The 55,488-nt window shown below is 67.8% G+C and carries 54 protein-coding genes, 8 pseudogenes and 1 riboswitch; of the genes and pseudogenes, 43 read left to right on the forward strand and 19 right to left on the reverse strand.

The features are described from left to right. The 3 pseudogenes from rlmB to BN4332_RS26600 form a co-directional block, all read left to right on the forward strand. Positions 1–774, forward strand: a pseudogene (gene rlmB, locus BN4332_RS26590) (23S rRNA (guanosine(2251)-2'-O)-methyltransferase RlmB); the annotation flags it as partial. Positions 775–777: 3 nt separating this feature from the next. Beyond that, a pseudogene (locus BN4332_RS26595) lies at positions 778–1,554 on the forward strand (class I tRNA ligase family protein); the annotation flags it as partial. Between the two features lie 4 nt (positions 1,555–1,558). Beyond that, positions 1,559–1,804 (forward strand): annotated as a pseudogene (locus BN4332_RS26600) (TrmH family RNA methyltransferase); the annotation flags it as partial. Between the two features lie 13 nt (positions 1,805–1,817). On the opposite strand, the gene BN4332_RS26605 reads toward BN4332_RS26600, so the two are convergent. Continuing rightward, the gene (locus tag BN4332_RS26605) at positions 1,818–3,353 is read right to left on the reverse strand and encodes a purple acid phosphatase family protein (RefSeq protein WP_235654208.1); all 1,536 of its coding nucleotides are present in this window, start codon (positions 3,351–3,353) and stop codon (positions 1,818–1,820) included. A gap of 77 nt (positions 3,354–3,430) precedes the next feature. Next, positions 3,431–3,919 (reverse strand): annotated as a pseudogene (locus tag BN4332_RS26610) (ArsB/NhaD family transporter); the annotation flags it as partial. A gap of 11 nt (positions 3,920–3,930) precedes the next feature. Here BN4332_RS26610 and BN4332_RS26615 point away from each other — a divergent pair. Next, positions 3,931–4,734 (forward strand): annotated as a pseudogene (locus BN4332_RS26615) (glycerophosphodiester phosphodiesterase family protein); the annotation flags it as partial. Here BN4332_RS26615 and BN4332_RS26620 read toward each other — a convergent pair. The 5 genes from BN4332_RS26620 to mrf all read right to left on the reverse strand — a co-directional run bounded on the left by BN4332_RS26620 (position 4,727) and on the right by mrf (position 8,177). Beyond that, positions 4,727–5,650, reverse strand: a complete 924-nt coding sequence (locus tag BN4332_RS26620; RefSeq protein WP_066902419.1) for an MBL fold metallo-hydrolase — start codon at positions 5,648–5,650, stop codon at positions 4,727–4,729. The pseudogene BN4332_RS26615 and the gene BN4332_RS26620 overlap by 8 nt on opposite strands. Before the next feature lie 15 nt (positions 5,651–5,665). Further along, entirely contained in the window at positions 5,666–5,920 is a 255-nt protein-coding gene (locus BN4332_RS26625; RefSeq protein ID WP_066902420.1) for a type B 50S ribosomal protein L31, read from the reverse strand. Then, positions 5,917–6,723 (reverse strand): CobW C-terminal domain-containing protein, encoded by an 807-nt coding sequence (locus BN4332_RS26630; RefSeq protein WP_435405182.1) that lies wholly within the window; start codon positions 6,721–6,723, stop codon positions 5,917–5,919. The genes BN4332_RS26625 and BN4332_RS26630 overlap by 4 nt, the downstream gene beginning before the upstream one ends. A gap of 15 nt (positions 6,724–6,738) precedes the next feature. Then, positions 6,739–6,993 carry a type B 50S ribosomal protein L31 gene (locus BN4332_RS26635; protein ID WP_066902420.1) on the reverse strand — a complete coding sequence of 85 codons (255 nt, stop codon included), beginning with the start codon at positions 6,991–6,993 and terminating at the stop codon, positions 6,739–6,741. After that, positions 6,990–8,177, reverse strand: a complete 1,188-nt coding sequence (gene mrf, locus BN4332_RS26640) for a ribosome hibernation factor-recruiting GTPase MRF (protein WP_066902421.1) — start codon at positions 8,175–8,177, stop codon at positions 6,990–6,992. Before mrf ends, BN4332_RS26635 begins: the two co-directional genes overlap by 4 nt. A 79-nt stretch (positions 8,178–8,256) precedes the next feature. Here mrf and rpmB point away from each other — a divergent pair, with 79 nt between their 5' ends. The 8 genes from rpmB (at position 8,257) to BN4332_RS26680 (ending at position 12,830) form a co-directional block, all read left to right on the forward strand. Continuing rightward, entirely contained in the window at positions 8,257–8,493 is a 237-nt protein-coding gene (gene rpmB, locus BN4332_RS26645) for a 50S ribosomal protein L28 (protein ID WP_066902422.1), read from the forward strand. Continuing rightward, complete coding sequence (gene rpmG, locus BN4332_RS26650; RefSeq protein WP_003882496.1) at positions 8,493–8,657, forward strand: 50S ribosomal protein L33; 165 nt, start codon at positions 8,493–8,495, stop codon at positions 8,655–8,657. Before rpmB ends, rpmG begins: the two co-directional genes overlap by 1 nt. Then, entirely contained in the window at positions 8,657–8,962 is a 306-nt protein-coding gene (gene rpsN, locus BN4332_RS26655) for a 30S ribosomal protein S14 (protein ID WP_066902423.1), read from the forward strand. The genes rpmG and rpsN overlap by 1 nt, the downstream gene beginning before the upstream one ends. Next, complete coding sequence (rpsR, locus tag BN4332_RS26660; protein ID WP_066902462.1) at positions 8,962–9,222, forward strand: 30S ribosomal protein S18; 261 nt, start codon at positions 8,962–8,964, stop codon at positions 9,220–9,222. Before rpsN ends, rpsR begins: the two co-directional genes overlap by 1 nt. 11 nt (positions 9,223–9,233) lie before the next feature. After that, positions 9,234–9,355: riboswitch (cobalamin riboswitch) on the forward strand. Between the two features lie 40 nt (positions 9,356–9,395). Continuing rightward, the gene (locus BN4332_RS26665; protein WP_235654209.1) at positions 9,396–10,361 is read left to right on the forward strand and encodes an ABC transporter substrate-binding protein; all 966 of its coding nucleotides are present in this window, start codon (positions 9,396–9,398) and stop codon (positions 10,359–10,361) included. 50 nt (positions 10,362–10,411) lie between these two features. Continuing rightward, positions 10,412–11,377: a FecCD family ABC transporter permease gene (locus BN4332_RS26670; RefSeq protein ID WP_084459422.1), complete on the forward strand. Its 966-nt coding sequence runs from the start codon at positions 10,412–10,414 to the stop codon at positions 11,375–11,377. Continuing rightward, positions 11,347–12,159 (forward strand): ABC transporter ATP-binding protein, encoded by an 813-nt coding sequence (locus BN4332_RS26675; protein ID WP_235654210.1) that lies wholly within the window; start codon positions 11,347–11,349, stop codon positions 12,157–12,159. Before BN4332_RS26670 ends, BN4332_RS26675 begins: the two co-directional genes overlap by 31 nt. Then, positions 12,156–12,830, forward strand: coding sequence for a (2Fe-2S)-binding protein (locus tag BN4332_RS26680; RefSeq protein ID WP_066902426.1), 675 nt, complete (start codon positions 12,156–12,158; stop codon positions 12,828–12,830). The genes BN4332_RS26675 and BN4332_RS26680 overlap by 4 nt, the downstream gene beginning before the upstream one ends. Here the strand turns inward: BN4332_RS26680 and BN4332_RS26685 are convergent. Both BN4332_RS26685 and BN4332_RS26690 read right to left on the reverse strand, forming a co-directional pair. Then, positions 12,824–13,540 (reverse strand): TIGR03943 family putative permease subunit, encoded by a 717-nt coding sequence (locus tag BN4332_RS26685; protein ID WP_066902427.1) that lies wholly within the window; start codon positions 13,538–13,540, stop codon positions 12,824–12,826. The two genes, BN4332_RS26680 and BN4332_RS26685, sit on opposite strands and share 7 nt — an antisense overlap. Next, a complete protein-coding gene (locus BN4332_RS26690) occupies positions 13,537–14,538 on the reverse strand; it encodes a permease (protein WP_066902428.1) in 1,002 nt (333 codons plus the stop codon). The genes BN4332_RS26685 and BN4332_RS26690 overlap by 4 nt, the downstream gene beginning before the upstream one ends. A gap of 79 nt (positions 14,539–14,617) precedes the next feature. Between BN4332_RS26690 and BN4332_RS26695 the strand changes: the two genes are divergently transcribed. Both BN4332_RS26695 and BN4332_RS26700 read left to right on the forward strand, forming a co-directional pair. Then, the gene (locus BN4332_RS26695; protein WP_066902429.1) at positions 14,618–14,902 is read left to right on the forward strand and encodes a DUF1490 family protein; all 285 of its coding nucleotides are present in this window, start codon (positions 14,618–14,620) and stop codon (positions 14,900–14,902) included. Between the two features lie 44 nt (positions 14,903–14,946). Beyond that, positions 14,947–17,052 carry a heavy metal translocating P-type ATPase gene (locus BN4332_RS26700; RefSeq protein WP_066902464.1) on the forward strand — a complete coding sequence of 702 codons (2,106 nt, stop codon included), beginning with the start codon at positions 14,947–14,949 and terminating at the stop codon, positions 17,050–17,052. On the opposite strand, the gene BN4332_RS26705 is transcribed toward BN4332_RS26700, so the two are convergent. Continuing rightward, entirely contained in the window at positions 17,043–17,432 is a 390-nt protein-coding gene (locus tag BN4332_RS26705) for a hypothetical protein (RefSeq protein WP_074133200.1), read from the reverse strand. The two genes, BN4332_RS26700 and BN4332_RS26705, sit on opposite strands and share 10 nt — an antisense overlap. Next, positions 17,429–17,974: an Rv1363c family protein gene (locus BN4332_RS26710; RefSeq protein WP_084459420.1), complete on the reverse strand. Its 546-nt coding sequence runs from the start codon at positions 17,972–17,974 to the stop codon at positions 17,429–17,431. Before BN4332_RS26710 ends, BN4332_RS26705 begins: the two co-directional genes overlap by 4 nt. 205 nt (positions 17,975–18,179) lie before the next feature. Between BN4332_RS26710 and BN4332_RS26715 the strand changes: the two genes are divergently transcribed. The 21 genes and pseudogenes from BN4332_RS26715 to BN4332_RS26815 form a co-directional block, all read left to right on the forward strand. Then, a complete protein-coding gene (locus BN4332_RS26715) occupies positions 18,180–19,262 on the forward strand; it encodes a hypothetical protein (RefSeq protein WP_066902431.1) in 1,083 nt (360 codons plus the stop codon). A 13-nt stretch (positions 19,263–19,275) separates the two neighbouring features. After that, on the forward strand, positions 19,276–20,397 hold the full coding sequence (locus tag BN4332_RS26720) for an N-acetyltransferase (RefSeq protein WP_435405211.1): 1,122 nt from the start codon (positions 19,276–19,278) through the stop codon (positions 20,395–20,397). Then, entirely contained in the window at positions 20,397–21,377 is a 981-nt protein-coding gene (locus BN4332_RS26725; protein WP_066902433.1) for an NAD-dependent epimerase/dehydratase family protein, read from the forward strand. Before BN4332_RS26720 ends, BN4332_RS26725 begins: the two co-directional genes overlap by 1 nt. Beyond that, positions 21,374–22,435, forward strand: coding sequence for a fatty acid desaturase family protein (locus tag BN4332_RS26730; protein ID WP_066902434.1), 1,062 nt, complete (start codon positions 21,374–21,376; stop codon positions 22,433–22,435). Before BN4332_RS26725 ends, BN4332_RS26730 begins: the two co-directional genes overlap by 4 nt. Beyond that, the gene (locus BN4332_RS26735; protein ID WP_066902435.1) at positions 22,435–23,760 is read left to right on the forward strand and encodes an aminotransferase class III-fold pyridoxal phosphate-dependent enzyme; all 1,326 of its coding nucleotides are present in this window, start codon (positions 22,435–22,437) and stop codon (positions 23,758–23,760) included. The genes BN4332_RS26730 and BN4332_RS26735 overlap by 1 nt, the downstream gene beginning before the upstream one ends. Continuing rightward, positions 23,757–25,259, forward strand: coding sequence for a pyridoxal phosphate-dependent decarboxylase family protein (locus BN4332_RS26740; protein WP_066902436.1), 1,503 nt, complete (start codon positions 23,757–23,759; stop codon positions 25,257–25,259). Before BN4332_RS26735 ends, BN4332_RS26740 begins: the two co-directional genes overlap by 4 nt. Beyond that, positions 25,256–25,915 carry a hypothetical protein gene (locus BN4332_RS26745; RefSeq protein WP_066902437.1) on the forward strand — a complete coding sequence of 220 codons (660 nt, stop codon included), beginning with the start codon at positions 25,256–25,258 and terminating at the stop codon, positions 25,913–25,915. The genes BN4332_RS26740 and BN4332_RS26745 overlap by 4 nt, the downstream gene beginning before the upstream one ends. 12 nt (positions 25,916–25,927) lie before the next feature. After that, on the forward strand, positions 25,928–26,434 hold the full coding sequence (locus BN4332_RS26750) for an Rv1443c family protein (protein WP_066902438.1): 507 nt from the start codon (positions 25,928–25,930) through the stop codon (positions 26,432–26,434). Beyond that, on the forward strand, positions 26,431–27,183 hold the full coding sequence (locus BN4332_RS26755) for a hypothetical protein (protein WP_084459421.1): 753 nt from the start codon (positions 26,431–26,433) through the stop codon (positions 27,181–27,183). Before BN4332_RS26750 ends, BN4332_RS26755 begins: the two co-directional genes overlap by 4 nt. Positions 27,184–27,190: 7 nt before the next feature. Further along, positions 27,191–28,138, forward strand: coding sequence for an ABC transporter ATP-binding protein (locus tag BN4332_RS26760; protein WP_066902439.1), 948 nt, complete (start codon positions 27,191–27,193; stop codon positions 28,136–28,138). Beyond that, positions 28,135–28,905, forward strand: a complete 771-nt coding sequence (locus BN4332_RS26765) for an ABC transporter permease (RefSeq protein ID WP_066902440.1) — start codon at positions 28,135–28,137, stop codon at positions 28,903–28,905. The genes BN4332_RS26760 and BN4332_RS26765 overlap by 4 nt, the downstream gene beginning before the upstream one ends. A 7-nt stretch (positions 28,906–28,912) precedes the next feature. Continuing rightward, entirely contained in the window at positions 28,913–29,188 is a 276-nt protein-coding gene (locus tag BN4332_RS26770; RefSeq protein WP_066902441.1) for an acyl carrier protein, read from the forward strand. Next, complete coding sequence (locus BN4332_RS26775) at positions 29,185–30,813, forward strand: fatty acyl-AMP ligase (protein ID WP_066902442.1); 1,629 nt, start codon at positions 29,185–29,187, stop codon at positions 30,811–30,813. Before BN4332_RS26770 ends, BN4332_RS26775 begins: the two co-directional genes overlap by 4 nt. After that, positions 30,810–31,646, forward strand: coding sequence for an MlaE family ABC transporter permease (locus BN4332_RS26780; RefSeq protein WP_066902443.1), 837 nt, complete (start codon positions 30,810–30,812; stop codon positions 31,644–31,646). Before BN4332_RS26775 ends, BN4332_RS26780 begins: the two co-directional genes overlap by 4 nt. A 1-nt stretch (position 31,647) precedes the next feature. Continuing rightward, positions 31,648–32,460, forward strand: coding sequence for an MlaE family ABC transporter permease (locus BN4332_RS26785; protein ID WP_066902444.1), 813 nt, complete (start codon positions 31,648–31,650; stop codon positions 32,458–32,460). 11 nt (positions 32,461–32,471) lie between these two features. Continuing rightward, complete coding sequence (locus BN4332_RS26790) at positions 32,472–33,860, forward strand: MlaD family protein (RefSeq protein WP_084459423.1); 1,389 nt, start codon at positions 32,472–32,474, stop codon at positions 33,858–33,860. A 40-nt stretch (positions 33,861–33,900) separates the two neighbouring features. After that, on the forward strand, positions 33,901–34,956 hold the full coding sequence (locus BN4332_RS26795; RefSeq protein ID WP_066902446.1) for an MlaD family protein: 1,056 nt from the start codon (positions 33,901–33,903) through the stop codon (positions 34,954–34,956). After that, positions 34,949–35,959, forward strand: coding sequence for an MlaD family protein (locus BN4332_RS26800; protein WP_066902447.1), 1,011 nt, complete (start codon positions 34,949–34,951; stop codon positions 35,957–35,959). The genes BN4332_RS26795 and BN4332_RS26800 overlap by 8 nt, the downstream gene beginning before the upstream one ends. Then, positions 35,956–37,071 (forward strand): MCE family protein, encoded by a 1,116-nt coding sequence (locus BN4332_RS26805; RefSeq protein WP_066902448.1) that lies wholly within the window; start codon positions 35,956–35,958, stop codon positions 37,069–37,071. The genes BN4332_RS26800 and BN4332_RS26805 overlap by 4 nt, the downstream gene beginning before the upstream one ends. Next, entirely contained in the window at positions 37,068–38,192 is a 1,125-nt protein-coding gene (locus BN4332_RS26810) for an MlaD family protein (RefSeq protein ID WP_066902449.1), read from the forward strand. Before BN4332_RS26805 ends, BN4332_RS26810 begins: the two co-directional genes overlap by 4 nt. Continuing rightward, positions 38,189–39,307, forward strand: a pseudogene (locus BN4332_RS26815) (MlaD family protein); the annotation flags it as partial. The gene BN4332_RS26810 and the pseudogene BN4332_RS26815, both read left to right, overlap by 4 nt. A gap of 122 nt (positions 39,308–39,429) precedes the next feature. On the opposite strand, the gene BN4332_RS26820 reads toward BN4332_RS26815, so the two are convergent. Continuing rightward, positions 39,430–40,191: a LamB/YcsF family protein gene (locus BN4332_RS26820; protein WP_074133201.1), complete on the reverse strand. Its 762-nt coding sequence runs from the start codon at positions 40,189–40,191 to the stop codon at positions 39,430–39,432. Between the two features lie 9 nt (positions 40,192–40,200). After that, positions 40,201–40,860: a 5,6-dimethylbenzimidazole synthase gene (gene bluB / locus BN4332_RS26825; RefSeq protein WP_066902450.1), complete on the reverse strand. Its 660-nt coding sequence runs from the start codon at positions 40,858–40,860 to the stop codon at positions 40,201–40,203. 82 nt (positions 40,861–40,942) lie between these two features. Here bluB and BN4332_RS26830 point away from each other — a divergent pair, with 82 nt between their 5' ends. Both BN4332_RS26830 and aztD read left to right on the forward strand, forming a co-directional pair. After that, complete coding sequence (locus BN4332_RS26830; RefSeq protein WP_066902451.1) at positions 40,943–42,046, forward strand: hypothetical protein; 1,104 nt, start codon at positions 40,943–40,945, stop codon at positions 42,044–42,046. Positions 42,047–42,068: 22 nt separating this feature from the next. Next, on the forward strand, positions 42,069–43,229 hold the full coding sequence (gene aztD / locus BN4332_RS26835; protein WP_066902452.1) for a zinc metallochaperone AztD: 1,161 nt from the start codon (positions 42,069–42,071) through the stop codon (positions 43,227–43,229). A 78-nt stretch (positions 43,230–43,307) separates the two neighbouring features. Here aztD and BN4332_RS26840 read toward each other — a convergent pair whose 3' ends face one another. Then, positions 43,308–44,444: a GTP-binding protein gene (locus tag BN4332_RS26840; RefSeq protein WP_066902453.1), complete on the reverse strand. Its 1,137-nt coding sequence runs from the start codon at positions 44,442–44,444 to the stop codon at positions 43,308–43,310. Positions 44,445–44,501: 57 nt separating this feature from the next. Between BN4332_RS26840 and BN4332_RS26845 the strand changes: the two genes are divergently transcribed. Genes BN4332_RS26845 through BN4332_RS26860 form a run of 4 tightly spaced genes read left to right on the forward strand, consistent with a single transcriptional unit; the run spans position 44,502 to position 48,257 of the window. After that, positions 44,502–45,500, forward strand: coding sequence for a metal ABC transporter solute-binding protein, Zn/Mn family (locus BN4332_RS26845; RefSeq protein ID WP_066902454.1), 999 nt, complete (start codon positions 44,502–44,504; stop codon positions 45,498–45,500). Then, positions 45,500–46,279 carry a metal ABC transporter ATP-binding protein gene (locus BN4332_RS26850; RefSeq protein WP_096866997.1) on the forward strand — a complete coding sequence of 260 codons (780 nt, stop codon included), beginning with the start codon at positions 45,500–45,502 and terminating at the stop codon, positions 46,277–46,279. The genes BN4332_RS26845 and BN4332_RS26850 overlap by 1 nt, the downstream gene beginning before the upstream one ends. Beyond that, positions 46,279–47,145: a metal ABC transporter permease gene (locus BN4332_RS26855; protein WP_066902455.1), complete on the forward strand. Its 867-nt coding sequence runs from the start codon at positions 46,279–46,281 to the stop codon at positions 47,143–47,145. The genes BN4332_RS26850 and BN4332_RS26855 overlap by 1 nt, the downstream gene beginning before the upstream one ends. Positions 47,146–47,156: 11 nt before the next feature. Then, on the forward strand, positions 47,157–48,257 hold the full coding sequence (locus BN4332_RS26860) for an Rv3575c family transcriptional regulator (protein ID WP_066902456.1): 1,101 nt from the start codon (positions 47,157–47,159) through the stop codon (positions 48,255–48,257). Here BN4332_RS26860 and otsB read toward each other — a convergent pair. Both otsB and kstR read right to left on the reverse strand, forming a co-directional pair. Further along, a complete protein-coding gene (gene otsB, locus BN4332_RS26865; protein WP_066902457.1) occupies positions 48,254–49,015 on the reverse strand; it encodes a trehalose-phosphatase in 762 nt (253 codons plus the stop codon). The genes BN4332_RS26860 and otsB overlap by 4 nt on opposite strands. Positions 49,016–49,018: 3 nt before the next feature. Continuing rightward, complete coding sequence (gene kstR, locus BN4332_RS26870; RefSeq protein ID WP_066902458.1) at positions 49,019–49,696, reverse strand: cholesterol catabolism transcriptional regulator KstR; 678 nt, start codon at positions 49,694–49,696, stop codon at positions 49,019–49,021. Between the two features lie 201 nt (positions 49,697–49,897). Here kstR and BN4332_RS26875 point away from each other — a divergent pair, with 201 nt between their 5' ends. Continuing rightward, the gene (locus BN4332_RS26875) at positions 49,898–52,030 is read left to right on the forward strand and encodes an acyl-CoA dehydrogenase family protein (RefSeq protein ID WP_066902459.1); all 2,133 of its coding nucleotides are present in this window, start codon (positions 49,898–49,900) and stop codon (positions 52,028–52,030) included. Positions 52,031–52,089: 59 nt separating this feature from the next. Here BN4332_RS26875 and BN4332_RS26880 read toward each other — a convergent pair whose 3' ends face one another. Continuing rightward, on the reverse strand, positions 52,090–52,668 hold the full coding sequence (locus BN4332_RS26880) for a hypothetical protein (RefSeq protein ID WP_066902460.1): 579 nt from the start codon (positions 52,666–52,668) through the stop codon (positions 52,090–52,092). Positions 52,669–52,690: 22 nt separating this feature from the next. Then, positions 52,691–53,752, reverse strand: a complete 1,062-nt coding sequence (locus tag BN4332_RS26885; protein ID WP_066902461.1) for a ferredoxin--NADP reductase — start codon at positions 53,750–53,752, stop codon at positions 52,691–52,693. Positions 53,753–53,920: 168 nt separating this feature from the next. Between BN4332_RS26885 and hsaA the strand changes: the two are divergent. Then, a pseudogene (hsaA, locus tag BN4332_RS26890) lies at positions 53,921–54,976 on the forward strand (3-hydroxy-9,10-secoandrosta-1,3,5(10)-triene-9,17-dione monooxygenase oxygenase subunit); the annotation flags it as partial. Positions 54,977–54,979: 3 nt separating this feature from the next. Here the strand turns inward: hsaA and BN4332_RS26895 are convergent. After that, a pseudogene (locus BN4332_RS26895) lies at positions 54,980–55,488 on the reverse strand (flavin reductase family protein); the annotation flags it as partial.

The raw sequence follows: 55,488 nt of genomic DNA on the forward strand, positions 1-55,488 counted from the left end.
CGCGCCGAGCAGCGGCCGCACCATCCCGCCGCCAAGAAGGCCGCGAAGGCGGCGCGCCAGGCGCAGGGCCGGCACCGCAAGACCGACGACACCGAGTTGGTGCTGGGCCGCAACCCGGTCGTGGAGTGCCTGCGGGCCAAGGTTCCGGCCACCGCGCTGTACGTCGCGCTGGGTGCGGAGGCCGACGAGCGGCTGACCGAATCCGTTCAGATCGCCGCGGACCGGGGCATCTCGATCCTCGAGGTGCAGCGCCACGATCTCGACCGGATGAGTAACAACACGTTGCACCAGGGCCTGGCCCTGCAGGTGCCGCCGTATGACTACGCCCACCCCGACGACTTGTTGAAGGCTGCTCGCGAATCCGGGGAGCCCGCACTGTTGGTGGCGCTGGACAACATCTCCGACCCGCGCAACCTGGGTGCCATCGTGCGGTCGGTGGCCGCGTTCGGTGGGCAGGGTGTGGTGATCCCGCAGCGCCGCTCGGCATCGGTCACCGCGGTGGCGTGGCGCACCAGTGCCGGGGCCGCGGCCCGCACGCCGGTGGCGCGGGCGACGAATCTGACCCGCACGCTGAAGAGCTATGCCGACGCCGGTCTGCAGATCGTCGGTCTCGACGCCGGTGGTGACACCACGCTCGACGAGCTCGAGGGTTCGGGGCCGATGGTCGTGGTGGTCGGCTCGGAGGGCAAGGGTCTGTCGCGGCTGGTGCGCGAGAATTGCGATGCGGTGGTGTCGATCCCGATGGCGGGGCCGACGGAGTCGCTGAACGCCTCGNGGGGCCATGCCTACGCCTCCGGCGGCGACGTCTACTTCGACGTGCTGAGCCTGCCCGAGTACGGCGCGCTGTCCGGCCACCGCATCGACGACGTGCACCAGGGTGAGGGCGTCGCGACGGGCAAGCGCGACCAGCGCGATTTCACGTTGTGGAAGGGCGCCAAGCCCGGCGAGCCGTCCTGGCCGACGCCATGGGGGCGGGGGCGCCCCGGGTGGCACACCGAGTGCGTGGCGATGTGCGAGGCCTACCTGGGCGCGGAGTTCGACATCCACGCCGGCGGCATGGACCTGGTGTTCCCGCACCACGAGAACGAGATCGCCCAGGCGTGCGCCGCGGGCGACGGGTTCGCCCGGTACTGGCTGCACAACGGCTGGGTCACCATGGGTGGCGAGAAGATGAGCAAGTCGCTGGGCAACGTGCTCTCGATTCCGGCTGTGCTGCAACGGGTTCGGGCCGCCGAGCTGCGCTACTACCTGGGCAGCGCGCACTATCGGTCCATGCTCGAGTTCTCCGAGAACGCACTGCAGGACGCGGTGAAGGCCTACAGCGGCATCGAGGACTTCCTGCACCGCACGCGCAATCGGGTCGGCGCCGTCGCCGTCGGCGACTGGACCCCGAAATTCGCCGCCGCGCTCAACGATGACCTCTCGGTGCCGATCGCGCTGGCCGAGGTGCACGCCGCCCGCGCCGAGGGCAACCGGGCGCTGGATGCCGGTGATCACGACGGCGCGATGGCGCAGGCCACCTCGATCCGGGCGATGATGGCCATTCTGGGCTGCGANTGCCGACGCCGGTCTGCAGATCGTCGGTCTCGACGCCGGTGGTGACACCACGCTCGACGAGCTCGAGGGTTCGGGGCCGATGGTCGTGGTGGTCGGCTCGGAGGGCAAGGGTCTGTCGCGGCTGGTGCGCGAGAATTGCGATGCGGTGGTGTCGATCCCGATGGCGGGGCCGACGGAGTCGCTGAACGCCTCGGTGGCCGCCGGGGTGGTGCTGGCCGAGATCGCCCGTCAGCGCCGCAGTCTTTAGCGCGAGCGGGGTCTCAGGCCCGGCGCGGCTTGCGCAGCGTGAAGCGGTCCACCGGCGTCGACTCGCCGAACGGGCCGTCGACCGCGAAATAGGTTGCCTCGATCGAGGTTTCACCGCCAGGCGAGCCCGGATCGACATCGAACATCACGAAGCCGTAGGGATGGTCGATGTCACGGAACTTCGACCACGGCGCCGCCTCGCTGACGTAGGTGGGGGTGCGCTTGCCGACGGCCGGGTCGAGTGCGCCGACACCGGTCAGCACCCGGCAGCGCGGTTCGGGGAAGAACATCCGGTTGGACGGGATGGAGGTTCCACCGCCGCCGATCACCAGATGCACGGTGCCCCTGCGGGTATCGATGGTGTCGGCGTGACCGTCGACCGGGATCGGGGTCAGCGTGTCGGTCGGCAGGGCGCCGCGGATCGGGTGCGAGCGCTCGTAGTGGTGCTCGTGCCCGCACACCACCAGGTCGACGCCGTACCGGTCGAACAACGGCAGCCAGTTCTCCCGGATGCCGAGGTCGGCGCCGTTGGTGCGGTCGGCGGTCGACACCGCGGTCTGGTGCATGCACACCACGATCCAGTCGATTCCGGTGTCGCTGCCGGCCGATTCGAGTTCGCGTTCCAGCCAGCGTTTCTGGGCGTGGCCCGAGTAGCCGCGGACATACGAGTTGCCGCCGTCCTGGTAGCACACGTCGTCATTGTTGAGACTGATCACCCGCACCGCGCCGGCGGTGAACGCGTACCACATGCCGCGCAGTTCGTCGTCGGCGCCGGAATCCGGTAGGGCGAAGTAGGTTTGGTAGGCGCCGTAACCGATCGGTCCGTTGCCCAACTCGTTCTCGTGATTGCCCGCCGCGGGCATCCAGGGCCGGTGCCTGGCCGAGCGGGAATTGTTCTCGAACCAGTTGGACCAGGTCCTGACCCGGTCGCCGGACAGGTTGGCGTAGCAGAGATCGCCGTTGACGAGGTTGAAAAGCGGCCGCACGTTCTCGACCGCAGTGGTGATGTCGCCCGCGGCGGGTGAACCCAGGCTGTCGCTGCCGAACGCCTGGGCCACCATCGCGTCCAGTGTCGGGGTGGACTGATCGCCGAAGCTGGTGAACCGCAACGGGGCCCGGCCGCGCGGTGCGGTTCGCGCTGTCCCCAGCTCAGGGCTGGCGCCGTCGTGCACCGCGGCGTAGATGTAGTCGGTGTCGGGCAGCAGGCCGGTCAGCCGCGCGTGGTGGACCCGCACCTCGGTCTTCGACTGTGCGTCCCGGTAGGTGACGGTGTCGGCGCTCACGGTTGCACCGAAGCCGTCGTGCGGGGTGCCGAACATGACCCGCGGGTTGCCGACGCGGGCGACAGTGTGCCAGGACACCACGACCTCGGACGACGCGTCCGCGCCGTATTGCAGGTGTAGTCCGCCGACCCGGGGTGCGTCGCTGCGGTCCTCCCGCTGCCACAGCTCAGGCCCGGACGAGCGGATCAGACCGTTGGTGGCCGCTCCGGCGCCGGCGCCGAGAATCGCGGTGGTGCCGCCGACCAACAGCAACGTTCGCCTGCTCACTGGCGCGGTGTCGTTCACCCTTGCCGTGCTACCGGGTCAATGCGAACGAAGTGGCACCGGCACGTTAACGGTGTCGCCTATCCGCCGCCGAACACCCGCAGACCGAACCACAGTGCCAGCACACTGGCCACCAAGGTGAGCGGTGTCGTCACCAGCCCGACCCGGCTGAACTCGGTGAATCTGGCAGGCAAACCGGCGCGGTGAACCACATTGCGCCACAGTAGGTTCGACAATGAGCCGAGGTAGGTCAGGTTCGGCCCGATGTTGACCCCGATCAGCACGGCGAGTACCGCACCGGGCCCGGATGCCACCACCAGCGGAAGCAGCACAAGCACGGCGGGAAGGTTGTTGACCAGGTTGGCCAGCACCGCCGCCACCGCGGCGAAGCCCAGCAGCGCCGGTAGTGAGTCGCCGACCGGCAGCACCCCGCGCATGGCGTCGCCCAGGCCGTTCTGGACCACGGCATCGACCACCACGCCCAGGCACAGCACGAAGGCCAGGAACGGTACGTTGACCGCCCGCGCGATGCCGCGCACCGTGCTGCGCCGCTGGGCGAGGCTGCGGACGAATCGTGGGNGTCAGCACGCTCGAGCTCGACATCGTGCTGACCAAGGACAAGCAGCCCCTGGTATGGCATGACCCGCGCATCGATGAGACCAAATGCACCGATACCGGACCGGCGTTCCCCGGGGATCCGATGTATCCGTATGTGGGGAAGCTGGTGCACGAGCTCACGCTCGAGCAGATTCGCACACTTGACTGCGGCAGACTGCTGAGCGGGTTTCCCGATGCTGAAGTGGTGCACGGCAACAAGATTGCCGTGCTGCCCGAGGTGTTCTGGCTGACCGATTCCTATCACGCCGACGTGCGGTTCAACATCGAGACCAAGATCGAGGCGGACAAACCCGAAACGTCGGCCACACCAGAGGAGTTCGTGGACGTCATCCTGGACGCCGTGCGTGCGGCGGGCAAGGTCGACAAGGTGGACATCCAGAGCTTCGACTGGCGCACCCTGCCATTGGTGCAACGGGCCGAGCCCTCGATACCGCGGGTGGCGTTGTGGGATGAGACGACCTGGGTGCCCGGCACTCCGTGGCTGGGCGGGGTTGATCCGGCGACGGAAGCTGACCCGATCGCCGCCGCGATGTCGGTGGGCGCCACGGTGCTTTCACCCCAATATCGGCTGGTGGACCGGGGTTTCGTGGAGCGGGCGCACGCGCTCGGCGTGAAGGTGACACCGTGGACCGTCAACGATCCCGGCGACATGCGGGCGCTGATCGCAGCCGGCGTCGACGGACTGATCACCGACTACCCGACCCGGCTGCGCGGTGTGTTGGCGGCGCTGGGTATGCCGCTGCCGCCGTCGTATCGGCTCAGCTGAGCCAGGGATCGGCCCGTTCCCACAGCGTGGGCAGGTGCAGGCTGACCTGATCGCGTTCGGCCAGGCGGGTCAGCACGCGCATCGACACGTCGAGGTCGTCACCGGCAAACGGCAACGCGCGCAACGGCTTGTGCAACGGGCGGAAGAAGTCGTCCCAGTGGATCAGCACCACTCGCCGGGCCCCGACTGTGCGCACCGTCTCGGCCCAGTAGTTCTCGAAATACTGTTCGGGCTGCAGGCCGAGCTGACCGATCCCGAGGTACACCACCTCGGCGCGTTGCCCCGCCAACGCCCCGGGCACCGCGCCGGCGCTGCCGACGATCAACATGCTCCGGTCGCTGGGCCGATGACGCACCAGGGTCGACCAGGCCTCGCCACACTTGTAGGCCGAAACCTTCACCGGCGGTACGACGGGCGTGGTGATGACACCCGGGAAGCGGTCCGGTGGGCAGTGTTCGGACTCGAACAGCGTCACCTCGAAAGCGCCGAGAGTTTCCGCTTCACCCGGGGTCACGGTGACGATCCGATCAGGGGCCAGGCCGCCGCCGGCGCCGACCTGCGCGGTCGAACTGCCGCCCACCAGCTTGGCGCCGGTGCGGTCGGCCACCACGGCCGAATCCATGGCGTGATCGAAGTGCGTGTGTACTGGTAGCACCGCCTCGAGCTTGTCGATGCCCAGCCGGGCCAAGCTGCCGTCGATGCGGGGCAGCGACGGGGTCAGCTTGCGCAGGCCGACGCTCAGCAGATCCGGCCGGGAGAAGAACCCGTCGGTCAGCACCGCCGACGTGCCGTCGGACACCAGCAGGGTGCTGACCCCGGCCCACGCGACGGTGACCGGTGATTGCGGTGTGGCCGACGGGACATCGAAGAACCGCGCATAGGGGGCCAGGTCGGGTCTGCCGGGCTTGAGCCGCATGGGGTCAGCGTAGAGCTACCTCTGCCCGTATCGACGCCGGAACTTCTCCACCTGGCCGGCGGAGTCGAGGTGGCGTGCGGTGCCGGTCCAGAACGGGTGGGAGTCGCTAGTGACGTCGACGACGATCAGCGGGTAGGTCTTGGTCCCATCCGGGGTGGGCCAGTCGATGGTCCGGTCGCTGGTGGCCGTGGATCGGGTGAGGAACTGGGTGCCGGTCGCGGCATCCTGGAACACCACGGGGTGGTAGTCGGGGTGGATTCCGGGTTTCACCGGGATTCTCCTTCCTGGTGGGCGTCCTGACGGACGGAAGCGGGTTCGTCGGTTCCGGGCTGGCAGGGTTCTTCGTGCCAGTCGCCGAACGGGTCCGGGTAGTCGGCCCATTGGTCGGGCCGGGCCAGTTCCTCGTCGGTCAGCAGCGCGGCGTCCAGTGCCTCGATGATTTCGCCGGGCCGGGCGCCGCAGACCAGGACGGTCAGCGAGATGTGGCGATCACCGAACTCGGGGTGCCAGTCGATTGCCGCGATGGCCCGACGTTCGGGGTCGGTGTAGGCCAGTTCGGTGGAATCCATGGCCGCCAGCCATCTTCCGGCATTGCTGAAATGCATTCCGCCGCCGGCGGATTCGATCCACATGACGTCGGTCGGGCGGTTGGCCAACCAGGCCCGTCCGCGGGTGCGCACCACGCCGTCGAGCAGGGCGTCGATCGCGGTGTGCAGGCGCTGGGGGTGAAATGGTCGGCGCGCGGCGAATTCGACGATGATGACCTCGTCGTCGGGTTCCAGCGGAGGTTCGCCCGCCAACAGCGGATCGTGCGGGGCANGCTTGTCGATGCCCAGCCGGGCCAAGCTGCCGTCGATGCGGGGCAGCGACGGGGTCAGCTTGCGCAGGCCGACGCTCAGCAGATCCGGCCGGGAGAAGAACCCGTCGGTCAGCACCGCCGACGTGCCGTCGGACACCAGCAGGGTGCTGACCCCGGCCCACGCGACGGTGACCGGTGATTGCGGTGTGGCCGACGGGACATCGAAGAACCGCGCATAGGGGGCCAGGTCGGGTCTGCCGGGCTTGAGCCGCATGGGGTCAGCGTAGAGCTACCTCTGCCCGTATCGACGCCGGAACTTCTCCACCTGGCCGGCGGAGTCGAGGTGGCGTGCGGTGCCGGTCCAGAACGGGTGGGAGTCGCTAGTGACGTCGACGACGATCAGCGGGTAGGTCTTGGTCCCATCCGGGGTGGGCCAGTCGATGGTCCGGTCGCTGGTGGCCGTGGATCGGGTGAGGAACTGGGTGCCGGTCGCGGCATCCTGGAACACCACGGGGTGGTAGTCGGGGTGGATTCCGGGTTTCACCGGGATTCTCCTTCCTGGTGGGCGTCCTGACGGACGGAAGCGGGTTCGTCGGTTCCGGGCTGGCAGGGTTCTTCGTGCCAGTCGCCGAACGGGTCCGGGTAGTCGGCCCATTGGTCGGGCCGGGCCAGTTCCTCGTCGGTCAGCAGCGCGGCGTCCAGTGCCTCGATGATTTCGCCGGGCCGGGCGCCGCAGACCAGGACGGTCAGCGAGATGTGGCGATCACCGAACTCGGGGTGCCAGTCGATTGCCGCGATGGCCCGACGTTCGGGGTCGGTGTAGGCCAGTTCGGTGGAATCCATGGCCGCCAGCCATCTTCCGGCATTGCTGAAATGCATTCCGCCGCCGGCGGATTCGATCCACATGACGTCGGTCGGGCGGTTGGCCAACCAGGCCCGTCCGCGGGTGCGCACCACGCCGTCGAGCAGGGCGTCGATCGCGGTGTGCAGGCGCTGGGGGTGAAATGGTCGGCGCGCGGCGAATTCGACGATGATGACCTCGTCGTCGGGTTCCAGCGGAGGTTCGCCCGCCAACAGCGGATCGTGCGGGGCAGTCGTCCGTCCGCGCCGGCTGTCCGGTTCGAGGTGGGCCAGGGCGAGCTCGACCCGTTCGGGACCGACGGTGATCCGGGCGCGGGGCGCCAGGCGGCGCAGCACCGCGAGGGTGGGGGCGTCGGGCTCGTTGAGCACCAGCACATCGGCGAATTCGGCCTGGCCGACCACCACCTGGGCGACGGTGCGTCCGTCGGCCAGTTCGTCGTCGCCGATGGCTTGTTGCAGCCAGACGGTCGCATCCAGGCACGCGATCACTGCCTCGATCTCGACATCGCGGGCGGCCGGGCCGTCGATATAGCCCGGGCCGACGCTGACCCGGATGGTGTCGATCGCCCAGCACACCGGCTCGGCCTCCAGCCAGGGCATCAACTGGACGACGATTCGGTCCACATCGCTGCGCCGGTGCAGGCGCCGCAGCAGGATCAGCAGGTCGTCGCGCACGGTGCAGGACACGCAGCCGTGGGAGAGCTCGAGGGCGAGTTCGGAGGCGCCGCCGGCATCGGACACCGTCCGCAACACGACCTGGCCGTCGAAGGTGTGACGCACCAGCACTGTTCCTGGCTTGCGGCTCAATTCGGCCGCCACGCCGTCGGGTTCGCCTTGCCCGGCGATCAGCACTACAGGGGTTCGCACCGTACCTCCTCCCGGGAGAACTTGTTGTTGAAAACGATTATCATTATCGTAAGTACGATACCTCATCCAAAGGAGACCGATGTCCGCCCACTGCCAAGTCACCGGGAGATCGCCCGGGTTCGGCAACACGGTGTCGCACTCGCACAAGCGCAGTCGCCGACGCTGGAACCCCAACATCCAGACCAAGACCTACTTCCTGCCCTCCGAGGGGCGCCGGATCCGGCTGCGGGTCAGCGCCAAGGGCATCAAGGTGATCGACCGAGACGGCATCGAGGCCGTCGTGGCCCGGCTGCGTAGCCAGGGGGAGAAAATCTGATGGCGCGCACCGATATTCGGCCGATCGTGAAACTCAAGTCCACCGCGGGGACCGGCTACACCTACGTCACCCGCAAGAACCGGCGCAACGACCCGGACCGGATCGTGCTGCGCAAGTACGACCCGGTGATCCGCCGCCACGTCGACTTCCGGGAGGAGCGCTGATGGCCAAGGTGTCCAAGATCGTCAAGAACGAGCAGCGCCGCCAACTCGTCGAGCGTTACGCAGAACGTCGCAACGAGCTCAAGGCCGTGATCCGCAATCCGGAGAGCACGCGCGAGCAGAAGCAGGCCGCGGTATCGGCGCTGCAGCGGCTGCCGCGTGATTCGAGTCCGGTCCGGCTGCGCAACCGGGACGCCGTCGACGGCCGACCGCGCGGGCACCTGCGCAAGTTCGGCCTGTCGCGGGTCCGGGTGCGCGAGATGGCGCACCGCGGTGAACTCCCCGGCGTGCGGAAGTCGAGCTGGTGATGGCCAAGTCCGGAAAAGATTCCAAGAAGCGCCTGCGGTCGACCGACGTCAAGAAACCCAGGCGCAATCAGCTGGCCGCGCTCGGAGTCACCGAGGTCGATTACAAGGACGTGCAGCTGCTGCGCACGTTCATCAGTGAGCGCGGCAAGATCCGGTCCCGGCACGTCACCGGCCTGACCCCGCAGCAGCAGCGACAGGTCGCCGCGGCGATCAAAAATGCCAGGGAGATGGCGCTGCTGCCGTACGTCGGCAACCGCTGACCTACCATCGACGGCGATAGGGCGACTGCGGATCGCGGAAGCCGGTGTGAATCCGGCGCGGTCCCGCCACTGTGATCGATCCTCAGCTGCTGAGAATCGAGAGCCAGATACGCACCGCAGTCGCCACCTCGCACGCGCTGGGGCGGATCTCCCCGGAGAGGATGGGTAGGCCTGTGGCTGCTCGTTGGATCGTCGCCGGGCTGACGGCGCTTTTGGTATCGGGATGTGGATCGGGCGCCCCACCGCCCGCCGAGAGTGCGGCGGCGGGCTTCCCGGTCACCGTGGACAACTGCGGCGTCAGCACCACCTACGAGCGGCCGCCGACCCGGGCGGTGGCACTCAACCAGCATGCGATCGAAACGCTGCTGGCATTGGGACTGGAAAAATCGATGGTCGGCACGTCCTACCTCGACGACCGGATCCTGCCCGAATATCAGGCCGCCTATGACGGGCTGCCGGTGCTGGCCAAGGAGTACCCGTCCTACGAATCGCTGCTGGCCGCCGAACCCGATTTCGTCTACGGCGGCTGGGACAGCGCTTTCGACGAGAAGGAGGGCCGGGGCAGGCAACGGCTGACCGACGCCGGGGTCCACACCTACCTCAACATCGAGGACTGCCTGGACAAGCCGGTCAGCCTGGCCACCGTGGACGACGAAATCCGCAATATCGGAACGATTTTCGGTGTCACTGACCGCGCCGAACAGCTGATCTCACAGATCCGCGGCGAGCTGGGGCGGTCCGCGGACAAACTGCGTGGGGTCGACCCGGTCCGGGTCGGCGTCTACGACAGCGGTGAGGCGACGGTGTTCACCTCGGGTGGCAAGGGCATCGGTAACCGGATGATCGAAGCGGCGGGCGGAGTGAACGTGTTCGCCGATGTGCCCAAGGTCTGGGGCGATGTGTCGTTCGAGCAGTTCGCCGAGCGCGCGCCCGAGGTCGTCGTGATCTACGACTACGGTGACCAACCGGTCGAGGACAAGAAGAGATTCCTGACCGAACACCCGCTGCTGCAACATGTTCCGGCAATCCAGCAGCGGCGGTTCGCCGTGCTGCCGCTGTCGTCGGTGGTGGTCGGGGTGCGGGCGGGCCGAGCCGTCGAGGCGCTGGCCCGGCAGCTGCACCCGGACCGGTTTTCGTGATCTCCTACCGGGTGGTCGTGGCCGGGCTGGTGGGGCTGTTGGTGGCGGCGATGACCGCCGGCGTCGCGATCGGCTCGGTGTCCATCGCGCCGGGCCAGGTGTGGGCCATCGTCCTGCACGCCGTCCACCCGGGCCTGGCCGAGCAGACCTGGCCCGCGGTCAGGGAGTCCATCGTGCTGGATGCCCGACTGCCACGGGTGGTGCTGGGTGCGGTGATCGGCGCCGGACTGGCCGCGTGCGGCATGGTGCTGCAAGCCGTGGTGCGCAACCCGCTCGCCGATCCCATGCTGCTCGGGGTGTCCTCGGGGGCCGCGGTCGGCGCCGTCGCGATGTTGGTGCTCGGCGCCGGTGCGCTGCAGATGCTGACGCTGCCACTGGCGGCCTTCCTCGGCGCCTTCCTCGCGCTCGTGGCGGTGTACTTCCTGGCCCGCTCGGGCGGACGGATGACGACGGTGCGACTCGTCCTGGCCGGAGTGGCGGTGGCCGAGGTGCTGTCGGCGTTGGCCAGCCTGCTGATCGTCACCTCCGACGATCCGCACAAGGCGCAGGCCGCGATGCGGTGGATGCTCGGTGGCCTGGGCGGCACCACCTGGCGCATGGTCTGGGTGCCCGCCGCCGTGGTGTTCGTCGGCGTGCTGGTGCTGCTGGCCGTCACCCGGTCGCTGAACCTGCTCTACACCGGCGAGGAGGCGGCCGCCTCGCTTGGTCTGGAGGTGCACCGGTTCCGGGCGGCGATGTTCGTGGTGGTCGCGCTCATGGTCGGAGCCATGGTCGCGGTCAGCGGAACCATCGGGTTCGTCGGGCTGATCATGCCGCACGTGGTGCGCCTGCTGGTCGGAGCCGACCACCGCAGGGCGCTGCCTGCCGCGGCCCTGTTGGGAGCGGCCTTCCTGGTGCTGTGCGACATTGTGGCCCGGACCGTGGCCGCCCCAGAGGAACTGCCCGTCGGGATCCTGACCGCGCTGATCGGCGGTCCATTCTTCCTGTGGCTGATGCGGCGAAAGGCCCGGACATGACGGCGGCGGTGGCGTTCGACGCGGTGTCGGTCTCGGTACGGGGCCGGCGGCTGATCGCCGATATCTCGCTGTCGGTCAGCCCGGGGGAGATGCTGGCCGTGGTCGGACCCAACGGGGCAGGCAAGACCACGCTGTTGCGGACGCTGTACCGAGCCCAGCGACCGAGCACCGGCCACGTTCTGGTCGATGGCACCGACGTGTGGAAACTGCCGGGCAAGCAGGCCGCCCGCCGGATTGCGGCGGTATTGCAGGAAGCCACCGGCGATTTCGAGCTCACCGTGTTCGACGTGGTGGCCATGGGCCGCACCCCGTACAAGCGGTCGTTCGAGGCGGACAACCTCGAGGACCGCGCGATCATCGGATCGGCGCTGGCGGCACTGGACATCGCCGAACTGAGCGGGGCCCGGTACGGCCGGCTGTCCGGAGGTCAGAAGCAACGCGTGCTCATCGCGCGGGCGCTGGCACAACGCACGCAGGTGATCGTGGTGGACGAGCCGACCAACCATCTCGACCTGCGCCACCAGCACGAGGCGCTGCACCTGTTGCGGGAGACGGGGGCGACGGTGATCGCCGCGCTGCACGATCTCAACCTCGCTGCCGCCTACTGCGATCGGATCTGTGTGCTCGACGCCGGTCGCGTGGTGGCCGTCGGTACCCCGGCCGAGGTGCTGACCACCGGCCTGCTGGCCGACGTCTACGGGGTCGACGCCCGCATCACCCACGATCCCGACCACGGCGTGCCACAGCTCGCGGTGCTGCCGAGAAAGGCCGCGGCACGGTGAACATCGAGGCCGCACTCGCTGAAAGTGCCTCGTACGGTGGGTTTTTCGCGATCACCGTGGGTGGGGATCCCGACGGCTGGATACCCGTGCGGCGCTGCTACGCCGACGGCTGCGCGGACCTGGTCCGTACCACGGCCGAGCGCTATGGCACCACTGACCTACGGATCAGCGCATCCCTGGTCCAGTTCAGCCACGCATCGCGGCTGTGGTCACCGATCCTGGCGACCGCCCTGGGGCACGGCGTACTGCCCGATCTGGGCGATCTCCAACGTGCCCGTACCGGAACCGATCTCAGGCTGCCCGCGCCGCGAGGTCGAGCCGTCGATCGTGACCGGTCCCTGCCGGAGCAGCTGTATCGCCTCGTCGTCGAGGACCACCTGGAGCCACTGGCCGCGGGGCTGCGGGTCAAGATGGCGCCCGGGCTGCTCTACGGCAATGCCGCGGCGGCCCTGGTCGCGGCGGCCGATCAGCTGGCGCGCGCCCGCCCGGAGTTACACGCCGAGGCTGTTGCGATGGTCGAATCACTTTTGGCCACCGGCAAACTGGCCCGAAGTGGCGAGCTAACCGGCCTATCCTTCCGGCGGCGCAGTTGCTGCCTGTTCTACCGCACCCCGGGCGGGTCGTATTGCGGCGACTGTGCGCTGGCCGGGCGAAAGGCCACGCGTCAGTAGGCGTAGGGATGCTTCGGCGGATCGGTGCGGGTCACACTCAGTGCCGTCATGGTGGGGATCGTGCTGCGGCTCGAATCGCCTTGCCCCGCAGGAACGGTGCCCTGGACCTTGATCCAGGTGTTCTCCGGGTAGCCGGCGAGCTGGGCGGCCGCCGGCCCGGAAAGGTGAATGCGGGCCAGTTGGGCGTCGGCCGCGCAGCAGATGATCACCACCCGGGCCAGGTCGGTGCGGTCACCGTCGCGCATGGTGAACCCGGTGACGGTGATCGTGCGGTCGTTCAGGGTGTTCGCGCTGTCCTGCGCGACGCGGATCAGCACGTCGGGCAGCGAGATCTCGGGTGCCGGGCCGCCGGGGAGGGGTGGGAACGGGCGCCGCAGCACATCGGTGGACACGGCCGTCACCGACGCCGCCTGCGGCCGGATCGCCGGTGGCACCACGAAGGCCAGCAGCGCGATCGGGATGAGCAACAGCCAGGCCGCGCCGCGGGAGTGCGGATGGTCATGGGCCTCCCCGGAGCCGTCGTCATGGCCGCCGCGCCGGATGTCGCGCACGATCGAGGCCAGCGCCAGCAGGATCAACAGCACCGAGGTGGCCGCCAGGTACGGCAGCAGGGACGGTTTCACGTACCGGGTGAAGACGCCGGTGACGGTGATGATCGCCGTGCTGACCCCGATCAACAGCAGTAGGGCATTCTCGGTCTCGCGGCTCATCGGGCTCCCAGGACCAACAGGCCCACGCCGGTCGCGACCACCGTGGCGACCAGGAAGGTGGTGGGCGCGAACCGGACCGCGAAGGCACGACCGAACATTCCGGCCTGCATCGCGAACAGTTTGATGTCGACGGCGGGCCCGACCACCAGGAACACCAACCGTGGCAGCAGCGGCAGCATGGTCAGGCTCGCCGCGACGAACGCGTCGGCCTCCGAACACAACGCCAGGACCACGGCGAGCAAGGCCATGGTGATGACACCGAGCACGATCTGCCCGGCCAGGTGCTCGTACACCCAGGCCGGAACCAGGACGTGCAGGGCGGCCGCGGCGGCCGCCCCGATCACCAGGTAGGACGCCGCGGACAGGAAGTCGTGGCGCGCCGCTTCGGTGAACACGGACCACCGGGATTCGTCGTCATGGTGGGGTTTGGGCAGGCGGCGGGTGATCCAGTCCGGCTTGCCGAACCGGGCCCACAGGGTGCCCATGATGAGCGCCGTGAGCAGCGACGCGGCACACCGGGCGACCACCATCTGCGGATGCCCGGGGAAGGCCACGGCGGTCGCGACCAGTACGACGGGGTTGACCGCGGGCGCCGCGAGCATGAAGGTCAGCGCCGCCGCGCCCACCGTGCCGCCGTCACCGAACAGCCTGCGCGCCACCGGTACCGAACCGCACTCGCACCCGGGTAGGGCCGCGCCCCCGATGCCCGCGGCCAGGATGGCCGCGCCGGTTCGTCTGGGTAGCCAGCGCGCCAGCCGGTCGGGCGTGACGAACACCGCGATCAGCCCACTGATCACGACGCCCAGCGCCAGGAAGGGCAAGGCCTGTACGAACACCCCACAGAACACCGTGGCCGCTGTCGCCACATCGGGCGTGTTCTCGACGAACGCGCGCAGCGTGTTGCCGGCCAGCGCGAGGGCGAGGACGCCGAACACGAGTACCTGCATGGAACTCGGCCGCCAACGTGTCACCGCCGGGTTCGCCACCACGGCGGACATGATGCCAGCCGTAGTTGGGGCACAGCTGTGCGGCACGCAAATGACTATCATTTTCATTCGGTGGGGCTAGGCTTGGCAGATGGTGTGGCATGGCTTGCTGGCGAAGGCGGCGACAACGGTCGTCACGGGCGCGGTCGGAGTCGCGGCGTATGACGGTTTACGTAAAGCGGTGGCCAAGGCGCCGATCCGGGAGGCCGCGGTGACCACCACCGCGTGGGCATTGCGCGGTGCCCGCAAAGCCGAAGTGAGTGCTGAGGCGGCCCGGTTGAAGGTCGCCGATGTGATGGCCGAGGCGCGGGAACGGATCGGTGAGGAAGTACCACCGCCCGCCGTCGCCGACCCCGGACATTCCCACGATCACTGAGCGCTGTGGGCACCTCAGAGGTGGTATCCGACGCCGCGGGCCGGATGCGCGTGCACGCGCACTGGTTCCGGAATGATGCCATTCGCGCTGTCGCCATAGAGGATGCCGTCGATCAGGTGCCGGGTGTGCGGGCCGTCCACGCGTATCCGCGGACGGCCTCGGTCGTGGTGTGGTACTCGCCCAAGCGCTGCGACCGGGCCGCGATACTGGCGGCGATATCGGCTGCCGCCGAGGTGAGGCGGCATCTGGTGCCTGTCCGGACTCCCCGTTCGGCCGACATCCACAACGCCGACATTCTGCGGATGGCGATCGGCGCCCTCGCCCTGGTGCTGCTGGGGGTGCGCCGCTATGCGTTTGCCAGGCCGCCGTTGCTCGGGCCGACCAGTCGGATGTTCGCCACGGGAGCCACGGTCTTCACCGGTTATCCGTTCCTACGCGGCGCGCTGCGGACCCTGACCGGCAACCGGAGCGCGGGCACCGATGTCCTGGTGTCCGCTGCCACGGTGGCCAGCCTCGTGCTGCGGGAGAACGTCGTCGCGCTGACGGTCTTGTGGCTGCTGAACATCGGCGAGTATCTCCAGGACCTCACCCTGCGACGGACCCGTCGGGCGATCGCCAATCTGTTGCAGGGAACTCAGGACACGGTGTGGCTGCGCCTGGCCGATGGCACCGAGGTCGAGTTCCCCGTGGACGGGCTTCGGGTCGGTGACGAGGTCGTGGTGCACGAGCAGGTCGCGATCGCGGTCGATGGTGTGGTGAGCGACGGCGAAGCCATCGTCGACCAGTCGGCGATCACCGGCGAGAACCTGCCGGTCGCGGTCACGACCGGCGCCAAGGTGTACGCCGGTTCGGTTGTGGTCCGAGGAAAATTGGTGATCACCGCCGAGGCGGTCGGGCGCCACACCACGATCGGCCGGATCATCACCCGGGTCGAGGAGGCGCAGCACCACCGCGCACCCATTCAGACTGTCGGCGAGACCTTTTCGCGGCGCTTCGTGCCCGCCTCGTTCCTGTTGTCGGCCCTGACGCTGGTGGTCACCCGCGACGTGCGCCGGGCGATGACGATGCTGCTGGTCGCCTGCCCCTGCGCGGTGGGGTTGGCGACGCCCACGGCGATCAGCGCCGCCATCGGCAACGGCGCCCGGCGCGGGATCCTCATCAAGGGCGGTTCCCATCTGGAGGAAGCCGGCCGCGTCGACGCCGTCGTCTTCGACAAGACCGGAACCCTGACCATCGGCCGCCCGATCGTCACCAATGTGGTGGCCTTCCACAAGGACTGGGAGCCCGAACAGGTCCTGGCCTATGCGGCGAGCTCGGAGATCCACGCCCGTCACCCGCTCGCCGACGCAGTCCTGCGGTCGACCAAGGAGCGCCATATCGAGATACCTCCACATCAGGAGTGCGAGGTGCTCGTCGGGTTGGGGATGCGGACCCGGGCCGACGGGCGAACACTGCTGCTCGGCAGTCCTTCGCTGCTGGCCCAGGAGAAGGTGCGGGTGACCAAACGGGCCTCGGAGTGGGTGGACAAACTACGCCGGAGCGCCGAAACGCCCCTGTTGTTGGCCGTCGACGGAAAACTGGTCGGCCTCATCGGTTTACGGGACGAGGTCCGGCCCGAGGCCATCGGCGTGCTGCAGGCACTTCGGGCCGGCGGTGTCCGCCGCATGGTGATGCTGACCGGCGACCACCCGGATGCCGCCGCTGCCGTCGCCGAGGAACTCGGCATCACCGAGTGGCGCGCCGAGGTGATGCCGGAGGACAAGCTCGCGGTGGTGCGTGAGCTGCACGGCGAGGGGCATACCGTCGCGGTCATCGGCGACGGCGTCAACGATGCGCCGGCGCTGGCTGCGGCCGACATCGGCATCGCCATGGGACTCGGCGGCACCGACGTGGCGGTCGAGACCGCCGATGTGGCGCTGGCCAGTGACGACTTGCGACGACTGCTCGACGTGCGGGCTCTTGGCGGTCGGGCGGTGGACGTGATCCAGCAGAACTATGCGATGTCGATCGCGGTGAATGCCATCGGTCTGCTCATCGGTGCCGGTGGCGCGCTCTCGCCGGTTCTCGCCGCGGTCCTGCACAACGCATCGTCGGTGGCCGTGGTGGCCAACAGTGCCCGGCTGATCCGCTATGAGCTCGATCAGTTGTGAGAACTGACGCGGCTGAGGTTCACGTCGGCTCGTAGCTGTGCCGGCAGTGTGGCGCCGTCCCAACTGCCGGCTGCGATCCACGCGCAGGCATCCAGGGCGTCGGCATCGGTGCTGATCGGCCCGATCCAGATCGCGGGTGCGTTGGGATTCCGGTCTCTGGAGCAGGGCTGCAGCACGAGTACGGGACTGAGGTCGGCACGCCGGGTCGCGCAGGTGAGCTCACCGAGCAGGCATTGGGTGCTGACCAGAACGCCGTGCGGGCAGCGGCGTACCACGTTCCTCAACATGTGCACCAGCAGCGACTCGGGATCGGCTGACGAGCAGTGCATGCAGAGGGCGACGGTGAACGGTTCGCCGGTGTAGCAGCGTTCGCGGCTCATGCGAGCTCGACTTTGCTTGCCAGCCAGCGCCCGTCGATCTTCTTCATGGTCATCCTGATTCTGCTGCGGTCGATCCTCGGATCGGGCATGGCGCTGTTGGTCACCGACTGATCGACCATGAGAAGGACGACGACTTCGTCGGTCGACTTGGATTTGACTGCTGAATCCACCACGGTCCCATGCGCTGTCGCCTTGTTGTCGACGAGAAGTTGGCGAAGCCGAACGCTCGACTGGCTGTACATGTCCTTGAACTCCCCGGTGGCGCCGTTGAGGATGCGGCTGAAGTTGTCGTCGACCTTGGTGCTGTCGATGCTCGTCAGGGTTTCGGCGTAGACGCGCGCCGTCGCCTGGGCCTGGTCCGCCGCCGTGTCGACCCGGTGGTGCTGCCACACCTGCCAACCCAGAAGTGCCGATGTCATGGCGGTGGCGATGAGTCCGGCTGCCCCTGCGGCCACGAAGAGCTGGCCGAGGCGGCCTGGTTGGGGATCGGCTGCATCGGCCCCCGGAAGGTCGGTGGTGTCGTCATCGAGCGTTGCCGTCACGGTGCTTCCTGTCGAATCTTGTTTCCGGGCAGGCATATTCCTCGCGCCTGTGGCGGTCCCCACATTCCGGCCGGCCCCGTGAGATCGGCGTTGACAGGGGCCGGTGCCCACTCTACGTTAATTCGATAACGATAACCATTTTCATTAGTGCCCGTATCTGGGGCCGCGGGGAGGGATTGGGATGACCGCTGGAACGCCCGTCGGGATGGCCGGGACCGCCGCGGACACTCGACAGCCACGACTGAAAGACGGCGAGCACCAGCCGGGTTGGTTCGTCAGCCGCCGCGTCGACATCTACTTCGTATTCGGTCTGGGTGCACTGCTGTCCGCGATCCTGTTCGCGGCGGAAAGCCACAAGGGCGTGTTTCTGGTTGGAGCGGTGGCGTTTTCGCTACTGTCCGACCTTCCGCACGTGCTGACCACGACGGTGCGGGTGTGGCTGGATCCCCGCGAGCGGGCCCGGTACCGGTTGCATTACGTGCTGAGCTTCGCCGTCGTCGCCACGATCGTCGGCGTGCTCTGGTTCGGTGGCTGGTTGGTGCCGCTGTTGGCGATCTGGGCGTACTGGCAGGTCTTCCACGTCCTCAAGCAGCACTTCGGCATCATGAACATCTACGCCGCCAAGAACGGGTACAAGGGCCCCCGGAACCGGCTCAAGTACGCGCTGTATGCCGCCTGCCTGGCCCCGGTTCTATACCGGGCAAGCCACGGGCTGCACTTCTCCGAGTACGAGGTGTTCGGCCACCGGCTGCCGTTCTCGAACCTGAGTGTTCCGGTACCGCCGATACCCAACGCGCTCATCGTCATCGCCTACGCCGTCGCCGCCGTACTGGTTGCCATGGCGGTGGCCGAACAGATCAAGCTGCGCCGGGACGGGCAGACCCCGCTGCCCACGATGGCAGTGGCCACCTTCATCATCGCGGTCCTGTCCTACAACCTGTCCTACCTGCTGGTGTCGGACCTGTTCGCGCTCATCCTGATCGCCACTACCACCCACAGCCTGCAGTACCACCTGATCAACTGGACCAGGAACAACACCCGGTTCGCGGCCTCGACCGACCCGAGCGAGAAGAAGCTGCTGCTGGCCCGGCTCTCGACGCGCAAGGCGCTTCCGTTCTACGTGGCCGGGCTGGCGTTGCTGGGCATTCTCGCCGGACAGTTGGACACCGTCATCTTCGCGGTGCCCCTGATGTTCGTCCTGCACCACTTCTACATGGACGGCGCGCTCTGGAAGAGCAAGGGCAACCCGGAATTGGCCTATGACCTGGGAATCGTTCGTGCCAAGTGATTTGAAGACCTCGCTGGATGTCCGGGAGGTCACCTCGCCCGCGGAGGCGAGACGGTTCGTGGACCTGCCGTGGCATCTCTACCGTGGTGATGCCCGGTGGCGGCCGATGCTCCGCCGGGTCATGCGGACGAAGATGGACGCGCGGAAGAATCCACTGCACCGTGAGGTCGAGGTCGCCAACTTCGTTGCGTACCAAGGTGAGCGACCGGTCGGCCGGATCTCGGCGAGCATCGACCACGAGTACGTCAAGCGGTACGGAGACTGCGGGTTCTTCGGGCACTTCGAGAGCACCGCGGACGACGACGTGGCGGGTGCCCTGCTGGAAACCGCGGAGAACTGGGCGCGCCGCCGCGGCATGGTCAAGATGGTCGGACCGTACAGCTATTCGACTCGTGAGGAGGTGGGGCTGCTCGCCGAGGGGTACGACACCCCGCCGACCCTCATGCAGCCGTACAACCCGCCGTACTATCTACGTCTCGTCGAGGCTGCGGGTTACCGCAAGAAGTTCGACAGTGCCTCCTACCGCTGGAACACCGGAGCGGCAAGTGCCGTGCAGCAGCGCCTCGTCAAACGTGCCGACGCGGTGCTCGAGGCCCAGGGCGCCACGGTGCGTCCCGTGCGAATGAAGAGTTTCGGCACCGAACTGGAAACCCTTCGGGTGCTTTACAACGACTCGTTCGGCCACCACCCGGAGAACGTCCCGCTGAGCAGGGCGGTGTTCGCCGGGATGGCCGCGGAGATGCGACCGTTGATCGATCCCCGCATCGTCAGGATCGTCGAGGCGGACGGCGCTCCGGTCGGGTTCCTCTTGATGCTGCCCGACGTGAACCAGATCGCCGGTCGGTCCGGCAGACTGACCCCCTCGACGTTGTTGCGCATCGCGGCCAAGCGCCACGGACGGATCCGCGGGGTCGACACCGCGGTCGTCGTTCTCATCGGCGCCGTCGAAACGCGGTTCGGGGCGGGTATCGGCCGGATCCTGGCCGGCGAGATCGTCAGGGCGAGCACGGGCAGTGGCTATTCGTCGGTGGCGACCACCTGGGTACACGAGGACAATGTGTGGTCGAATTCCCTGGCCGCACAGATGAAGACGGAGCCCGATAAACGGCATCGCGTCTACCAGAAGGCACTGTGATGGCCGGTCGAATCCTGGTCACCGGGGGCGCCGGGTATCTGGGCAGTGCGCTCGTCGCCGAGCTGGTGGGCAATGGCGAAGCGGTCACCGTGATGGCCGGACCCGACGACCGCACGGTCCAACCGGGGAGTTTGGGCGGTGGTGTCGAGGTGGTCTGCGCGGACGTCACCGATGCGGCCGGCGTCGACGCGGCCATGCGTGGTATCTCGCACGTGTATCACCTGGCTGGCATCGCGTCTCCGAATTCACGGCTGGCTCACAGCATCTGGAACGCCAATGTCCTCGGCGCCTACCAGGTCGCCCACAGCGCACTGCGCCACGGCGTTCAGCGCATCGTCCATGTGTCGTCGACGGCCGCCATCGGCTATCCACCTGACGGAGTGGTGGCCGACGAACAGTTCGACATCGGGAATTCGGTGCTCGACAACGTCTACGCCGCCACCAAACGGGCCGGCGAACGCGTGGTGCTCGACTTCGGTGAGCGCGGACTCGACGTCGTCGTGGTAAACCCCGCAGCGGTTTTCATACCGGCATCGGGTAGGCCGCGGTCCTGGCAGGGCTTGTTGGCGGCCGCGCGCCGCGGGATGTTGCGGGGTGTACCACCCGGCGGGACTGCGGTGTGCTCGGCCCGCGACTTCGTCGCCGGAACCACCGCCGCCATGGCCAAGGGCAGATCCGGCGAGCGGTACATCCTCTCGAGCGCGAACCTGACCTATCGCCGGATCGCGGAATTGCTGGTGGAAGCCGTCGGCCGCAGCCACGGCGTCCGCACGCTGCCCATGGGTCTGTTCCGGGCCGCCGGAGCCGGCAACCGGGCCGTCCGCGACCTCTTCGGCAATCCCCGCCACGACGACGCGCTGGTGCCAGAGAACGTCGAATTGATGGCTCGCCACGTGTACTACGCATCCGGCAAGGCCGAGCGGGAGCTCGGGGTTCCGAGAATGTCCGCCGCCGAATTGATCACGGAGTTCGCTCGATGACCACTGATATCCGCCAGGCAGCGGCCGGGCCGGGTTCCAAAGACGCACTCGGCATCTCGATGGCTCAGGCGCGGGCGCTGATCGCCGACCTGAGCGCGCGGCGCCAGTGGATCTATTGGGTTGACCTCGCCGTGTGCGTGGTGGTCGGCTACACCGCGTTCCTGTTGTGTCCGGCCGATCGTCTGCTCTCGCCGGTCGCCATCGGCTGCATGGCGATCGCCGCGCTGGCGTTCTACCGGGCAGTGTTGTTCGTCCATGAGATCGTCCATGCACCCGAAGAGTTGCGCTGGTTCTCGGTGGGGTGGCACGTGGTGTGCGGAATTCCTTTGCTGGTACCGCAGTTCACCTACGAGTTCCATCAGGATCATCACGGGTCGCGCACCTACGGCACCGCGGAGGACGGTGAGTACGTCCCCTACGCGACGGAACCGCGTTGGCGGGTGCTCGCGTTGCCGTTCACCGCGTTGCTCGGCCCGCTCGTCTTCGTGCTGAGGTTTCTCGTGTTGGCGCCGCTGAGCTGGTTGATCCCGGGCATCCGGTCGTACGTACTGACCCGGGCCTCGGCGCTGATGATCGACGCCGACTTCGTCCGCAGGCTTCCGGAGGGGCGCACCCCACGGTCTTGGCTGGTACAGGAATTCGCCTGCTTCGCCTACCTGGTGGTGATGCTGGCATTGCTGGCCGGCGGGGTGTACTCCCCGAATCGTCTCGCTGAGGCGTACGTGATCGTCGCGGCGGTGCTGTTCGTCAACTGGGTGCGCGTGTTGGCCGCGCATCGCTACGAGAGCCGCAACGAGCGGATGACGTTCCCAGAGCAGGTACTCGACTCCATCGACCACCCGTCGTTGCCGGTCATCGGAGAACTGTGGGCCCCGCTCGGGCTGCGCTACCACGCGGTGCACCACCTGTTTCCGAAGCTGCCCTATCACCAACTCGGAAAGGCTCGCCGTCGCCTGGCCGAGGTGATTCCGCGCGACGGCGGCTTCTGGACTACCGAGGATCGCTCACTGACCAGCTCTTTGAGACGGCTTCTCGCGCACCCACGGGAGGCTCGATGATGCGGGATTCGTCCGCGGTGACCTACTCCCGGCGCCTGCCGATCCGGCCGATCGAGGCGGCCGGGGCTCGGCTACGCGACGCCGATGGCCGCTGGTACGTGGACTGTCTGGCCGCGGCCGGCGCGATGTCCCTGGGCTGGAATCACCCGGTTGTCCGCGAGGCGGTGATCAAGACTCTCGAATCGGGAGAACCGTGGCAGTCCCTGGACTTCCACACCCCGACCAGGGAACGATTCGTCGAGGATCTGTTGTCCATCCTGCCGCCGGGTCTGGCGCGCGAAGGCCGGGTGCATCTGTGCTCGCCGAGCGGTGCCAGCGCCGTCGAGGCGGCGCTGACGCTTGCCGAGATCGCCACCGGCGGAAGCGAACACATCGGCGTGCAGGGCGGCTTCCACGGTTGTACCCGGGCCGCGCGGGCAGCCAGTTCCGGCGGCGGACTGCGCCGCCAACCAGTAGTGCTGGCGCCGCGGGTCACATTCCTGCCCTACCCCCAGGATTACCGCTGCCCGTTCGGGGTCGGGGGAGAACCCGGTGTTGACCTGGCGGTCGCCGCCACCGAGAACGTGGATCGCCCCCACTCCGGCGTCACCGCGCCGGCTTCGGTCCTGGCGGAGTTCGTGCTGGGGGAGGGGGGAGTCATCCCCGCGCCGTACCGGTGGGGCAAGGCGTTGCGGACCATGGCAAGCCGGCTCGATGTCCCGTTGATCGCCGACGAGGTGCAGGCGGGGATGTTCCGGACCGGGCCGGCCTGGGCGTTCCAGCGGTGTGACGTCGAGCCCGACATGATGGTGATCTCGAAGGGGCTGGGTTCCGGGCTGCCCATCGCGGTTCTGGTGATCCGGGAACGCTATGACGTGTGGGAGCCCGGGGCCTTCACGGGCACGTTCCGCGGCAATGCGATGGCCTTCGCCGCGGCCGGCGCGGTGATCCGCTTCGCCGTCGCGACAGATCTGTCGGCCCGCGTCCAGGCGACGGGTAGTGCCTTTCTCGACGGGCTCAAGTCGGTCGCCGCGCAATCCGAGGTCGTCGGTGACGTGCGGGGTGCCGGGCTGATGCTGGCCGCCGAGATCGTCGACCCCGCGGGCGCGCGCCACCACGACGTGCCCGCGCCCGACGCGGCACTGGCCGAGCGGATCCAACGGGCCTGTCTTGCACACGGCCTCATCGTCGAAACCGGTGGGCAATATGGGAATGTGGTGCGCTTCCTGCCGCCGTTGACCATCGACGAGGTCGACATGTCGGCCGCGCTCACCGCCTTCGCCGCCGCGGTGCGGCAGGTAGAGCGGCAGCGGCCGGCGGACAGCGTGTTGCTGGGGGCGCGATGACAATGGGCACCGGTTCGTTCGCGGACGACTTTCTCACCCCGCGCGGACTCAGCGGATATCGCGAGGCGCTGACCCTGGCCGCCACCTGGGCCGGCACGGAGCTGGCCGACCCGGCCCAACCGGGCGTGGTGGCAGGCTACGCCGAAATCGAAGCGACCGTCGGGAAGATCGCCCTCGACAACGTGGCGGGCATCGGGCTGCCCCAGGCATTGGGCGAGGCGGTCGCCCTGTTGTCGGGACGGTCCGCGGTGGTGACCCACCCCGGCTATCTGGCCCACCTGCACTGCCCGCCGACGGTACCGTCGCTGGCCGCCGAGATCCTCGTCAGCGCGTTCAACCAGTCGCTGGACTCCTTCGATCAGGCCCCGGCGGCCACGGCGCTCGAGCAGAAGGTCATCGGCGACCTCTGCGCCACAATGGGTTACGGCGTCGGCGCCGACGGCACATTCACCAGTGGGGGAACGCAATCCAACCTGCAGGCACTGCTGATGGCCCGAGACCTGTTCGCCCGGGGCAGGTTTGGATCCGACCTGGCGGCCGGGCTGCCGGCCGAGGCCGGATCCTGGCGCGTGCTGTGTACCGGCCAGACGCATTTCTCGGTGCGGCAGGCGCTGCGGATCCTCGGGCTGTCGGGTGCGGTGGTCGAGGTGCCCACCGACGAGGCTGGACGGATGCGTATCGACGGGCTCATCCACTGTGTCGATCGTGCCGTCGAGACCGGCACACCGATCATGGCACTCGTACTCACCGCCGGGACGACGGACTTCGGCGCGATCGATCCGCTGCCGGAGGCGATCGCCATTGCCCGCGAGCACGGTATCTGGACCCATGTCGACGCCTGTGCAGGTGGCTGCCTGGCGTTCAGCGCCACCCATCGTGACCTCCTCGGTGGGATCGAGCAGGCCGACTCCATAGCCATCGACTTCCACAAGCTGTTGTTCCAGGCGATCAGCTGTAGCGCGCTGCTGGTGCGGCGGGGGGAATCCTTCGAGATACTGGCCGACCACGCCGATTACCTGAACCCGCTGCGGGATTCGGCCGAAGACGTGGTCAATCTGGTCGGAAAGTCACTGCAGACCACCCGTCGGTTCGACGCCCTCAAGGTGTTCGTGACGCTGCGGGCACTGGGTAGGCAGCGGGTGGGCGAGATGATCGACGCCACCTGTGCGGCGGCGGCTGCGGCCGCGTCCGCGGTGTCCGATCACTCACGTCTGGCACTGGTGGCCCCCGTCGCGACCAACACGGTGGTGGTGCGCTGGCGGCATCCGGACCTGTCCGACGCCGAATGCGACGACGTGAACCAGGAGATCCGGATCGCCCTCGCCGAGTCGGGCCGCGCAGTTCTCGGCCGGTCGACGGCGGGCGGCAGTCAGGCCCTCAAGCTCACGTTCGTCAACCCGCTGGTCAATCCCGAAGCGGCGGCCGACGTGATCGCCGCCATCGCCGCTGAGGGGCAACGGATCCTGCGGTCTCGCGGAAGGGAATTCACCAACGCATGAACACCAGAGCACTGCGGGTCGACCGGGTCCGGCCCGACGATGAGCGGTTCGGCTGGGCGAAGGGTGTGGAATACCGCATTTTCGGCCTGGAGAACGATTACGCGAGCGAATCGGACATCGCGGCCGGTGAAATGGTGCACTACCGGCCGTGGGAGCGGAGCTCGGAGATCTTCGTGGGGTTCAGCGAGGACTCGGACGAACCGGTCGGCGTCCTGCGGGCACTGCGGGCCGATACCGATCTCGGTCTGGACAGCTTCAGCACATTGCGCGACGGCCGCAGGTATGCGCCGGCAGGCGGGGTGCCGAGAAACTTCCTGTATCCGGAGTGGAATTCGTTCTTCGACGACATCGCGCCTGAGCGCATCGCCGAGCTCGCCACCCAGGGCGTGCGCAAGAAACACCGGCGCGTGGGCATGATCGAGCAGATCTGGCAGGTGTTCTTCGGAAGCTTGGCTGCCGACGGCGTCGACTACGTGACCGTGGCGCTCGTGGTCCCGCTGTTCGAGTGGTACAGCCAGCTGTTGTCGACGCGGATCCACCAGATCGGTGAGGTCATGCCGGACTACATCGGGGCCGACAGCGTGCCGGCCGTGGTCGACATCAGCGGGTCCTTCATCGCCGATGCCACCAGAACCCTTCTACCGTCCAGCAATTAGAGGAACACTTCGATGCGATCGATTCACACGCAAGAGCACGTCTTCCGGAAGGTCAGCGAGATCGACTGTCACGTCGACCGGGTGTGGGACCGGGTGACCACCCAGGAGGGCATCAATGACGAGATGGGCCCCTATCTCAAGATGACGATGCCGCGTCAGTTCCGGGGGCAGTCGATCGCCGACGTCACGCCGGGTACCCGCATCGGCAAGAGCTTCCTGCTGTTGTTCGGCATCTTGCCGTTCGGCTTCGACGACATCACCATCGCCGAGATCGATCCCGGCCGCTTGTTCCGGGAGGAGTCGATCATGACAGGGATGCGGATCTGGGTTCATCACCGCACCCTGGAACCGTTGGGGGACAAGACGATCGTCACCGATGAGATCACGCTGGCCCCGCAGGCGCCGATGGGCCTGATCCCTGGCTGGGGCAAGGTGATGAGCCGGGTCCTGTCGGCGTTCTTCAGCCACCGGCACCGCCGACTGAACCGGACGCTGACCGGCGCGGGCACGGCACGGTGAGGCGGATTCTCGCGGCCGCCGGAGCAGGTTTGCTCGGGTCCGGCCTGCTGGCCGGCTGCGCACCGGTGAACGAAGAGGCCGGAAGGCCGGTGGGGCACGCCTACGAACTGTTGAAGTATCCCGGCGCGGTGGGTGAGCCGGCGGCCGAACCCCGCGCCGGATCACCCTTCGGGAGTTATCCGTTGGAGATTTCGGGCTCGGTCACCTACCTCGACGAGAAGACGTCGCTGCCCACTTCGGGTGTACTCACCATCGGCCCGGGACCGCGGCACGGCGAGTTGCAGGTCGAGCAGTACTACTCCGGCGACCGTTTCCCGTATGAGACCGGCATCGTCTCCACCGGGTCCGATGAGGCCGGGGCCGGCACTCTCGATGCGATAACGATCGTCAACCCGCTCGACTCGCGCGTCTCGTTGCAATGCGCGGTCGACGGTGGAATCGACTTGGGAGATACCGGGGAACCGCGTGAACTGACCGGTTCGTGCGGTGGCGGTGCGGCGGTGCGCGGCAACGTGCGTTCAGAAGGCACTCGCAACAGCACCTGGCGCGGCAAGCCTGTCGAACTGGTGCGCACCGTAGTCGATCTCGACGTGACCGGGGTGAGCGCCGGCACGATCCACCAGGTCAACGAGACGCCGAAGGGCGGCAGTTTCCCGCTCTACACCGAGCTCAAGGTGGACCTGACCGCACAGGGCATCCGTCTGACCGAAGAGCTGGAGCGCCACGTCCTTCCCAGAGTCGGAGAGTGAACGGCCCATGTCCGAACAAAAACAAGACAATTCGTCGCCGGCATTGCTCGCGGACGCCGTCACCAAGGCATATCCGGGCGCACAGACCAGCGCCGTCGACGGACTCAGCCTGACGGTGCCTCGCGGGGTGGTCTACTGCTTGCTCGGCCGCAACGGTGCCGGCAAGACCACCACCATCCGCATGGCCACGACACTGCTCGCACCGACCAGCGGCCGATTGGAAGTGCTCGGCATACCCGTCGCCGAGACCGACGAGCTGCGTCCACAGATCGGCGTGGCACTGCAGGAGGTGGCGCTGGACCTGTGGATGTCGCCGGTCGAACAGATCCGTATGAGCTTGGCGATGGCGGGCTGGCCGAAATCCGAAAGACGCAGGCGGGAAGACGAACTCGTGGAACAGTTCGGGCTGGGCAAGTACCTCACCCGTAAGGTCGGCGCGCTGTCGGGTGGCATGCGCCGCCGGGTCGACGTGGCGCTCGCGGTCGCGCACGACCCGAAGATGCTGTTCCTCGACGAGCCGTCCAGCGGCCTCGACATCGAGGGCAAGCAAGAGGTGTGGAACGCCATCCGGTCCCTGCGCTCGCAGGGCCGCACGGTGGTGCTGACCACCCATGACATGGACGAAGCGGTCTCGCTGGCCGACGAGGTCGGAATCATCAAGGACGGCAGATTGGTCGCATCTGGATCGACGCAGGAATTCACCAGAAGCCATGGGTTCGTCGCGTCGATCTCGTCGGGCACGCCGATCCCCGATACCTCGGTGCAGGGATTGTCCGCAACCGGTTACACCGTGGAACGCACGAGTGACACGGCCCTGACGACGACACTTGAGTCGGCGACGGCCGCTGCCCTCGGCAAGCTCAGCGCCGAGCTGGAGCGAGTCGGACTGGGCGAGGCCGACATCGAGGTCCGGTCGACCTCCCTACGTGATGCGTTTCTGGAGGCCACCCGATGAACTCGTTGTCGAACACCCTGCGGCTGTTCCGTCGCTATGTGATCGTGGGCCTGCGGCAGCCGGTCTTCGGGTTCATCTTCCCGATCGTCTTCCCCGTGGTCCTGGTGATCTTCGTGCGATCCATGTTCCAGCGGGTCGCCGACCTACCCGGATTCCCACTGTCGTCGTATACCGCCTACATCGCGCCGGGCCTGATCATGCTGATCCCGATGCTCGGGGCCGGCTACGGCGCGGGCACCCTGATCGACGAGATCCGGTCCGGCTTCACCGATCGGCTGCGGCTCTACGGTGTGTCGACCAGTCAGATCATGGCTGCCAAGTTCGGCTTCGAGATGTTCCGGATCCTGCCCGCGGCGGTCATCGTGATCGCCCTGCTGGCCCTGCTCGATGCCCCGCTGCGAGCCGGGATCCTCACAGCCGCATTGCTCGTCGTGCTGATGTTCCTGTGGTCGGCGGCCTACAGTTCGTTGTTTTACCTGGTGGCGCTGCGCACGCTCAACCCGCAGGCGCCGGTGGCGATGTTGCCGTTGGCGCTGCCGGTGTTGTTCATCAGCCAGGCGCTCATGCCGTCGGTGTTCCTGTCGGACTGGCTTCGGTTCAGCATCAACCTGAACCCGTTCTCTCACATCGTGGCGGCAGCGTCGACCATCATGTACGGCGAGTTCGACATCGCAACCGTCGTCACGGGTTGCCTTGTCGCCGTTGGCATGTTCGCCATTCTCCAGATCCCCATTCACCTGGTGATTCGCCGCAAGATCGGAAGGTAGTCAGGCCGTGTCAGAAGTACGGGAGTTCCTCATCGAGTTCATCACCGACGAACTCGAATTGCCCGCCGAAGACGTCAACGATTTCTCGGAGCTGGTCGGGGACCTGGGATTCGACTCGTTGTCGTTCGCCCTCGGGGTATCCGAGATCAAGAACCGATTCGGTGTCGTGCTCAACAAGGACGATGTGTTCGAATGTAAGACCGTCGGCGCCCTGGTCGAGCTGGTGGAGAACCGCCGGCTCGCCGCCTCGGGGACGGCGGGCAACCCGCCGGGACAGCCGTGAACCGGATATTGGCGAGACTTCAAGGCGGCGTTGACATCACGTCGCGGGGTCTCACGGCGGCGCCGGTCGGCCCGGACGGCCGGTCGCGGCTCGAACATCTGACCACGGCAAGCTGGGCGCAGGTGCACCGATCCGGCCGTGCCGCCGCGGGTGGGGTGCAGCGGGCCGGGGTACGGCCGGGAGACGCGGTGGCCGTGCTCGCCGGCGCACCGGGCGAGATCGCCCCGCTGGTACAGGGCATCTGGATGTCCGGGGCGGCGGTGACCATGCTGCACCATCCGACGCACCGCACCGATATCTCGGTGTGGGCGGCGGATCTGATCCCGACGCTGTCGACCATCGGTGCCTCGACCGTCGTGGTCGGTAGCCCCTTCCTGGCCGCCGGCGAGGCGCTGTCCGCGGCCGGGGTGCGCACGCTACCGCTCAGCGAGTTGCTCGACGCGCTGCCGGGTCAGATCGTGGAATCAGACGAGGACGCGATCGCGTTCGCACAGTTGACCTCCGGATCGACCGGCAGTCCCAAGGCCGTCGCGATCAGCTACCGCAACATCGAGGCCAATCTGGTCGGGATGGCGGCCGCCTCGGGCGCGAACCCCGAGAGCGATGTCGTGGTGAGCTGGCTGCCGCTCTTTCACGACATGGGCATGATGGGCTATCTGATCACGCCGATGTGCCTGGGGATCGAGACCGTGAAGGTCACCCCGGTCGACTTTCTCGGCGATCCGCTGGTGTGGGCCGAGCTGATCACCAGATATCGCGGAACCATGACCGCGGCGCCGAATTTCGCCTACTCGGTGCTGGCGCGCCGGCTCGGCAAGTCCGCCGACGGCGCCTACGACCTGTCGACCTTGCGGTTCGCGCTCAGTGGTGCCGAGGCCATCGATGTCGGGACGCTGCATCGGTTGGCCACCGAGGGAGTGCGATTCGGTCTGCGCAAGCACGCCATCGTGCCTGCCTACGGGATGGCGGAGGCGACGCTGGGAGTGTCGTTCGTCCGTCCGGGCGACGAATACCGTGTGTGCGATCAACGGGTGGCGCTCGGACCACCGCTGCCGGGTTGCCAGGTCCGCGTGGTGGCCGAGGACGGCTCGGTGGTCGAGTCGCCTGGCATCGGCGAACTGGAGATCCGCGGGGAGAACGTGTCCCGCGGCTACCGCACCCCCGAGGGGTTCGAGGCCATCACCGACCCCGACGGATGGTTCCGTACCGGCGATATCGGCTATCTGACCGACGACGGCCAGCCCGTCATCTGCGGTCGCAAGAAGGACATCCTGATCATCTCTGGCCGCAACGTCCATCCCGAAGACATCGAACGAAGCGTGGCCGGGGTGACCGGGGTGCGCCCGGGCGGCGTCGCAGCGGTGCGTCTTTCCACCGCGGCTGTCGGCGAAGGATTCACCATGGTGGCCGAATCGGCGCTGCACTCCGACAGTGCCGAGACCGCGCGCATCCGTGCCGAGATCGCCGATCGAATCTACCGTCGGCTCGGGCTCAGCCCGCGGGCCGTGCACGTGGTCCCGGCCGGCTGGCTGCCCAAGACCTCGTCGGGCAAGTTGCGACGGTTGGAGACGACCGCGCGACTGGCCCGGCTCGGGCGCCCCGGGGAGCGTGAACTCGCCAGATGACAGTGCGGGACACCAGCTCCCGTGTTGTCCAGTTCGGTGCGGGATACCTGCGGCGCCATCCGGTGGCGGCGCTCGCCACAGTCGGTGAGCAGGTGGGACTCGGGTTGACCACGATCCGGTTCTGCGTCACCGATCTGGTGGCCGGACGATTTCAGTGGGCCGAGTTCGTACGGCAGGCGGCGTTCATGGCCGGGGCGGCCGTCATGCCGACGGTCTTGGTGGCGCTGCCGATCGGGGTCACCTTGTCGATCCAGTTCGCGCTGTTGGCGGGACAGGTCGGCGCGACCTCGCTGGCCGGTGCGGCCAGCGGGTTGGCCGCCGTGCGACAGGCCGCCTCGCTGGTCGCCGCACTGCTGTTGGCCGCGGCGGTGGGAGCGGCGATGACGGCGGATCTGGGTTGCCGGACCATGCGCGAGGAGACCGCCGCGATGGAGGTGATGGGCGTTTCGGTGGTTCGGCGGCTGGTCGTGCCCCGGTTCGCGGCCGCGATCGTCGTCGGCATCGCCCTCACCGGGGTGGTGTGTTTCGTCGGCTTTCTGTCGAGCTATCTCTTCAACGTCTACGTACAGGGCGGTGCGCCAGGAAGTTTCATTGCCACCTTCGCCTCGTTCGCCACCACAGGGGACATGCTGCTCGCATTGTTCAAATCGGCCATCTACGGAGCGATCGTCGCGGTGGTGTCGTGTCAGAAAGGGCTCGCGGCTGGACAAGGTCCGGCCGGGGTGGCCAATGCGGTGAACGCCGCAGTGGTCGAATCGGTCCTGGTCCTGATGACGGTCAATGTCGCGGTGAGCCAGCTCTACACCATGCTGTTCCCACGGACGGGACTGTGAGATGACCGAGCCCGTGATGACGCGACCGGTGGCACGCTTCGGCCATTTCGTCGCCTTCTCGGCGCATGCCCTTGCCGGTGCTCCGCTGGCCATGAGCCGGTATCGCAGAGAGTTCCTCAGGCTGGTATCCGACATCACCTGGGGCAACGGATCGATCGTGGTCGGCGGTGGCACGGCCGGGGTGATCCTCGTCCTCGGAATCACCACCGGCGCCCTGATCGCGGTCGAAGGGTACGACTTCCTGAACCTGCTCGGCCTCGGCCCGGCGACCGGGATCGTCTCGTCGCTGGTCACCACTCGTGAGCTGGCCCCGATCATGGCGGCTCTGGCGTTCGCGGTACAGGCGGGCTGCCGCTTCACCACCCAGATCGGCTCGATGCGGATCTCCGAAGAGATCGACGCGATGAATTCGCTTGCCATCAGGCCGATCCCGTACCTCATCACCACCCGCCTGCTGGCGTCGGTGGTCGCGATCGTTCCCCTGTACGCGGCGTGCCTCGGCATCTGCTATCTGTCCTGCCAGTTCATGGTGGGTTTCATCAGCGGCGGATCGCTCGGCCCTTACCTGCACTACTTCACATTGCTGATCAGCGGCCCCGACATCGTGTACTCGATGGTCAAGGCCGTGGTGTTCGTCTGGATCGCGGCAACGGTGCAGTGCTACTACGGATTCTGCGCGGGCGGTGGCCCGGAGGGCGTGGGTGTCGCCGCGGGGCACGCCATGCGGGCCAGCATAACCGTGGTGATCATCGCCAACATGCTGCTGACCATGGCGCTGTGGAGCGTGGACTCCGGTGCAAGGCTGGGAGGTTGACCGTGGCGAGCATGGTCGATCTGGACGGGAACCACCTCACCGGCAGGCAGTTGATCCGGCGCGGTGCGGCGGCGCTCGTCGTCGTGGGTGTGGTGGCGTCGGTCTTGCTGGTGAAATCGACCGGCTGGTTCGACCGCGGCCTGCACGTGGTCGCCGAACTGCGCAACATCGGCGACGGCCTACCGGCCCGGTCGGATGTAAAGTTCCGCGGCGTCCTCGTCGGCGCGGTGGAAAGTGTCACGCCCGGAACCGGCGGTCAGCCCAGTCAGGTCCACCTCCGGCTGAATTCGGCCTATGCGCAGGGCATTCCGGCGAGTGTGGCGGCCCGGGTGGTGCCCAGTAACGCCTTCGCGGTGTCGTCGTTGCAGTTGGTCGAGTCGGAGAACGGCTCGGCCGACCCGATCCGCGACGGCGGGCGGATCACCGAGGACACGACCCTGCCGACGGTACTGTTCCAGACCACCCTCACCAAGCTGCGCGACATTCTCGCGGCGGCGGGTCGCGGACGCGGTGACCACACCGACGGCGTGCTGGCGGCCGTCGCGGCGGCCACCAACAACCGTCGCGGGAAACTGCTGACGTCGGCGGCCGAACTCGATCGGATCATCGACGACCTGAACGCCGTCGTCGCGACCGATGAAGGGCCGTCGACGATCTCGGCGCTGTCTGAAGCCGCGCGCGGACTGTCGGCAACGGCGCCCGACCTCGTCTCGGCGTTGCATGAGGCGGTCGGGCCGATGCGAACCCTGGTCGAGCAACGCCGAAGCCTCGACGATTTCCTGTCGGCGGCCGCACGCACCACCGGAACCAGTGCGGAGGCACTCGACAATCAGACCGACCGGCTGGTCCATATCACCACCGACCTGACCCCGGTGCTCGGTGTCCTGGCCCAGAACGCCCAGCACTTCGTGCCGATCAGCCAGCGGATGGCCAGGTTCTCCGACACCTTCTTCGCCGAGGTCTGGGACTCCGAGCTCGACACCGCGCGTGGACGCGTGAATCTCTCGTTCACGCCGTCGTACACCTATACCCGCGCCGACTGCCCGCGATACGGAGCGTTGGCGGGGCCGAGCTGCTTCACCGCACCCGAGGTGCCCGTGCGGGCCGACCTACCCGAAGTCCTGATGCCGCAGAACTATCAGCCGCCGCCGGATCTGGCGCCCCCGCCGGGCACCGCCATCGGGGAGAACGGAAACCTGGTCGCGGTGGGGCCGCCACTGCTGGCACCCGCCTCGTTCGGCGGCAATGTCGGCCCGGTCGGCAGCAGCCAGGAGCGTGACCGGTTGGCCGAGATCACCGGAGAGTCCGTGACGGTGGCCACACAACTGATTCTCGGTCCCGTCGCGCGCGGCACCGTCGTCACGCGAACACCGCTGCCCGCAACCGAACCCAAGCCGTAGGAGACCAACGATGTCCAGATCTGCCCTGGGGGCCGACTCGATGCGACGCCGCGGCCCGCTGCTCGGGCTGTGCCTGTTCCTGGTGGTGTCGACCGTGCTGACGTGGCTGGTCTATGTCACGCTTCGGCGCGACGTCAGCGGGCCGGTCGGGTCCTACTCCGCGGTGTTCACCGATGTATTCGGATTGCGCGAGGGCGACGACGTCCGCGTGGCCGGGGTCAGGGTCGGCCGCGTACAGGCGGTCGAATTGCAGGGCACGCTGGCAAAGGTGTCGTTCGTCGTGCAGGAGGGCCACCGCCTCACCACTGCCACCGTCGCATCGGTCAACTACCAAAACATCGTGGGACAACGATATCTCGCGTTGGACCGCGGTCGCGAAGGTCCGGCTTCCGAACTTCCGGCCGGGGCGGTGATCGGGACGGATCGCACCGAGCCGTCCTTCGACATCGGCACCCTGCTCAACGGTTATGAGCCGCTGTTCACCGTCTTGGATTCCGAGCAGGTGAACAACCTCACCAATGCGGTCGTCGGATCTCTGCAGGGAGACAGCGCCGCCATCACCCTGCTGGTCGACCAGACATCGGTTCTCACCGAGACTTTCGTGGGCCAGGACCGCTCCTTGGACCGGATCATCGCCGGGTTGGACGGCGTGGTCGGCAATCTGGCCGGTCAGAACGACCATTTCGAGCGCACGCTCACGGCCGCCCGAAACACCGTGGCGGCCTTCGACAATCGCCGCGAACCGCTGGTGTCGTCCCTGGGCACGATGACGGCGGTCGCCGGCAATCTGTCGCGGATCGCGCAAGACGTGCAACCGACCATCAGGGGCATGCTCAACCGTGAGCCCGGCTACACCCGCCACATGCTCGAGATCGAACCGCAGATCGCCTACACGGGGCTCAACACACCGCTGCTGTTGAAGGGGTTGTCGCGCGTGTTCGGGGAAGGGGCCTACATGAATGCCTACGCGTGTGACGTCAACGCCTACGGGTTCTTCCCCGGGCTCAATGACGTGGTGCCGATCATCGTCGATGCGGCGACGCCCGGTGGTACTGCCAAGCACACCCCCAAGTGCAGGAGCATGGCCAATGGCTGACCTGATACCGAGGAAGGCTTGGCTCGGACTGCTGGCCGTGCTGACGGTCGGAGGCCTGATCGCCGGGATGCTCCTCGTCAAGGAGGCCGGCATCGGATATCACCGTTTCACCGCGAAATTCCTCCAGGCCGCGGCGTTGCGCGCCGACGACATCGTGGCGGTCGCGGGCATCCCGGTGGGAACGGTCACCGCCGTTCGTCTCGCCGGGGACCACGTCGAGGCCGATATCCGGGTGCGCGACGACGTGCCGGTGGGCCGCGACACCCGCGCCGCGATCAAGGTGACGACACTCTTCGGCTCCCGTTATCTCGACCTTCGCCCGGGCGGCGACGGGGTGCCCGACAACGGAACCATCGACCTGGCCCACACCGAGGTGCCCTACGATCTGCAAGCCGCCCTTGCTGATTCGACCAGAACCTTCGAACAGGTCGACGCGAACCGCATCGCCACGTCACTCGATGTGCTGAGCCGGCAGCTGCACGGACTCCCCGCCGTGGTGCCCCAGGCGATGGTCAACGTGCGCGCGCTCTCGTCGGTGATCGCACAACGACGCGACCAGCTGGGCAATCTGTTGGTCAACACCGAGCACGTCACCAGCATGCTGCGGCGCCAGCAGTCCGAGATCGGCAACTTCATCCGCCAAGGACAGGAATTGGTGGGGGAATTCGTGGCGCGCTCGGCTGCGTTCCACGCGCTGATGCAGTCCCTGCGGTCGGTGGTGAGCTCGCTGCACACCATCGCCGTGCACGACCGGGACGCACTCGACGACGTACTTGCCACCATGGAGCAGCTGAGCGGGAAGTTCGCCGAGCAGGATGCGCTGTTCCGGAACCTGTTGCAGATCGCGCCCGTTCCGATCCGTCAGATCGCGAATGCCACCGGTTCCGGCAACGCGATCGAGACCAACGCCCCGGCAGGCGCCCTGATCGATTCCTGGATGTGCGCCATCAGCGGCCGAGCCGAACAGTTCGGGATGATTCCGTATCTGAAGGACTGCAAATGATCGGCCGGCACAAGCGCCTGATGATTGCCGGCGCGCTGATTGCCGTGTTGGCGGTGGTCGCCGGTGTGGGGCGGCACGTGATCACCCATCGCGACCGCAGCATCACCGTCACCGCGCAGTTCGACAGTGCGGCGGGACTGTACGTCGGAAATGTGGTGGCAGTACTGGGGGTTCCGGTGGGCCAGGTCACCAGAGTGACACCGAAGGCCAGTTATGCCGAAGTGGACTTCAGCGTCGACGAGGCTGTCGCGATACCGGCGGACGTCGAGGCGGTGACCTTGTCCACCTCGATCCTCACGGACCGCCAGATCGAGCTGTCGCCGCCGTACCGCGGGGGACCGACTCTGCGCAACGGCGACACCATCGGACTACATCGCACCAAGACCCCGGTCGAGTTCGACCGGGTGCTCGGGATGCTCGACAAGCTGGCGACGTCGCTGCGGGGCGACGGGGCAGGGGGTGGACCCGTGGCCGACCTGCAGAACGCGGGCGACGGTGTGGTCTCCGGGCACGGTGAGCAGATCAGGGGTGCCCTCGACGAACTGTCGCGGGCACTGCGGTTGAGTTCCGACGGCGGCACCCGCACCCGGCAACAGGTGACCACGATCATCACCAACCTCGGGTCGCTGCTGGATGCGGCGGCGGGCAATGACGCGAAACTGCGCGAATTCGGTTCCACGGTGCGCCAACTCAGCCAGATCCTGGCCGCCGAGGACTTCGGGTCGGGGACCACCGGCAGGCAACTCAACGAGGTGGTCGAGAAGACCGGACAGATCCTCTCGGCAAACCGGGATCTGATCAAACAGGGAATCGCCAACGGCGACACCAGCATGCAGACCCTGCACGACCGCCAGCGTGAGCTTGCGGAGTTCTTCGACGTGCTTCCGCTGATGGCCGACAACCTCTATAACGCGATCGATCAGCGAAACGGTGCGATCCGCGCACATTTCCTGGCCGACCGCATGGTGTTCGACGGCCAGATGGCCAAGGAGGTCTGCAACATGATGGGTCTGCGCCAACTCGGGTGCAGCACCGGCACGCTACAGGATTACGGGCCGGACTTCGGGCTGACGAACATGCTCGACGGTCTTGCGGCGATGGGCCAGAAATGACTGCCGCACAAGCACACCTGCGCCGGTTGCTGGGACTGTTGTCGGCAACCCTGCTGACCGCGGGGTGTGCCACGAACGGTCTGGCCGATCTGCCGTTGCCCGCGCCGGGGCTCGGGTCGGGCGGTTACCGGCTGACCGCGGTGTTCGCCAATGCGCTCAATCTGCCCGAGCATGCCAAGGTCAAGCTCGGCGGCGCCGACATCGGTCAGGTCGAGGCCATGACCGCCCACGATTTCACCGCGGTCACCACGCTGCGCATCAGTGACGACGTCCGACTCCCGGTGGGGAGCACAGCCGAACTCCGTTCGGCCACACCGCTGGGTGATGTGTTCGTCTCGATCGTTCCGCCCCGCACTGCCCAGGCGGGGACGCGTTCGCTCGGAGAGGGTGACCGCATCGGGCTCGACTCCACCACGGCGGCGGCGACGGTCGAGTCGGTGCTGAGTTCGGCGGCGGTCCTCGTCAACGGCGGTGCCGTCCACAACCTGACCAACATCGTCAACGGCATGGGTAAGGCGGCCGGACCGGACGGCCGGGCCTTCGGTGACCTGGTGGCCAAGTCCAACCGACTGCTCGGCACGGTGAATGCCCGCTCGGCACAACTTGATTCCGCGATGACCGAGACTACCCGGCTGGCCGAGCTGTTGGAGGCCAAGAATCAAGAGGTCGGTGAACTCCTGCGGGCGGCAGCGCCGGCCACCGAGACACTGGCCGACAACACCGGCCGGGTGACCGATCTCGTCCTCACGCTCGGTGACGTATCGCAGAACCTGGCCAAGTTCCCGTCCATCGCCGGAACGGATTCCAGCGGCCGCAGCGTCATCGCGGATGCGGACACGATCGCGAGCGCGTTCAACGACGTCGTGGTGGACCCGCAGACCAGCCTGGTCTCGCTGAACCGGCTGTACGCGCCGTTCATCAAGATGACGGCGGGCACGTCGATGGCAGGCGCGGCCGGGATCGACCGGCTGGTCCTCGGATCCATTCCCGATGCCGGATTCTCGGGGGATCCCGGGCTGCACGGTCCGAAGCGGGCGGACTGGCACCAGTTCGTGGGATCGATCAAGTTCGTGCTCTGGCGGTTGCAGGAGCGTGTAGTCGGCAGAGGACCACAACCGTGAGCGGGTCCCCGCGCAGTGCCTGGGTCGCGCTGGCCGCGTTGGCGCTCACCCTGGTGGTGTCGGTCGCCTACCTGATGGCCGGTGTGCTGCACGTCCGGCCGTTGTCGGCGACCTACCTCGTGACGGTGCAGCTTTCGCAATCCGGCGGGTTGCTGCCCAATCAGGATGTGACCATGCGTGGAGTGCGGGTGGGCAAAGTCGAGCGGCTCGCGTTCACGCCGCGAGGCGTCGAGGCCGTGCTACGTGTGTCGGATGACGTGCGTATTCCGGCGTCCAGTTCGGTGCGGGTCTCGGCGCTGTCGGCGGCAGGCGAACAGTACGTCGACTTCACCGCGTCGTCCGAGGGCGGGCCGTATCTGGCCGACGGCGACGTGATCGCGGACGACCGCACCGCCGTGCCGGTGCCGATGGCCGAGCTGCTGGCCAATGCCGACGGCGTGCTGGCACAGGTGGATCCGCAGAAGATCGAGCGGGTCAAGGCCGAACTGAGCCTGACGGGTGCCGGGCCGGACAAGCTCGCCGCGATCGTGGACGGCGGGACGTTCCTGCTGTCGACGCTGGATTCGGTGCTACCCGAAACCGTGAGCATCATCCGCAGCAGCCGGATCGTGTTGTCCTCGGCGGTGGATGTCAACAACGGAATCGCCCAGACGGCAACCAATCTGCGTCATACGTTGGCGGGCATGGCCGGGATGCAGGATGGTTACCGAGCGCTACTCGGCCGATCCCCGGCGACGCTCGGCGCGATCGACGATCTGTTCACCGACAACTCCGACACCATGGTGCAGTTGCTGGGAAATCTGGCGACGGTAGCGCGGCTGTCCTACGTCCGGGTGCCTGCCCTCGATGCGCTCTTCCCCGACTACCGCGGTTCGGCGCTGGAGGCCTTCATCGGCACGATGCACGAACACGGATTGTGGGTGACCGCCGACATCTATCCGCGGTACGCCTGCGATTACGGCACGACCCGGCGCCCACCGTCGGCCGCGGACTATCCCGAGCCGTTCCTGTACACGTACTGCCACGATGACGATCCGAGCCTGCTGGTGCGTGGCGCCCGCAACGCGCCTCGGCCGGCCGGCGACGACACCGNAGGGCCACCACTCGGCGATGACGACGATCAACCGCAGCAGTCGGAGGAAGCAGGTCATCGCGGCGACTTTGAGCCCGTCGCGGACACGGGAGAACCGAGGCATATGGAAATGGTAATCATTTCCAATAATGCAGTGTGGTCCGGCTACCCGAACGGCGACAGGTCGATCTCCTCGGCGAGCAGGCGTTCGCGGACCGCGGTGGCGATGTCAACCGCGCCCGGTGAATCACCGTGCACGCAAATCGATTCCACGGTTATCGGTACCTCTGATCCGTCCACCGCGGTGACCAGCCCTGTCGTCACCATCGTGACCACGCGCGAGGCGATCGTCACGGGATCGTGCAACACGGCGCCCGGTTCGCGGCGGGACACCAGCGTGCCGTCGGGTTGATAGGCGCGGTCGGCGAACGCCTCGGCGACCGTACGCAGGCCCAGCGCCCGGGCGGAGTCGAAGAACGCCGAGCCGGCCAGTCCGAGTACCGGAAGGCCGGGATCCACCGCATGCACCGCGGCCGCCACGGCGCCGGCTTGTTCGGGGTGATGCACGATCGTGTTGTACAGCGCACCATGGGGTTTCACATAGCTCACCGTGGTGCCGGCGGCCTCGGCCACCGCACGCAAGGCGCCGATCTGATAGATCACGTCGGCGGTCAGGTCCTCGGCGGTGACGTCGATGAAGCGTCTGCCGAATCCGGCCAGGTCCCGGTAGCTCACCTGGGCGCCGACGCGCACACCCCGGGCCGCGGCCGCACGGCAGGTGCGCAGCAGCAGGGCCGGGTCTCCGGCATGGAAACCGCAGGCCACGTTGGCGCTGGTGACCACGCCCAGCATGGCTTCGTCGTCACCCAGTCGCCAGGCGCCGAAGCCCTCGCCCAGATCGGCATTCAGATCGACGGAGGCAGCCACCCGACCAGCCTAGGACGATGTCTCGTCGGGCCAGCCATTCTCGGACACGAATTCGGGCAACGGGCGCGCGGTGGTCCAGTGCTCGATCTCCAGCACCGGCCGGTCCGGAAACTCGGGCACCGGACCCAGGCACAGGATCGCCACCGGCTCGGCGTCGTCCGGCATGCCCATCAGCTGGGCCAGCGGCAGCGGCTTGAAGATCGACACCCAGCCCATGCCGAGCCCCTCGGCGCGCGCGGCCAGCCACATGTTCTGAATCGCACACGACACCGAGGCCAGGTCCATCTGGGGTAGCGTGCGGCGGCCGAAGATGTGTCGCTCGCGGTGCTCGCCGAGGGCGACCACGAACAGTTCGGCGCAGTCCAGAATGCCTTCCACCTTGAGCGCCAGGAACTCGTCGCCGCGGACGCCGAGGGCGTCGGCGGTGTGCAGGCGTTCCTCATCGACCAGGGCGTGGATCTTGGTGCGCAGCGCGTCATCGGTGATCCGGATGAACCGCCACGGCTGCATCAGGCCGACGCTGGGCGCGGCGTGGGCGGCCTGCAGCAGCCGGCTGAGGACCTCGGGCGCGACCGTGCTGCCGGGAACGAACCGGCGCATGTCGCGACGTTCGGCGATGGCCCGGTAGACGGCGCGTCGCTCATCCGGGCTGAAGGCGTGCTCAGACACGGGTCGAGCTTAGGCGGGACGCCGAGGGCGTCGAGCGCTGGGCTAATTGAAAATGAATATCATTAATGATAAGACTTTGGACGTGTTGAGGACGCTGACGATGGTGCTCGTCGGCATCCTGGTCGCCGGATGCTCCACCGATCCCGAAGCCCCGCCGGTCGAGGGGCCACGCGAGTCGGAACGGCCGCTGACCCACCTGGTCCTGGTGGAGAAGCAGACCGGGGCCGCAGCGGTACTGGACGGCGCGGAAGCCGTGGAGACCGCAGTGGGGGAGTTCGGTCCCATCGATGCGGTCAGTGGCGACGGCCGCTACGCGTACCTGCGCGGCGATGTGGGCTTGACGATTCTCGATGGCGGGGCCTGGACGTTCGACCACGGTGATCACGCGCATTACTACGAGGCGACACCTGCGGTAGTCGGCCGCGTCGAGGGCCGGTTCGCCGCGGTTCAGGGCCAGGGTGCGCTGACCGTCGCGCGTCGCGACGATGGCGCGGTCCAACCGCTGGATCGGAACGCGTTCGCCCGCGGTGAGGTGTCACGGCTGCCGGGGCCATCTGAAAAAGCCGACGCCGCAGTCGCATTCGGGCGCGACGTGATAACGGTGACCGACCGTGGGCTGGTTCGCAACGGGGATCGGGCCGCGATGCTCGGACACTGTCCCGCGGTGACGGGCGCGGCGGTGCTGCGCCGGGCCGTCGTCCTCGGTTGTGGCGGCGGAGCGCTGCGGATAACCCGCCGCGGCGGCGCGCTGGCGGCCGAGAGCATCCCCTTCGGGGACGTGGGTCCACGAATGCCGCTGGGCCCGTTCGGGTATCGCCGGCAGGCGAATTCTCTGGCGGCTGTCGCCGGTGACGAGGTGTGGTTGCTCAACGGCCTCCGCTGGACGTCGATGCCGCTGCCGGGCGTGGTCGCGGTGAACACGGCCGGCGGCGACACCGTGCTGGCCCTGACCCGGGACGGCACCCTGCACGCACTCGATATGGCGGCGGGTGTGCGCACCGGCCAGGTCGAGGTGCTCGGTACCCCCCTGGGCACGCCGGTGATCGAGGTCGGTGCCGGGCGGGCGTACGTGAACGACGCGGCAGCCAGGGCGGTGCACGAAATCGACTATTCCAACGGCCTGCGGGTGGTGCGCACCCACCCGACGAACGTGACCCCGGACTTCATGGTGGCCGCGGGCTGGTGATCCCCCAATCAAGAGGAGAAGAATGCCGAATCCATCGAAGGTCATCGCGTCGGTCGGACTGCTCGCGGCGACGCTGACCGCCTGCGGCGGAGGCGAATCGCCGCAGGCGGCGCCCGAGCCGATCGCCGACCCACTGGTGGTCACCTACGACGGCGGACTGTATGTGCTGGACGGAAACAACCTGCAGGTGAAGGCCGACCTGCCGCTGGAGGGATTCCTCCGGGTGAACCCGGCCGGCGACGACACCCACGTGCTGGTGTCCACCGACAAGGGGTTCCAGTTGCTCGACGCGTCGGCGGGCAAGTTGACCGACACCACGTTCACGGCCGACGAGCCCGGTCACGTCGTGGCCCACGGCGAGCACACCGTGCTGTTCGCCGACGGCTCCGGTGAGATCACCGTGCTCGACCCGCACGACATCGCCGCCCCCGCCCCAAAGATCAGGAACCTGAAGGCCCCGGAACCGCATCACGGCGTGGCGGTGGTGCTCGACGACGGCAGCTGGGTGCGCAGCGAGGGCAACTCCGATGAGCGCAGCGGCGCCGTCGCCTTCGATGCCTCCGACCGCGAAATCGCCCGCAACAACGAGTGCCCCGGCATTCACGGGGAAACCGTCGTCGACGCCACCACCCTCGTCTTCGGCTGCGAGAACGGGGTATTGACCTACGCCGACGGCGCCTTCACCAAGATCGCCGCGCCGGCGCCGTACGGGCGGGTGGGAACTCTTCGCGGGCACGCGGATTCACCGGTGGCGCTGGGCGACTACAAGGTCGATCCGGATGCCGAGCTGGAACGGCCCAACCAGTTCGCGCTCGTCGACACCGCGAGCAACCAGCTGCGCCTGATGCCGCTGCCGCAGTCGGTCAGCTACTCGTTCCGGTCGCTGGCCCGCGGCCCGCACGCCGAGGCGCTGATCCTGGGAACCGATGGCAATCTCCATGTCATCGATCCGGCATCCGGAGCCACGGTCAAGACCATCGCCGTGGTCGAGCCGTGGACCGAACCCGACGACTGGCAGCAGCCCCGCCCGAGCGTGTTCACCCGCGGTCACGACGTCTATGTCGCCGACCCGGCCACCAAGCAGATTCACCTCGTTGACGTCGAATCCGGCAAGAAAGGCGAGTCGGTGACGCTGGAGCAGACACCCAATGAGCTCGGCGGCACGGTGGGGCACGCGCACTGAGCTTTCGCGGTCGGCTGGCCACTTATGACACGCGGATGACTGAACTGCGTGTCATAAGTGGCCTTTCGGCGTGAGCGGTTAGTGCGAGTGCGCGTGGGTGACGTTCCACTCCGGTAGCGGATCGGGATAGCCGACCCAGGCAGCTGCGCCCTCGGCGAGTTCGTCGTCGGTCAGCAGCGCCGCGCGCAGCAGTCCGTCGAGCGACTCGCGGTCGATCCGGATCCCGATGAACACGATCTCCTGACCGGGCTCGATCTCGGTGGACGACCAGAACTGGGCCGGCTCGATCACCAGGTTCGGACCGGCTTGCGACCAGATCGCGGCGATGGTCGGCCGACTGGCGATCCAGCAGAAACCCTTGCTGCGCAACAGGCCCCGGACGTTCTCCAGTACCTGGGCCAGGCGTAGCGGGTGAAAGGGCCGGTCGGCACGGAAGGTCATCGAGCCGATGCCGTACTCCTCGGTCTCGGGCGTGTGGCCCGACGCGAGTTCCTCGTCCCAGCCGGGCGCCTGCTCCGCGGCGATCGGGTCGAACCGGCCGGTGTCGAGGACCTCGCCGAGATCGACCACCCCGTGCGCGGTGTGCAGCAGCTGCGCGGTCGGGTTGAGCCTGCGGACCACGGCCTCGACCGCACCGAGTCGTTCGGCGCTGACCAGGTCGGTCTTGTTGAGGAGGATGACGTCGGCGAACTCGACCTGATCGACCAGCAGATCGGCCACGTTGCGGCCGTCCCCCGGCCCCGCCGTCATCTCGCGTTCGGTCAGCGCGTCGCCCCGGGCCAGTTCGGTCAGGAAGGTCGAGGCGTCGACGACGGTGACGAGCGTGTCCAACCGGGCCAGCTCGCCGAGCCGGAAGCCGTCGTCGAACTCCCAGCTGAAGGTGGCCGCGACGGGCATGGGCTCGGAGATGCCGGTCGATTCGATCACCAACTGGTCGAACCGGCCCTGCCTGGCCAGGGTGCCCACGGCTTCCACCAGATCCTCCCGCAGGGTGCAGCAGATGCAGCCGTTGGTGAGCTCGACGAGTTTCTCCTCGGTCCGGTCCAGGTGGCCCTGCCCGGCGATGAGCGCCGCGTCGATGTTGACCTCGCTCATGTCGTTGACGATCACGGCGACGCGCCTACCGTCCCGGTTCGCCAGGATGTGGTTCAGCAGCGTGGTCTTTCCGGCGCCGAGGAAGCCAGACAGGACGGTGACGGGCAGCAGGTCGGGCATCGCGCTCCTTAATGACAATGATTTTCAATAAGTCATCATCCGGGTATGCAACGCCTAATGCAAACGGTTATCGTTATCGCCGTGCTCCCGCCTCAGAATCTCCGTGCCACGGCCGCCGCCCTGCTGGTCGCCGCGCCCTTCGCCCTCGCCGCCTGTGGCTCCGAGGCGACCCAGTCCCAACCTGCGGGCAACTGCCCGACCGCGCCGGTCAACGTCGTGGTCAGCGTCGACCAGTGGGGCGACATCGTGTCCGCGCTGGGTGGTGACTGCGCCAAGGTCACCACGGTGATCGCCGGGTCATCGGTCGATCCGCACGATTTCGAGCCCTCGCCCGCGGACGCGGCCAAGTTCCAGGGCGCCCAGCTCGTGGTGGTCAACGGCGGCCACTACGACGAGTGGGCCGCCAAGCTGGCCCAGAGCACCGCGCCGGATGCCGTTGTGGTCTCGGCTGTTTCGGGGACCGGCGAGGACGATCACGACCATGATCACGGCCATGGCGAAGAAGGCCACGTCCACGAGCCCGCCGCGAATCCGCATGCCTGGTACAACCCGGAGGCGGTGACCGGCGTCGCCGACACCGTGACCGAGGAGCTGGGCCGGCTGGCTCCCGACGCACGCGACTACTTCGGGCAGCGCCGCACCGAGTTCACCACGTCGATGCAGCCCTACCAACAGCTGATCACCGACATCAAGACCAAGGCCGGCGGCAAGCGCTACGCCGCCACCGAGACGGTGTTCGACGACATGGCGGCCGCCGTCGGACTGGTCAACAAGACGCCGGCGGGCTATCAGGCCGCCTCGTCCAACGAATCCGACCCGGCTCCGGCCGATCTGGATGCGTTCCTGCGCCTGCTCGCCGATCGTGGCGTGGATGTGCTGATCTACAACACTCAAACCGAGGGTTCGCTGCCCAAGGAGATCCGGGCCGCGGCCGAGAAAGCCGGTGTTCCGGTGGTCGATGTCACCGAAACGGTGGCGCCGGGAGCGGATTCGTTCGAGGCTTGGCAGGTGGATCAATTGACCGCACTCGCCAAAGCCCTCGGTGTGCAGAACTAGTGGCACCGGACAGCACCGCGCCGCCCGCACTCGTCTTCGACGACGTCAGTGCGGTGCGCGGCGGACGGCTGATCTGGTCGGAGGGCACCTTCGAGATCCCCACCGGTGACATCGTCGCGCTGATCGGCTCCAACGGATCCGGCAAGTCCACGATGCTGCAGGTCGTGCTCGGGCTGCTGCCGGCCGCCTCGGGCTCGGTGCGGGTGCTCGGCGGTGCGCCAGGTGAACACAACGACCTGATCGGCTACGTCCCGCAGGACTACGTGGCCGGCGCGGGCGAGGCCATCCGGGCCCGGGGAGCAGTGACGCTCGGGCTCACCGGCCGCCGATGGGGTTTCACCCGCACCTCGCGCGCCGAGAAGGCCCGGGTCGACGAGGCCCTGGAGTGGGTCGAGGCCACCGGATTCGCCGACATGCGGGTCTCGGAACTGTCCGGCGGCCAGCGTCAGCGCATCGCCTTGGCCAATGCCCTTGTCGGTCAACCGAAGATGCTCGTCCTCGACGAACCGCTGGCCGCGCTCGATCTGCGCAATCAGCACGAGATCGTGCAGCTGCTGGCCCGGCTCAACAACGACCTCGGGGTCACCATCCTGGTGGTCGCCCACGACCTCAACCCCCTGCTCAGTGTCCTCGACAGCGCCATCTACCTGCTGGACGGGCATGCGCACCACGCCGCCATCGACGAGGTGGTGGACGCCGACCTGCTGACCCACCTGTACGGGACCAAGGTTCAGGTGGCCAACACCCCGCTGGGGCAGATGTACATGAGGAGCGGCTGATGTCGGCGAGCCTGCTGGCACAGGGCACCTTCGCGATGGGTTACCAGCACAACTGGTGGCAGATTCTGACCTCGGCCTTCATGCGCAACGCGTTGATCGGCGGCACCCTGGTGGCGCTGGCCGCCGGGTTGATCGGCTACTTCGTCATCGTGCGCAACACCGCATTCGCCGCGCATGCCCTGGCCCACATCGGTCTGCCCGGCGCCACCGGCGCCGCGCTGCTCGGCCTTCCGGTCGGGCTCGGGCTCTTGGCGTTCTGTGTCGGCGGGGCCGTGGGGATCGGGGCGCTGGGCAGCCGGGCCCCTGACCGCGAGGTGGCCACCGGCACGGTGTTGGCGCTGGCAACCGGGTTCGGCTTGTTCTTCAACTCGCTGGCCACGAAGAATTCCTCGACGCTCACCAACGTGTTGTTCGGCAACCTGCTGGCGATCACCCATGAGCAGCTGCTGACCTTCGCCGCGCTGTTGGCGCTGCTGGCTGTCGCCGTCGTATTCGTTTTCCGCCCACTGCTGTTCGCATCGGTCAACGCCCAGGTGGCCGAGGCCAAAGGCGTGCCGGTGCGGGCGTTGTCGGTGCTGTTCATGGTGCTGCTGGGCATTGCGGTGACGATGGCGGTGCTCGCCGTCGGCACGCTGCTGTTGTTCGCACTCGTGGTGACTCCGGCCGCCACGGCAATCATGATCACGGCCAGGCCGATTCTCGCGATGGCGATCTCGACCGGGATCAGCGTGGCGTCGGTGTGGTCCGGGCTGGCGGTGTCGGCAATCTTCAACATGCCGCCGAGCTTCGTGATCGTCACCATCGCCTGCGGGTGCTGGCTGGTGGTGTGGGCGGTTGACCGGGTGAGGAATTCGCCGATCCACTAGCCTCAGAAAGCATGCCAAGGAGTCCCCACCCGCCGCGGCGGGCCACCCTGGCTTCGCTGGCCGCCGAATTGAAGGTGTCCCGCACCACCATCTCGAACGCCTACAACCGCCCTGACCAGTTGTCGGCCGAACTGCGCGACCGGATCTTCGCGGCCGCCAAGCGACTGGGCTATGCCGGGCCCGATCCGGTGGCGCGGTCGCTGCGGACCCGCAAGGCCGGTGCGGTGGGCCTGATCATCACCGAGCCGCTCAACTACTCGTTCAGCGACCCGGCGGCGCTGGATTTCGTTGCCGGGCTTGCCGAATCCTGCGAGGCCGTGGGGCAGGGGCTGCTGTTGGTCGCGATCGGGCCGAACCGCAGTTTCGAGGACGGTTCGGCCGCGGTGCTCGCGGCCGGTGTCGACGGCTTCGTGGTGTACTCGGCCTCCGACGACGATCCCTACTTGCCAGTGGTGCGCCAGCGCCAGTTGCCGGTCGTGGTGGTGGATCAGCCCAAGGACGTGCCGGGGGTGTCCCGGGTCGGCATCGACGACCGCGGCGCGATGCGGCGCTTGGCCGAGCACGTGCTGGAACTGGGGCATCGGGACATCGGCCTGCTGACCATGCGGCTGGGCCGGGACTGGCCGCATGACGGCACCAAACCCGCACTGGCAGATCCGGATCGGGTGCTCTCGCCGCATTTCCATGTGCAGCGGGAACGTATTCACGGCGTATACGACGCGATGACGGCGGCCGGGTCGGCGCCGGCCACCCTGACGGTGGTCGAGAGCTATGACCACCTGCCGACCTCCGGTGGCGCGGCCGCCGAGGTGGCACTGGAGGCCAATCCCCGCATCACCGCGCTGATGTGCACCGCCGACGTGCTGGCCCTGTCGGCCATGGATTACCTGCGTTCGCGTGGCATCTTCGTGCCGGGGGAGATGACCGTCACCGGATTCGACGGGGTGCCCGAGGCGCTGCGCCGCGGACTGTCCACCGTCGTGCAGCCCAGCATCCACAAGGGCCGGCGGGCCGGGGAGTTGCTGCACAATCCGCCGCGGTCCGGCCTGCCGGTGATCGACGTGCTCGACACCGAGGTGGTGCGGGGCCGGACGGCAGGTCCGCCGGCTTAGCGCGCCCGGCGCAGCTCAAGCAGGTAATCCAGCGCTGCCGCAACATCTTCGGGCTTGCCGACCCGATATCCGGCCAGCGTCTCGCCCGGTCCGACCTTGACGCCGACGTCGCCGTCGCGCAGGCGGCGGAACGCTTTCTCGTCGGTGACGTCGTCACCGAAATAGATCACCGTCGACGCCCGGTGCTCGTCACGCAGGATGTCGATGGCCTCCCCCTTGTCGGTGGTGATGACGGCGAACTCGAGCACCGCCTTGCCCTCGGTCAGTTGGGCATCCCAGGTCTGTGCGGACCGATGGGCCTGGGCGAGAGCGGCTTCGGCGTCGGCCGGTGCGGCATTGCGTACGTGCAGCGCCACGCTCGCGGGTTTGATCTCGACGGTCACCCCGGGCCGGGACTCGGCGATCGCGGCGAGTTCGGTGGCGATCGTGTCGAGCAGGTCGCGATCGATCGGATGGGCGAAACCGGAGGCGAATTCGGCGCCGTGACTGCCGACCAGATGCACGGTGGTCGGCATCCCCGACAGCTCCCGCAGCACTGACAGTGCCCGCCCCGAGATCAGAGCGGTGGCGATACCGGGGCATTCGGACAACGCGACGAGCGCATCGGCGGCGTCGCGGAGCGGACGCGCGTCGGCGGGGTTGTTGACGATGGGCGCCAGCGTGCCGTCGAAATCGGAGGTGATCAGCAGGCTCGGGGCCTGTGCCGCCCGGGTCAGTGCGTCCTTGAGGTCAGCCGGAAGTTCGCGATGGTCACCCACCCGTCAGATCTTAGGTTTGTCCTCCGCGCCGATCAGCAGGCGCACGGCCAGGTCCAGTCGCTTGCTGACATCGGTGGCCGAGGCCCGGCGGGTCAGCCACGCCAACAGGTTGGACAGCCACACGTCGGAGATGACCCGGGCGATGTGGTACTGGTCCTCGGTCGGCTCACCGTCGCTCATGGCCCGGGCGAACATCGAATCCATCAGCTTGCCGACGTGGTCCACCTCGCCGGCCGCGGAGGCGTCGGCGAACACGAAGGCCCGCGTCATGGCCTCGGTGAGCAGGGGATTGCGCTGCATGGCCCGGTTCAGCTTGCCGACCATGAAGCTCAGCCGCTGGTGCGGGGTGCCCCCGGTGAGGGCGGTCCGGTCGGTCTTGGCGTCGATGCGCTCGAACTCGCGGCCGAGCGCGGAGACCAGCAGGTGGACCTTGGACGGGAAGTAGCGGTACAGCGTGCCGACGGCCACGTCGGCGCGTTCGGCCACGGCCCGCATCTGGACGGCCTCGTAGCCGCCCTTGGAGGCGATGGCCAGGGTGGCGTCCAGGATGCGCTTGCGGCGCTCCCGTTGTGCTTCGGAGCCGAGCTCGGATTCAGCGAGGACTGCCACGTTCAGAACCTCACGTGGCCGGGTGTCCGACCCGGATGTTTCGTTGCCTGTTGGCTGTGGTGCGCCGGACATGCGGTGTGTGGCCCCCTCTCGTCGCGTACCTCATGGAAAACGATACGCACGGCGATCTCCTTCTACGCACCCCCGCGCCGGTAAACACACGGACGTGTCCTGCTGTAATGCCGGTCGACTTGACGGTCGAACACTGTCACCATTAGAACACGTTCTAGTGGGAAGCACGGACTTCTCGCGTTAGCGGCTAGGAGGTCCACCATGTCCGGCGCGTCTGCCACCATCACCGACGAGCAGTTTGCCGCCCGTGACCTGGTACGGAGTTGGGCGGCCGCGGCCGACACCGCCGCCGCCGTCCGAGCCGGTGAACATGATGCCGATGCCTGGCGCGCGCCGTTTCAGGGTCTCGCCGAACTAGGCATCTTCAGTGTGGCCGTTCCCGAGGAACAGGGCGGCGCCGGCGGCACCGTCGAGGATCTGTGCGCGATGGTCGACGAGGCCGCGGCGGCGCTGGTGCCGGGCCCGGTGGCCACCACCGCTCTGGCCACCCTGGTCGTCGCCGACGAGGCCGTGCTGGAGGCCCTGGTTTCGGGTGAGCGCACCGCTGGCGCGGCGCTGAGCGCCGATCTGACGCTCGACGAATCCGGCACCGTGTCGGGCACCGCCGGGTATGTCCTCGGCGCCGACGCCGCCGGTGTGCTGTTGCTGCCGGCCGGGGACCGTGTGGTGCTGGTCGACGGATCCGCCGCGGGGGTGAGCATCGAACTGCTCACCGCGACGGACTTCTCGCTGCCGCTGGCCCGCGTCGTGCTCGATGCGGCGCCCGCGCAGGTGCTCGAGGTGTCGCGGCAGCGGTTCTCCGACATCGCGGTCGCGGTGCTGGCGGCCGAGGCCGCCGGCCTGGCGCGCTGGACCCTGCAGACCGCCACCGAGTATGCCAAGGTGCGTGAGCAGTTCGGCAAGCCGATCGGCAGCTTCCAGGCCGTCAAGCACATGTGTGCGGAGATGCTGCTGCGCTCCGAGCAGATCTCGGTGTCGGCGGCCGACGCGGCGCGCGCGGTGTCCGAGTCCGACGACGCGCAGTTGTCGATCGCCGCGGCCGTCGCCGCGGCCGCCGGTATCGACGCGGCCAAGGCCAACGCCAAGGACTGCATCCAGGTGCTCGGCGGTATCGGCATCACCTGGGAGCACGAGGCGCATCTGTATCTGCGTCGCGCATACGGGATTTCGCATGCGCTCGGGGGGCAGCGCCCGTGGCTGCGCCGAATCTCGGCGTTGACCCAGCAGGGTGTGCGTCGCGAACTGCGCATCGACCTGGATTCGGTGGCCGACCTGCGCCCGGAGATCAGCGCCGCGGTGGCCGAGGTGGCCGCGTTGCCGGTGGAGAAGCGGCAGGTCGCCCTGGCGGATTCCGGCCTGCTGGCCCCGCACTGGCCACGCCCCTACGGCCGCAACGCATCTCCGGCCGAACAGCTGCTGATCGATCAGGAGCTCGCCGCGGCTGAGGTGGAGCGGCCGGATCTGGTGATCGGGTGGTGGGCCGTGCCGACCATCCTGGAGCACGGCAGCCCGGAGCAGATCGACCAGTTCGTGCCGGCCACGCTGCGCGGCGACCTGGCGTGGTGCCAGCTGTTCTCCGAGCCGGGCGCCGGCTCGGACCTGGCTGCGCTGCGCATGAAAGCCGTTCGCGCCGAAGGCCCCAACGGGGAGCCGGGCTGGAAGCTGACCGGGCAGAAGGTGTGGACCTCGGCCGCGCAGAAGGCGCACTGGGGCGTGTGCCTGGCGAGAACGGACCTCAGCGCTCCAAAACATAAAGGCATCACGTACTTCCTGATCGACATGAAGACACCGGGCATCGTGATCCGCCCGCTGCGCGAGATCACCGGTGACGAGTTGTTCAACGAGGTGTTCTTCGACGATGTGTTCGTGCCCGACGAGATGGTGGTGGGCACGGTCAACGACGGCTGGCGGTTGGCTCGCACCACGCTGGCCAATGAGCGGGTGGCGATGGCCGGCGGTACCGCGCTGGGCAATCCGATGGAGGAGCTGCTGCGCACGCTCGGCGCGAAGCCGGAGGTGGATCCGGCCGATCTGGACCGTCTCGGTGAGTTGATCCTGACGGCCCAGGTGGGCTCACTGCTGGATCAGCGGATCGCGCAGCTGGCGGTGAGCGGGCAGGACACCGGTGCGCAGGCCAGCGCCCGCAAGCTGATCGGCGTGCGGTATCGCCAGACGCTGGCGGAGTTCCGGCTGGAGCTGTCCGACGGTGGGGGTGTGGTGCGCAATCAGGAGGTGCACGACTTCCTGAACACGCGCTGCCTGACCATCGCCGGCGGAACCGAGCAGATCCTGCTGACCCTGGCCGGCGAACGGTTGCTCGGCCTGCCCCGGTAGGTCGGTCGGGGGCGGTGCCCACCCGGCGTGGGCACCGCCGCACCGGTTGGGTGAACGGGTCAGTTGAACGCGACCTGCGTGCAGGCGGTCGGCGTGGTGAGGTTGACCCCGCCGAACACCACCTGGATGACCGAGCAGGCGATGAAATCGTCCCCGGCGGGCTTGCCGGTGGACCAGTTGGTCGGGTGGGATTCGCCGTCGACGGTGAAGCGTTCGATGGGCCCGCCGCCGAAGTAGGTCACCGACAGCTCGACCGTGTTGATCGACCGGTACAACTTGGACAGCACGTTGTCGTGGTTGGCGCCCTTGAGTTCTCGCGGCATCCCGGCCGGCGCGCTGTAGGAGGCGTTCTGCCAGACGTCGCGGTTCGAGCTGCGCAGGGTGATGGTCTGACGCGCCCAGGTGTCGCCGGGGAATCCGATGGGACCGTCCGGTGTCAGCAGGTTGGCCGATGTCCGGAAGGTGCACATGGTGCCCGCGCAGTCGGCGTTGATGTGCATCTCGATGGTGCCTTGCGGGCTCGGGATCGACGTGACCGCCGAGTTGGCTGCGGCCGTGGCGGTGGCGGGGAAGGCCAGCGCGGCGGTGAGCACCGCGGCCGCGCCGGCGGCGGCGAGGCTGTTCGTTGTGGCGGTCATCGTCAAGAAAGTATCCCGTCGCTCATTCGTCGTAGGTGACTTCGACCGAATCCGATACCGGCGTCGCCTGGCAGCCCAGGATCAGGCCTTCCTCGAGGTCGGAGGGTTCGAGCACATCGTTGATCTTCATTTCGACGTCGCCGGACTTCTTGAGCACCGCGCATGCGCCGCAATGACCCTCGCGGCAGGAGAACGGCGCGTCCAGGCCCTTGTCGAGCAGGACGTCGAGGAGCGTGGCCGAACGCGGCCAGCGGACCTCGTGGGTGGTGCCGTCCAGGGTGACAACCGCGGTGGCCGGCCCCTGGTCGCTGTCATCGTCTTCCTCGATCACGACCGCGGCGAACGGGTCCGAGTCCAGCGACTTGAACACCTCGATGTGGATGCGCTCGTCGGCGGCGCCGGCCTGCTGCAGCGCCTGCTCGGCCGCCGTCATGAACGGGCCGGGTCCGCAGATGAAGGCCTCGCGGGAGGCGTAGGGCGCGACGAGTCCGGCCAGCGCGGCCGGGCTGGGCAGGCCCTGCACGCTCTCCAGCCAGTGCACGACGGTGAACCGGTCGGGGTACTTCGCGGACAGCTCGCGCAGGGTTGCACCGAAGATGACCGAGTTCTCGTCCCGGTTGGCGTAGACCAGCACGACGTTGCCGGCGCCCTCGGCCAGCGCCGACTTGCAGATCGCCATCATCGGCGTGATCCCGCTGCCGGCGGCCAGCAGCAGGAAGTCGGTGTCGAGATTTTTCGGCACGAAGGTGCCGGACGGTGCCAGCACGTGCATCCGCATCCCGGCATGCGCGTTGTCGCACAACCAGTTCGAGGCGTAGCCATCGGCCGTCCGCTTGACGGTCACGGTCAGCTGATCGTCGGTGACCGGTGAGCTGGACAGCGAATAGCAGCGGGCCACCGAGCCGGTACGATCGCTGGGCACCCGCAGCGTCAGGAACTGGCCCGGGCTGTAACGCAGCCGTTCGGCCGGAATGTCGGAACCCTCGGGCACAGCGAACACCAGGGACCGCGCGTCGGCCGTCTCCTCGATGACCGCGCTCACCTGCAGTTCGAGCACATGGCTGCCCAGTGGCTCATCAGTCACGGCTGGACCCTTTCTTCGCTCATAACTAGAACATGTTACAAAAACGTACTTGCCCTGGTCCAGCCCACCATTGCAAGGCGCTACTCGACACAAATCGTAACGTGTTCTAATCTCTGTCTAGGCGGTCAGCTCGCGCTCATCGCAGTCCGATTCTTGGGAGGCATTTCCGTGACATCCATTGAACAGCGTGACGTTCAGGCGGTTCTGGCCGGCATTGACGAACTGCTGCCGGCGCTGCGCGAGCGTGCGCAGGAGACCGAGGATCTGCGCAAGCTGCCCGACGCGAACGTGAAAGCGCTGGAAGAGGTCGGCTTCTTCAAGCTGCTGCAGCCGGAGCAGTGGGGTGGCCTGCAGTGCGATCCGACGGTCTTCTACGAGGCGGTCCGCCGCCTGGCCAGCGCCTGTGGCTCGACCGGCTGGGTGGCCGGCATCATCGGCGTGCACAACTGGCATCTGGCGCTGTTCGACCAGCGGGCCCAGGAAGAGGTCTGGGGTGAGGACACCTCGGTGCGCATCTCCTCCTCGTACGCCCCGATGGGCGCCGGTGTGGTGACCGAGGCCGCCGACGGCTACATCGTCAACGGCGCCTGGAACTGGTCGTCGGGTTGTGATCACGCCACCTGGGCCTTCCTCGGCGGCCCGGTGATCAAGGACGGCCGGCCGGTCGATTTCGGCAGCTTCCTGATCCCGCGCACCGAATACCAGATCGACGACGTGTGGAACGTGGTCGGGCTGCGCGGTACCGGCAGCAACACCGTCGTGGTCAAGGACGTGTTCGTGCCCAAGCACCGCTTCCTGTCCTACAAGGCGATGAACGACGGCACCGCGGGCGGTTATGAGACCAACACCGCTCCGGTCTACAAGATGCCTTGGGGCACAATCCATCCCACCACCATCTCGGCTCCCATCGTGGGCATGGCCTACGGCGCCTACGACGCGCACGTCGAGCACCAGGGCAAGCGGGTCCGCGCGGCCTTCGCCGGTGAGAAGGCCAAGGACGACCCGTTCGCCAAGATCCGGATCGCCGAGGCGGCCAGCGACATCGATGCCGCCTGGCGTCAGCTGTCGGGCAACGTCGCCGACGAGTACGCCCTTCTGGTCGAGGGCAAGGAGATCCCGTTCGAGCTGCGGGCCCGTGCCCGCCGCGATCAGGTGCGCGCCACCGGCCGCGCCATCGCCTCGATCGACCGCCTCTTCGAGGCCTCCGGTGCCACCGCGCTGTCGNACATCGTTGATCTTCATTTCGACGTCGCCGGACTTCTTGAGCACCGCGCATGCGCCGCAATGACCCTCGCGGCAGGAGAACGGCGCGTCCAGGCCCTTGTCGAGCAGGACGTCGAGGAGCGTGGCCGAACGCGGCCAGCGGACCTCGTGGGTGGTGCCGTCCAGGGTGACAACCGCGGTGGCCGGCCCCTGGTCGCTGTCATCGTCTTCCTCGATCACGACCGCGGCGAACGGGTCCGAGTCCAGCGACTTGAACACCTCGATGTGGATGCGCTCGTCGGCGGCGCCGGCCTGCTGCAGCGCCTGCTCGGCCGCCGTCATGAACGGGCCGGGTCCGCAGATGAAGGCCTCGCGGGAGGCGTAGGGCGCGACGAGTCCGGCCAGCGCGGCCGGGCTGGGCAGGCCCTGCACGCTCTCCAGCCAGTGCACGACGGTGAACCGGTCGGGGTACTTCGCGGACAGCTCGCGCAGGGTTGCACCGAAGATGACCGAGTTCTCGTCCCGGTTGGCGT

This window comes from Mycolicibacterium houstonense (assembly GCF_900078665.2).
Taxonomy (GTDB): Bacteria; Actinomycetota; Actinomycetes; order Mycobacteriales; family Mycobacteriaceae; genus Mycobacterium; species Mycobacterium houstonense.

What these genes read in the sequence shown, in the direction of transcription:
- BN4332_RS26620 (WP_066902419.1), bottom strand. Translation starts at nt 5,650, where the DNA reads ATGCGGCTCAAGCCCGGCAGACCCGACCTGGCCCCCTATGCGCGGTTC.
- rpmB (WP_066902422.1), top strand. Translation starts at nt 8,257, where the DNA reads ATGTCCGCCCACTGCCAAGTCACCGGGAGATCGCCCGGGTTCGGCAAC.
- rpmG (WP_003882496.1), top strand. Translation starts at nt 8,493, where the DNA reads ATGGCGCGCACCGATATTCGGCCGATCGTGAAACTCAAGTCCACCGCG.
- rpsN (WP_066902423.1), top strand. Translation starts at nt 8,657, where the DNA reads ATGGCCAAGGTGTCCAAGATCGTCAAGAACGAGCAGCGCCGCCAACTC.
- rpsR (WP_066902462.1), top strand. Translation starts at nt 8,962, where the DNA reads ATGGCCAAGTCCGGAAAAGATTCCAAGAAGCGCCTGCGGTCGACCGAC.
- BN4332_RS26670 (WP_084459422.1), top strand. Translation starts at nt 10,412, where the DNA reads ATGACCGCCGGCGTCGCGATCGGCTCGGTGTCCATCGCGCCGGGCCAG.
- BN4332_RS26685 (WP_066902427.1), bottom strand. Translation starts at nt 13,540, where the DNA reads ATGAGCCGCGAGACCGAGAATGCCCTACTGCTGTTGATCGGGGTCAGC.
- BN4332_RS26690 (WP_066902428.1), bottom strand. Translation starts at nt 14,538, where the DNA reads ATGTCCGCCGTGGTGGCGAACCCGGCGGTGACACGTTGGCGGCCGAGT.
- BN4332_RS26695 (WP_066902429.1), top strand. Translation starts at nt 14,618, where the DNA reads ATGGTGTGGCATGGCTTGCTGGCGAAGGCGGCGACAACGGTCGTCACG.
- BN4332_RS26700 (WP_066902464.1), top strand. Translation starts at nt 14,947, where the DNA reads ATGCGCGTGCACGCGCACTGGTTCCGGAATGATGCCATTCGCGCTGTC.
- BN4332_RS26705 (WP_074133200.1), bottom strand. Translation starts at nt 17,432, where the DNA reads ATGAGCCGCGAACGCTGCTACACCGGCGAACCGTTCACCGTCGCCCTC.
- BN4332_RS26715 (WP_066902431.1), top strand. Translation starts at nt 18,180, where the DNA reads ATGGCCGGGACCGCCGCGGACACTCGACAGCCACGACTGAAAGACGGC.
- BN4332_RS26725 (WP_066902433.1), top strand. Translation starts at nt 20,397, where the DNA reads ATGGCCGGTCGAATCCTGGTCACCGGGGGCGCCGGGTATCTGGGCAGT.
- BN4332_RS26730 (WP_066902434.1), top strand. Translation starts at nt 21,374, where the DNA reads ATGACCACTGATATCCGCCAGGCAGCGGCCGGGCCGGGTTCCAAAGAC.
- BN4332_RS26735 (WP_066902435.1), top strand. Translation starts at nt 22,435, where the DNA reads ATGCGGGATTCGTCCGCGGTGACCTACTCCCGGCGCCTGCCGATCCGG.
- BN4332_RS26740 (WP_066902436.1), top strand. Translation starts at nt 23,757, where the DNA reads ATGACAATGGGCACCGGTTCGTTCGCGGACGACTTTCTCACCCCGCGC.
- BN4332_RS26745 (WP_066902437.1), top strand. Translation starts at nt 25,256, where the DNA reads ATGAACACCAGAGCACTGCGGGTCGACCGGGTCCGGCCCGACGATGAG.
- BN4332_RS26750 (WP_066902438.1), top strand. Translation starts at nt 25,928, where the DNA reads ATGCGATCGATTCACACGCAAGAGCACGTCTTCCGGAAGGTCAGCGAG.
- BN4332_RS26760 (WP_066902439.1), top strand. Translation starts at nt 27,191, where the DNA reads ATGTCCGAACAAAAACAAGACAATTCGTCGCCGGCATTGCTCGCGGAC.
- BN4332_RS26765 (WP_066902440.1), top strand. Translation starts at nt 28,135, where the DNA reads ATGAACTCGTTGTCGAACACCCTGCGGCTGTTCCGTCGCTATGTGATC.
- BN4332_RS26780 (WP_066902443.1), top strand. Translation starts at nt 30,810, where the DNA reads ATGACAGTGCGGGACACCAGCTCCCGTGTTGTCCAGTTCGGTGCGGGA.
- BN4332_RS26785 (WP_066902444.1), top strand. Translation starts at nt 31,648, where the DNA reads ATGACCGAGCCCGTGATGACGCGACCGGTGGCACGCTTCGGCCATTTC.
- BN4332_RS26790 (WP_084459423.1), top strand. Translation starts at nt 32,472, where the DNA reads ATGGTCGATCTGGACGGGAACCACCTCACCGGCAGGCAGTTGATCCGG.
- BN4332_RS26795 (WP_066902446.1), top strand. Translation starts at nt 33,901, where the DNA reads ATGCGACGCCGCGGCCCGCTGCTCGGGCTGTGCCTGTTCCTGGTGGTG.
- BN4332_RS26800 (WP_066902447.1), top strand. Translation starts at nt 34,949, where the DNA reads ATGGCTGACCTGATACCGAGGAAGGCTTGGCTCGGACTGCTGGCCGTG.
- BN4332_RS26805 (WP_066902448.1), top strand. Translation starts at nt 35,956, where the DNA reads ATGATCGGCCGGCACAAGCGCCTGATGATTGCCGGCGCGCTGATTGCC.
- BN4332_RS26810 (WP_066902449.1), top strand. Translation starts at nt 37,068, where the DNA reads ATGACTGCCGCACAAGCACACCTGCGCCGGTTGCTGGGACTGTTGTCG.
- aztD (WP_066902452.1), top strand. Translation starts at nt 42,069, where the DNA reads ATGCCGAATCCATCGAAGGTCATCGCGTCGGTCGGACTGCTCGCGGCG.
- BN4332_RS26840 (WP_066902453.1), bottom strand. Translation starts at nt 44,444, where the DNA reads ATGCCCGACCTGCTGCCCGTCACCGTCCTGTCTGGCTTCCTCGGCGCC.
- BN4332_RS26845 (WP_066902454.1), top strand. Translation starts at nt 44,502, where the DNA reads ATGCAAACGGTTATCGTTATCGCCGTGCTCCCGCCTCAGAATCTCCGT.
- BN4332_RS26855 (WP_066902455.1), top strand. Translation starts at nt 46,279, where the DNA reads ATGTCGGCGAGCCTGCTGGCACAGGGCACCTTCGCGATGGGTTACCAG.
- BN4332_RS26860 (WP_066902456.1), top strand. Translation starts at nt 47,157, where the DNA reads ATGCCAAGGAGTCCCCACCCGCCGCGGCGGGCCACCCTGGCTTCGCTG.
- kstR (WP_066902458.1), bottom strand. Translation starts at nt 49,696, where the DNA reads ATGTCCGGCGCACCACAGCCAACAGGCAACGAAACATCCGGGTCGGAC.
- BN4332_RS26875 (WP_066902459.1), top strand. Translation starts at nt 49,898, where the DNA reads ATGTCCGGCGCGTCTGCCACCATCACCGACGAGCAGTTTGCCGCCCGT.
- BN4332_RS26880 (WP_066902460.1), bottom strand. Translation starts at nt 52,668, where the DNA reads ATGACCGCCACAACGAACAGCCTCGCCGCCGCCGGCGCGGCCGCGGTG.